Source organism: Pseudomonas sp. M1 (assembly GCF_022760135.1).
Classification (GTDB): Bacteria; Pseudomonadota; Gammaproteobacteria; order Pseudomonadales; family Pseudomonadaceae; genus Pseudomonas; species Pseudomonas citronellolis.
Window position 1 is genome coordinate 6286389 of record NZ_CP094343.1, and the last position, 55248, is coordinate 6341636.

General features: G+C 68.2%; 56 protein-coding genes (2 of these 56 running past the window's edge). 31 read left to right on the forward strand and 25 right to left on the reverse strand.

The features are described from left to right. Positions 1–81: the 3' portion of an adenosylmethionine--8-amino-7-oxononanoate transaminase gene (locus PM1_RS27955; RefSeq protein WP_009615270.1), read on the forward strand. 1323 nt of this gene lie to the left of the window's left edge; the window shows 81 of its 1404 coding nt (coding positions 1324–1404); the start codon falls outside the window, past its left edge; the stop codon is at positions 79–81. Positions 82–205: 124 nt separating this feature from the next. Continuing rightward, complete coding sequence (locus PM1_RS27960; RefSeq protein ID WP_009615268.1) at positions 206–925, forward strand: 16S rRNA (uracil(1498)-N(3))-methyltransferase; 720 nt, start codon at positions 206–208, stop codon at positions 923–925. A 287-nt stretch (positions 926–1212) separates the two neighbouring features. Here PM1_RS27960 and PM1_RS27965 read toward each other — a convergent pair whose 3' ends face one another. The 10 genes from PM1_RS27965 to pilG form a co-directional block, all read right to left on the reverse strand. Then, positions 1213–1824, reverse strand: coding sequence for a LysE family translocator (locus PM1_RS27965; protein ID WP_009615266.1), 612 nt, complete (start codon positions 1822–1824; stop codon positions 1213–1215). Positions 1825–1903: 79 nt separating this feature from the next. Further along, complete coding sequence (locus tag PM1_RS27970) at positions 1904–2695, reverse strand: AraC family transcriptional regulator (RefSeq protein WP_009615264.1); 792 nt, start codon at positions 2693–2695, stop codon at positions 1904–1906. 10 nt (positions 2696–2705) lie between these two features. Continuing rightward, a complete protein-coding gene (locus PM1_RS27975; RefSeq protein WP_009615263.1) occupies positions 2706–3218 on the reverse strand; it encodes a chemotaxis protein CheW in 513 nt (170 codons plus the stop codon). Beyond that, entirely contained in the window at positions 3215–4252 is a 1038-nt protein-coding gene (locus PM1_RS27980; protein WP_009615262.1) for a chemotaxis protein CheB, read from the reverse strand. Before PM1_RS27980 ends, PM1_RS27975 begins: the two co-directional genes overlap by 4 nt. Further along, positions 4245–12098 carry an Hpt domain-containing protein gene (locus PM1_RS27985; protein WP_009615261.1) on the reverse strand — a complete coding sequence of 2618 codons (7854 nt, stop codon included), beginning with the start codon at positions 12096–12098 and terminating at the stop codon, positions 4245–4247. The genes PM1_RS27980 and PM1_RS27985 overlap by 8 nt, the downstream gene beginning before the upstream one ends. Positions 12099–12122: 24 nt before the next feature. Then, a complete protein-coding gene (locus tag PM1_RS27990; RefSeq protein WP_009615260.1) occupies positions 12123–12980 on the reverse strand; it encodes a protein-glutamate O-methyltransferase in 858 nt (285 codons plus the stop codon). A gap of 59 nt (positions 12981–13039) precedes the next feature. Then, the gene (locus PM1_RS27995; RefSeq protein WP_009615259.1) at positions 13040–15088 is read right to left on the reverse strand and encodes a methyl-accepting chemotaxis protein; all 2049 of its coding nucleotides are present in this window, start codon (positions 15086–15088) and stop codon (positions 13040–13042) included. 83 nt (positions 15089–15171) lie between these two features. Beyond that, positions 15172–15708, reverse strand: a complete 537-nt coding sequence (locus PM1_RS28000) for a chemotaxis protein CheW (protein ID WP_009615258.1) — start codon at positions 15706–15708, stop codon at positions 15172–15174. Between the two features lie 45 nt (positions 15709–15753). Then, positions 15754–16119, reverse strand: coding sequence for a twitching motility response regulator PilH (pilH, locus tag PM1_RS28005; protein ID WP_009615257.1), 366 nt, complete (start codon positions 16117–16119; stop codon positions 15754–15756). Positions 16120–16163: 44 nt separating this feature from the next. After that, positions 16164–16571 carry a twitching motility response regulator PilG gene (pilG, locus tag PM1_RS28010; protein ID WP_009615249.1) on the reverse strand — a complete coding sequence of 136 codons (408 nt, stop codon included), beginning with the start codon at positions 16569–16571 and terminating at the stop codon, positions 16164–16166. Positions 16572–16818: 247 nt separating this feature from the next. On the opposite strand from pilG, the gene gshB reads away from it, so the two are divergent. The 7 genes from gshB (at position 16819) to PM1_RS28045 (ending at position 22754) form a co-directional block, all read left to right on the forward strand. Continuing rightward, entirely contained in the window at positions 16819–17790 is a 972-nt protein-coding gene (gene gshB, locus PM1_RS28015; RefSeq protein WP_009615248.1) for a glutathione synthase, read from the forward strand. A gap of 84 nt (positions 17791–17874) precedes the next feature. Beyond that, on the forward strand, positions 17875–18768 hold the full coding sequence (locus PM1_RS28020) for an energy transducer TonB (RefSeq protein ID WP_009615247.1): 894 nt from the start codon (positions 17875–17877) through the stop codon (positions 18766–18768). Positions 18769–18818: 50 nt separating this feature from the next. Then, complete coding sequence (locus PM1_RS28025; protein WP_009615246.1) at positions 18819–19385, forward strand: YqgE/AlgH family protein; 567 nt, start codon at positions 18819–18821, stop codon at positions 19383–19385. Continuing rightward, positions 19385–19813, forward strand: a complete 429-nt coding sequence (gene ruvX, locus PM1_RS28030) for a Holliday junction resolvase RuvX (RefSeq protein ID WP_009615245.1) — start codon at positions 19385–19387, stop codon at positions 19811–19813. The genes PM1_RS28025 and ruvX overlap by 1 nt, the downstream gene beginning before the upstream one ends. A 120-nt stretch (positions 19814–19933) precedes the next feature. Further along, the gene (pyrR, locus tag PM1_RS28035) at positions 19934–20443 is read left to right on the forward strand and encodes a bifunctional pyr operon transcriptional regulator/uracil phosphoribosyltransferase PyrR (RefSeq protein WP_009615244.1); all 510 of its coding nucleotides are present in this window, start codon (positions 19934–19936) and stop codon (positions 20441–20443) included. A gap of 38 nt (positions 20444–20481) precedes the next feature. Continuing rightward, positions 20482–21486 (forward strand): aspartate carbamoyltransferase catalytic subunit, encoded by a 1005-nt coding sequence (locus tag PM1_RS28040; protein ID WP_009615243.1) that lies wholly within the window; start codon positions 20482–20484, stop codon positions 21484–21486. Further along, entirely contained in the window at positions 21483–22754 is a 1272-nt protein-coding gene (locus tag PM1_RS28045) for a dihydroorotase (protein WP_009615242.1), read from the forward strand. Before PM1_RS28040 ends, PM1_RS28045 begins: the two co-directional genes overlap by 4 nt. Before the next feature lie 517 nt (positions 22755–23271). Here PM1_RS28045 and PM1_RS28050 read toward each other — a convergent pair. From PM1_RS28050 to pilT, 5 genes are all read right to left on the reverse strand, one after another. Continuing rightward, positions 23272–24444 (reverse strand): cystathionine gamma-synthase, encoded by a 1173-nt coding sequence (locus PM1_RS28050; protein ID WP_009615241.1) that lies wholly within the window; start codon positions 24442–24444, stop codon positions 23272–23274. Then, positions 24441–25814, reverse strand: a complete 1374-nt coding sequence (locus tag PM1_RS28055; RefSeq protein ID WP_009615240.1) for a pyridoxal-phosphate dependent enzyme — start codon at positions 25812–25814, stop codon at positions 24441–24443. Before PM1_RS28055 ends, PM1_RS28050 begins: the two co-directional genes overlap by 4 nt. A 306-nt stretch (positions 25815–26120) precedes the next feature. Beyond that, the gene (locus tag PM1_RS28060; RefSeq protein ID WP_009615239.1) at positions 26121–26525 is read right to left on the reverse strand and encodes an NINE protein; all 405 of its coding nucleotides are present in this window, start codon (positions 26523–26525) and stop codon (positions 26121–26123) included. Between the two features lie 293 nt (positions 26526–26818). Continuing rightward, a complete protein-coding gene (locus tag PM1_RS28065; protein ID WP_009615238.1) occupies positions 26819–27964 on the reverse strand; it encodes a PilT/PilU family type 4a pilus ATPase in 1146 nt (381 codons plus the stop codon). 104 nt (positions 27965–28068) lie between these two features. After that, entirely contained in the window at positions 28069–29103 is a 1035-nt protein-coding gene (gene pilT, locus PM1_RS28070) for a type IV pilus twitching motility protein PilT (RefSeq protein WP_009615237.1), read from the reverse strand. Positions 29104–29176: 73 nt separating this feature from the next. On the opposite strand from pilT, the gene PM1_RS28075 reads away from it, so the two are divergent. From PM1_RS28075 to PM1_RS28145, 15 genes are all read left to right on the forward strand, one after another. Next, positions 29177–29866, forward strand: coding sequence for a YggS family pyridoxal phosphate-dependent enzyme (locus tag PM1_RS28075; protein ID WP_024128804.1), 690 nt, complete (start codon positions 29177–29179; stop codon positions 29864–29866). 16 nt (positions 29867–29882) lie between these two features. Continuing rightward, positions 29883–30701 carry a pyrroline-5-carboxylate reductase gene (gene proC, locus PM1_RS28080; RefSeq protein ID WP_009615235.1) on the forward strand — a complete coding sequence of 273 codons (819 nt, stop codon included), beginning with the start codon at positions 29883–29885 and terminating at the stop codon, positions 30699–30701. 10 nt (positions 30702–30711) lie between these two features. Then, positions 30712–31305, forward strand: coding sequence for a YggT family protein (locus PM1_RS28085; RefSeq protein ID WP_009615234.1), 594 nt, complete (start codon positions 30712–30714; stop codon positions 31303–31305). Continuing rightward, positions 31305–31601 (forward strand): DUF167 domain-containing protein, encoded by a 297-nt coding sequence (locus tag PM1_RS28090; RefSeq protein ID WP_009615233.1) that lies wholly within the window; start codon positions 31305–31307, stop codon positions 31599–31601. Before PM1_RS28085 ends, PM1_RS28090 begins: the two co-directional genes overlap by 1 nt. Before the next feature lie 111 nt (positions 31602–31712). Beyond that, the gene (locus PM1_RS28095; protein WP_009615232.1) at positions 31713–33680 is read left to right on the forward strand and encodes a dynamin-like GTPase family protein; all 1968 of its coding nucleotides are present in this window, start codon (positions 31713–31715) and stop codon (positions 33678–33680) included. A gap of 62 nt (positions 33681–33742) precedes the next feature. Beyond that, positions 33743–33934: a hypothetical protein gene (locus PM1_RS28100; protein WP_009615231.1), complete on the forward strand. Its 192-nt coding sequence runs from the start codon at positions 33743–33745 to the stop codon at positions 33932–33934. A 3-nt stretch (positions 33935–33937) separates the two neighbouring features. Then, a complete protein-coding gene (locus PM1_RS28105) occupies positions 33938–34543 on the forward strand; it encodes a zeta toxin family protein (RefSeq protein ID WP_009615230.1) in 606 nt (201 codons plus the stop codon). 66 nt (positions 34544–34609) lie between these two features. After that, complete coding sequence (gene metX, locus PM1_RS28110; protein WP_009615229.1) at positions 34610–35749, forward strand: homoserine O-succinyltransferase MetX; 1140 nt, start codon at positions 34610–34612, stop codon at positions 35747–35749. Positions 35750–35758: 9 nt separating this feature from the next. After that, positions 35759–36379: a methionine biosynthesis protein MetW gene (metW, locus tag PM1_RS28115; RefSeq protein ID WP_009615228.1), complete on the forward strand. Its 621-nt coding sequence runs from the start codon at positions 35759–35761 to the stop codon at positions 36377–36379. A gap of 35 nt (positions 36380–36414) precedes the next feature. Next, the gene (locus PM1_RS28120; protein WP_009615227.1) at positions 36415–36837 is read left to right on the forward strand and encodes a DUF4426 domain-containing protein; all 423 of its coding nucleotides are present in this window, start codon (positions 36415–36417) and stop codon (positions 36835–36837) included. Further along, positions 36834–37427 carry an RdgB/HAM1 family non-canonical purine NTP pyrophosphatase gene (gene rdgB / locus PM1_RS28125; RefSeq protein WP_009615226.1) on the forward strand — a complete coding sequence of 198 codons (594 nt, stop codon included), beginning with the start codon at positions 36834–36836 and terminating at the stop codon, positions 37425–37427. The genes PM1_RS28120 and rdgB overlap by 4 nt, the downstream gene beginning before the upstream one ends. Beyond that, a complete protein-coding gene (hemW, locus tag PM1_RS28130; protein ID WP_009615225.1) occupies positions 37424–38620 on the forward strand; it encodes a radical SAM family heme chaperone HemW in 1197 nt (398 codons plus the stop codon). Before rdgB ends, hemW begins: the two co-directional genes overlap by 4 nt. A gap of 14 nt (positions 38621–38634) precedes the next feature. After that, positions 38635–39474: a glycosyltransferase gene (locus PM1_RS28135; protein WP_009615223.1), complete on the forward strand. Its 840-nt coding sequence runs from the start codon at positions 38635–38637 to the stop codon at positions 39472–39474. Between the two features lie 60 nt (positions 39475–39534). Then, positions 39535–39858: a DUF3392 domain-containing protein gene (locus PM1_RS28140; protein WP_009615221.1), complete on the forward strand. Its 324-nt coding sequence runs from the start codon at positions 39535–39537 to the stop codon at positions 39856–39858. 50 nt (positions 39859–39908) lie between these two features. Then, entirely contained in the window at positions 39909–40163 is a 255-nt protein-coding gene (locus PM1_RS28145; RefSeq protein ID WP_009615219.1) for a hypothetical protein, read from the forward strand. Positions 40164–40567: 404 nt separating this feature from the next. Here PM1_RS28145 and trmB read toward each other — a convergent pair whose 3' ends face one another. The 4 genes from trmB to PM1_RS28165 all read right to left on the reverse strand — a co-directional run bounded on the left by trmB (position 40568) and on the right by PM1_RS28165 (position 42918). Beyond that, a complete protein-coding gene (gene trmB / locus PM1_RS28150) occupies positions 40568–41239 on the reverse strand; it encodes a tRNA (guanosine(46)-N7)-methyltransferase TrmB (RefSeq protein ID WP_218585327.1) in 672 nt (223 codons plus the stop codon). A 138-nt stretch (positions 41240–41377) separates the two neighbouring features. Continuing rightward, positions 41378–42184 carry a thiazole synthase gene (locus PM1_RS28155; protein WP_009615215.1) on the reverse strand — a complete coding sequence of 269 codons (807 nt, stop codon included), beginning with the start codon at positions 42182–42184 and terminating at the stop codon, positions 41378–41380. A gap of 57 nt (positions 42185–42241) precedes the next feature. Continuing rightward, complete coding sequence (gene thiS / locus PM1_RS28160; protein ID WP_009615213.1) at positions 42242–42442, reverse strand: sulfur carrier protein ThiS; 201 nt, start codon at positions 42440–42442, stop codon at positions 42242–42244. Between the two features lie 101 nt (positions 42443–42543). Further along, on the reverse strand, positions 42544–42918 hold the full coding sequence (locus PM1_RS28165; RefSeq protein ID WP_009615211.1) for a DUF423 domain-containing protein: 375 nt from the start codon (positions 42916–42918) through the stop codon (positions 42544–42546). A 33-nt stretch (positions 42919–42951) separates the two neighbouring features. On the opposite strand from PM1_RS28165, the gene mtgA reads away from it, so the two are divergent. Beyond that, entirely contained in the window at positions 42952–43677 is a 726-nt protein-coding gene (gene mtgA / locus PM1_RS28170; RefSeq protein WP_043300404.1) for a monofunctional biosynthetic peptidoglycan transglycosylase, read from the forward strand. Between the two features lie 7 nt (positions 43678–43684). Here mtgA and PM1_RS28175 read toward each other — a convergent pair whose 3' ends face one another. The 5 genes from PM1_RS28175 to ftsY form a co-directional block, all read right to left on the reverse strand. Next, positions 43685–44287, reverse strand: coding sequence for a hypothetical protein (locus tag PM1_RS28175; RefSeq protein ID WP_009615208.1), 603 nt, complete (start codon positions 44285–44287; stop codon positions 43685–43687). A 79-nt stretch (positions 44288–44366) separates the two neighbouring features. Further along, on the reverse strand, positions 44367–45221 hold the full coding sequence (rpoH, locus tag PM1_RS28180) for an RNA polymerase sigma factor RpoH (RefSeq protein ID WP_009615206.1): 855 nt from the start codon (positions 45219–45221) through the stop codon (positions 44367–44369). A 113-nt stretch (positions 45222–45334) separates the two neighbouring features. After that, a complete protein-coding gene (gene ftsX / locus PM1_RS28185) occupies positions 45335–46342 on the reverse strand; it encodes a permease-like cell division protein FtsX (RefSeq protein ID WP_009615204.1) in 1008 nt (335 codons plus the stop codon). After that, positions 46342–47013: a cell division ATP-binding protein FtsE gene (gene ftsE / locus PM1_RS28190; protein WP_009615202.1), complete on the reverse strand. Its 672-nt coding sequence runs from the start codon at positions 47011–47013 to the stop codon at positions 46342–46344. Before ftsE ends, ftsX begins: the two co-directional genes overlap by 1 nt. After that, positions 47010–48413: a signal recognition particle-docking protein FtsY gene (gene ftsY / locus PM1_RS28195; RefSeq protein ID WP_009615200.1), complete on the reverse strand. Its 1404-nt coding sequence runs from the start codon at positions 48411–48413 to the stop codon at positions 47010–47012. The genes ftsE and ftsY overlap by 4 nt, the downstream gene beginning before the upstream one ends. A 107-nt stretch (positions 48414–48520) precedes the next feature. On the opposite strand from ftsY, the gene PM1_RS28200 reads away from it, so the two are divergent. From PM1_RS28200 to PM1_RS28225, 6 genes are all read left to right on the forward strand, one after another. Further along, positions 48521–49930, forward strand: a complete 1410-nt coding sequence (locus PM1_RS28200) for a M16 family metallopeptidase (protein ID WP_173427909.1) — start codon at positions 48521–48523, stop codon at positions 49928–49930. Then, the gene (locus tag PM1_RS28205) at positions 49927–51420 is read left to right on the forward strand and encodes a M16 family metallopeptidase (protein WP_009615196.1); all 1494 of its coding nucleotides are present in this window, start codon (positions 49927–49929) and stop codon (positions 51418–51420) included. The genes PM1_RS28200 and PM1_RS28205 overlap by 4 nt, the downstream gene beginning before the upstream one ends. Further along, positions 51420–52031: a 16S rRNA (guanine(966)-N(2))-methyltransferase RsmD gene (rsmD, locus tag PM1_RS28210; RefSeq protein ID WP_009615194.1), complete on the forward strand. Its 612-nt coding sequence runs from the start codon at positions 51420–51422 to the stop codon at positions 52029–52031. Before PM1_RS28205 ends, rsmD begins: the two co-directional genes overlap by 1 nt. Positions 52032–52060: 29 nt before the next feature. Next, positions 52061–53065 (forward strand): virulence protein RhuM/Fic/DOC family protein, encoded by a 1005-nt coding sequence (rhuM, locus tag PM1_RS28215; protein WP_009615193.1) that lies wholly within the window; start codon positions 52061–52063, stop codon positions 53063–53065. Positions 53066–53076: 11 nt separating this feature from the next. Next, entirely contained in the window at positions 53077–54072 is a 996-nt protein-coding gene (locus PM1_RS28220; RefSeq protein ID WP_009615191.1) for a hydrolase, read from the forward strand. A 79-nt stretch (positions 54073–54151) separates the two neighbouring features. Beyond that, positions 54152–54562, forward strand: a complete 411-nt coding sequence (locus tag PM1_RS28225) for a GNAT family N-acetyltransferase (protein ID WP_009615189.1) — start codon at positions 54152–54154, stop codon at positions 54560–54562. Positions 54563–55027: 465 nt separating this feature from the next. Here the strand turns inward: PM1_RS28225 and PM1_RS28230 are convergent, their stop codons facing one another. Further along, positions 55028–55248, reverse strand: the end of a protein-coding gene (locus tag PM1_RS28230; protein WP_009615187.1) for a TetR/AcrR family transcriptional regulator. The gene runs 451 nt beyond the window's last position; only the last 221 of its 672 coding nucleotides appear in the window; the start codon falls outside the window, past its right edge; the stop codon is at positions 55028–55030.

Below are 55248 nucleotides of genomic sequence, written 5' to 3' on the forward strand. Positions count from 1 at the left end.
GAAGGCATCGACATCGCCTGCCGGGACTCGGTGAGCGTGGCGGTCAGCGGGCTGTATCCGGATCATCGGGATCCGGGCTAGCGGCTGAGAGCCGAGAAGAGCGCTGGAGGCTGGAGGCTGGAGGCTGGAGGCTGGACGAAATGCAAAGCGGGCTGCACCATGCCGCTCTTCGTTCAGCCTCCAGCCTTCAGCGGCTTTGTTTCCTATGCGCCTTTCCCGCTTCTTCATCGACGCCCCCCTCTCCCTCGGCCAGCACGAGCTGCCCGAGGCCCAGGCCCATTACATCGGCCGCGTGCTGCGGCATGCCGCCGGCGATGCCGTGCAGTTGTTCGACGGTTCCGGCCAGGAATTCCTCGGCGAACTGGTGGAGGTGGGCAAGAAGAACGTGCGCGTGGAGCTGCGCGAAAGCTTCGCCGGCCTGGCCGAGTCGCCGCTGCGCCTGCATCTGGGCCAGGGCCTGTCGCGCGGCGAGCGCATGGACTGGGCGATCCAGAAGGCCACCGAACTGGGCGCCGCGCGGATCACCCCGATCGTCAGCGAACGCTGCGAAGTGCGCCTGAAGGACGAACGCGCCGACAAGCGCACCGCCCACTGGCGCCAGATCGCCATCAGCGCCTGTGAGCAATGCGGCCGCTCGGTGCTGCCGCAGATAGACGCGCCCATCAGCCTCGCCGAATGGCTGCAGGCCACCGAAGCGGACCTCAAGCTGGTCCTGCACCCGGTGGCCGAACCCCTGGCCAGCCACGCCCGCCCGGGCAGCCTGGCCTTCCTCATCGGCCCGGAAGGCGGCCTGAGCGACGCCGAGGTGGAACAGGCCAGGGCCGCCGGCTTCCACGCCGCCCGCCTGGGCCCGCGGGTGCTGCGCACCGAGACCGCGCCGGTGGTGGCACTGAGCGTGGCGCAGCAGCTGTGGGGCGATTTCTGAGGTAGCCGCCGGAACCTTCGGCTATCACGGCCAAGGTCCTGCGACCGTGCCTCCCCGGCCCCATCGTGGCGGGCCATGCCCGCGGTTCGCGCGCAGGGCGCGCTCCTACAGGGGAACGCCGCGGTTGGCGCAGCGTAGGAGCGGACTCCGTCCGCGATATCCCGGAACCGGCCCGTCGGCCGGATCGCGGATGAATCCGCTCCTACAGGTGGGTTCGAAGCCCCGTAGGATGGGTTGAGCGAAGCGATACCCATCGCCGTAGCGATTGGCGCGCCAGACGCGCGCCCTCAAAGCCCGCGCAGCGCCAATCCGGCCAGGCCGAGCAGCAGCAGGCCGCAGCCGGCGTAGCTGACGCGGTGCCAGAACAACGAGGTGTTGCGCCGCAGCCAGTCCACCAGGCCGGCGCAGAGGAAGCACCAGATCAGCGACGAGAGCATGAAACCGGCGAAGAACACCAGCGACTGCGCCTGGCTCGGGGCGCCTTCGACGATGCCGGCCAGGGCGCTGCCCAGCGCGCCCCAGTAGACCACGTTCTTCGGGTTGGACAGCGAGATGGCCGCCCCGGAGGCGAAGGCGTTGCCGGCGCTGGTGGCCGCCTCCAGGTCGTCCAGCGGCGGGCGCCAGGCGTCGCGCAGGCCCTGGATGCCGAGCCAGGCCAGGTAGCCGGCGCAGGCCAGGGTCAGGGGCACGCGCACCTGCTCGTGGGCCAGCAGCAGGGCCAGGCCGGTCAGCCCCAGCAGCGCCCAGACCGCATCGCCGATCAACGAACCGAGCTGCACCAGCAGCGCCGTGCGGAAACCGCCGGTCAGGCCACGGCGCAGGGTTTCGCTGAACACCGCCCCCGGCGAGATGTTGAAGGCGAAGCCGAACAGCAGGGCGGCAAGGAAGATGGCGAGCATGGGGCGGGACTCCGGAAAGCGGGAATGCGCCCATTCTCCCCAGGCGATGGCGGAAAAACTTGAACCGGATTGCGCCGCTTCAGCCGCGCAGCGTGCGCTGGTAGCGGCCGGGGCTGATGCCGTAGGCGCTGCGGAAGTGGCGGGTCAGGTGGCTCTGGTCGGCAAAACCCAGGGCATGGGCGGCATCGCCCACGGCGACGCCTGCCCGCAGCAGCGCCAGCGCGCGCCGGGTGCGCAGTTGCATGGCCCACTGCCGGGGGCTCATCCCGGTGTGCTGCTTGAAGGCCCGCAGCAGGTGGAACCTGGAGACCTGCACCTGCTGCGCCATGGCCTCCAGGCTCAGCGGCTCGGCGAGGTTGGCGGCGAGCAGTTCCTGCAGGCGCTCCACCGGGCGCCGGCCAAGGGCTGCCGTGGCCGGAGGACGGGTGCCCGCGTGCCGCGCCAGTTCGGCCAGCGCCAGGGTCAGGCACTCCTCGCCGCGCTCGCGCAGGAAGGTATCGCCGGAAAGGGCCAGCTCCACCGCCCGGGCCAGTTCCCCAGCCAGTTGTAGATGCGTCAGCAGCGGCCGTTCGAAGGCCAGGCGCCGCAGGCCCAGGCTCTCGGCCAGCACGGCTTCCGGCAGGTAGAGGCTGACGAAGCGCCAGGGCTGGCCGTCGGCGGCGCCGCCGCCCTGGATCTGCCCCGGGTTGTAGAGAGTGATGTCGCCGGCGCCGGCCTGGAAGCTGCGGCCGTCCAGCCAGATATCCTCGCTGCCGCAGAGGTTGGCGCTGATGACGAATTCGTCGTGGCTGTGCTTGTCGAAGCGGTGCCCGCTCAGCGCCGCGCTGGCCACTTCGCAGCCATCGCCCAGCCAGGCGTGACGCAGCGCCATGGCCGAGGGCTCAGATCAGCCCGGCGTCGGCGAGCTTCTGCTCCAGCGCCACCAGGTCGGGGATGCGCACCAGGTCGTCGCCGACGCTCACCGCCGCCAGTTCCAGCGGCGCCAGCTCGGCCTCGGCGCGAGGCAGCTCGGGACCGACCTTGAGCGAACGCGGGATGCCCTGGGCCAGCAGCGCCAGGAACTTCACGTGGGGCCGTCCGCCCAGGGCGTTGAGGATGATGACCCGCGCCCCTGGGCCGACCTGGGCCGCGCCGCCGGAAGCCGCCTCGAAGGACAGCAGCGGCAGGCGCAGGTCGCGCCAGGCCACCTGGCCCAGGTACCAGGCCGGCAGGCCCGGCTGCGCCTGGGGCGCGCGGTAGGCGATCAGTTCGGCCACGGCCACGTTGGGCAGCAGCAGGGTGCGGTCGGCCAGGGGCACCAGCAGCCCGGTCAGGCTGGCGGGCGCCTCGTCGGCGCCGAGGTTGGCAGGGGTGCCGTTCACAGGGGCTTCCTGCGGCAGGGAAAGATCACTCATGACTCCACTCCAGTGGCCGCACACTGCGCGGCCAGGTGTTCGACCAGCGCCGCGGCGAGCTCGCGCGGATCGGCCGAGAAGGTACTGTAGCCGCCCTCGCGCAGGCTGTCGGGCATGCTCGAGCAGGCGCAGCCGTCCGCGCGCTGCGTCCAGATCTCGGCGCCCTGGCGGCGCACGTAGGCGGCCGCGGCGCTGCCGTCGCTGCACATGCCGCTGAAGACTATCACCCCGCAGCGGCTGCCGAACTGCTGGGCGAGGTTGAGCATCATCTGATCGATGGACGGGCTGTAGGGCTCCGGCCAGGCCCGCTGGCCCAGGCGCATGCGGCCATCCTCGGCGAAGCCCAGCTCGTGCTGCACCGGCACCACCACCACTTCGCCGCAGCGCAGCCAGTCGGCGTCGCGGGCGAGGTTGACGCGCCACTGGCTATGCCGCCCCACCGCCTGCGGCAGGCTCTGCTCGAACGACGGGGCGATGTGCTGGGCATAGAGGAAGGCCAGCGGCAGGCCGCCCGGCAGCGCATCGAGGAACGCCTTGACCGCCGCCGGGCCGCCCAGGGATGCGGCCAGCAGCCAGACCTGGCGCGCCGGCTCGCCCACCTGCAGCGGCGAGGCCGCCAGGTCGTCGGGCAAGGCGATGCGGTTGGGCCGCTGGGCCTCGCTCAGCAGCGCCTCCAGGCTCTGGCCGACATTGGCGCTGGGGTCGCCCACCAGGCGCCGCAGCTTGCCCACCAGGCGCCGTTCCCAGCGCGGATAGTGCTCGGAAAGCCGCTCGGGGGCATGGCCCTCGCCGAACAGCACCGGCACCTGGGCCTGCTCCAGCAGGTTGTCGAGCAGCGGCGTGTCCTCCTGCTGGGCCAGGTCGACCAGCCACAGGTCGGTCTCGCAGGCGGCCAACTGGGCCTCGTCCAGGCGCCCGGGGTCGGCGTTGAGCACCACCTGGTAGCCATGCCCGGCCAGCGCCTGCTGCAGCACGTGGCGCTGCAGCGAGGTGTCGGCGATGATCGCGATCCTTGCGCCGCTCTGCTCAGGCATGGACGGTCACCAGCGCCTGGATGCTGTCGAGCAGCTCGGACTCCTGGTAGGGCTTGCCCAGGTAGCGGTTGACGCCGATGGCCAGGGCCCGCTCGCGGTGCTTCTCGCCGGTGCGCGAGGTGATCATGATGATCGGCAGGTCCTTCAGGCGCTCGTCGTGGCGCACCAGGGTGGCCACCTCGAAGCCGTCCATGCGCGGCATCTCGATGTCCAGCAGCATGATGTCGGGCTTGTGTTCCTGCAGCTGGGCGATGGCGTCCACCCCGTCCTTGGCGGTCAGCACGTTCATGCCGTTGCGTTCCAGCAGGCGGCTGGTGACCTTGCGCACGGTGACCGAGTCGTCCACCACCATGACCAGGGTCGGGCGCTGCTGCTCGCTGTCCGCCTGCGGCGCATTGGGCAGCGCGCGGCGCGGCTGGGCATGCAGGGCGAGGCTGGCCAGGCGGGCGCGGATGGTCGCCAGCAGGTCGAGGATCACCACCACGCGGCCGTCGCCGAGGATGGTCGCCCCGGAGATGCCGCTAACCCCGGCGAACTGCGCGCCCAGGCTCTTCACCACGATCTCGCGGGAGCCGGCCAGGGCGTCCACCTGCACCGCCACCGCGTGTTCCGCGGAGCGCACCAGGATCACCGGCAACGGCAGCGACTGGCCCACCAGCTTGGGCTGCTGGCCGTTGTTCAGCAGATCGCCCAGGTATTTCAGCTCGTAGTCCTGCCCGGCATATTCGAAGTGCGGCGCATGGCCCTGCCTGCCGCCCTCCTCGTAGAGGGCCTCCAGCTCGTAGGGCGAGACGCGCACGATGCCCTCGATGGTGTTCAGCGGCACGGCGTACAGGTCCTCGCCGGAAAGCACCATGAGCGCGCGGTTCACCGATACGGTGAAGGGCAGGCGGATGGCGAAGCGGGTGCCCTGCCCCGTCTCCGAGTGGATGCTCATGGAGCCGCCGAGCTGCTTGACCTCGGCGTTGACCACGTCCAGGCCGACGCCGCGCCCGGAAATCTGCGTGAGCTTCTCGGCGGTGCTGAAGCCGGCTTCGAGGATGAACTGCAGCACCTCGTGGTCGGAAAGCTCGGCATCGGCCGCCATCAGGCCGCGTTCGACGGCCTTGCGGCGCACCGCGTCGAGGCGGATGCCGCCGCCGTCGTCGGCCAGGCTGAGGAGGATGTCGCCCCCCTCGCGGCCCAGCTCCAGGCGGATGCTGCCGGCCTCCGGCTTGCCGGCGGCGCGGCGCGCGTCGGCGGATTCGATGCCGTGGTCGACGGCGTTGCGCAGCATGTGCTCCAGGGGGGCGACTATGCGCTCCAGCACGGTGCGGTCCATTTCCCCTTCGGCGTTGCCGACGATGAACTCCACCTGCTTGCCCAGCTCGCCGGCGACCTGCCGGACGATGCGCCGCAGGCGCGGCACGAGGCGGTCGAAGGGCACCATGCGGGTACGCATCAGGCCTTCCTGCAGCTCGGTGTTGACCCGCGCCTGCTGCAGCAGCAGGGTCTCGGCGTCGCGGTTCTTCGCGGCCAGGGTTTCCTTGAGGTCGAACAGGTCGGAGGCGGACTCGAACAGCGCGCGGGACAGCTGCTGCAGCTGCGAGTAGCGGTCCATCTCCAGCGGGTCGAAGTCCTCGTAGCCGGCGCGCTCGGCGTCGGCCTGGTGGCGCGAGAGGATCTGCGCCTGGGTCTCGGTGTCGAGGCGGCGCAACTGGTCGCGCACCCGCTCGATGGTGGCGTCCATCTCCGTGAGGGTGGAGCCGACGTCGCTCACCTGTTGCTCGACGCGGCCCCGGAAGATGGAGGTTTCGCCGGCCAGGTTGACCAGGTTCTCCAGCAGCGGCGCCGGGACCTTCACCAGCTCCTGCGGGGCGCGCCGCGCGGCGGCCTGCTGCGCGGCCTCCTGGGCGCGCTGGACGAAGGGCAGGACCTTGGGCGCCTCGCTGCGCGGCGGCTCGGCGACGGCCATGATGGCGCCGGCGGCCAGGACCGGCAGCGGCGGCTCGACCGGCTCCGGCTCGCTGGCGGGCGGCGGCGTGACGGCCTCGGCGCTTTCCGCGGCGGCATCGGCCTCGCCGACCTGCTGGCGCAGGTGGTCCACTTCGTTCTGCAGGCCGTCGAAGCCCGACTGCACGTCGAGCAGCAGGCTGTCCGGCCAGGGCGCGCCCTGGCGCTGGGCTTCGGTGAGGTGCTCCTCGAGGTCGTGGGCGAGGTCGCCGAGGGCGTTCTGCCCGGCCAGCCGCGCACCGCCCTTGAGGGTGTGGAGGATGCGCAGCAGCTCGTCGAGGGCGCCGTGGTCGCCATCGGCGTCCCAGCGGCCCAGGGCGTGCTCCATGCCTTCGAGCAGGTCGTCGGCCTCTTCCAGGAAGATGTCGATGATGTCCGCCGCCGGCTCATCGCCGGCCAGCAGCGACGGCACCAGCGGCTGCAGGCTGACGCTGCTGGGCATGCTCAGCTGTTCGTCGGGGTTGGCGCGGAAGTCGCGGATCGCCGCGATCAGCGACTCGCCCTCGGGAACCGGCCGCCGGCCCTGCACCGCCTCGAGCATTTCCGCCAGGCGGTCGTGGCAGCGCTGGAGCAGGGCGAAGAGCCCGTCGCTGGCGCGCAGGCGCCCGCCGCAGAGGCCTTCGTAGAGGTATTCCAGTTCGTGGGCGAGGTCGCCGATGGGGCGGATCTCGGCCATGCGCGCGCCGCCCTTGAGGGTATGCAGGTCACGCTGCAGGGCTTCGAGCTCGACGCCGTTGTCGACGTTGCCCATCCAGCGCTGCAACGCGCCGGCCGCGCTTTCCAGGATGTCGAAGCCTTCTTCGAGGAAGATGTCCACCAATTCCTGGTCGTGCACTTCCAGCGGTTCGAACGCCGGTTCCGCCGCGGGCTCGACGTCGTCGGACTGCTCCAGGGCCTGGGCGCTGGGATCGCTTTCCGCCTCATGGAGGAAGGTGGCGAGGTCGATTTCCTCCAGCACCGGGTCGACCGCCTCGGGCGCCGTGCCTTCGGTCTCCGGCTCCTGCTCGGGCTCGGGCTCGGGCTCGGATTCGCTCTCGTCGACGATCGGCAGCGGCGGCTCGTCCGCCAGCGGCTCGGCTTCGGCTTCGGCTTCGGGCTGCGGCTCGGCCGGCGCGGCGGTCAAGGCCGTCTCGGGGTTCTGGCGGAAGGCGCGGATGCGCTGGATCAGCGCGTCCGGGTCGGTCAGCGGCTGCCCGGCCTGCAGCTGGTCGAGCTGCTGCGCCAGGCAGTCGTGACAGGCCTGGAGCAGCCCGGCCAGGCCGGGGCCGGCCTGGAAGCGCTGGTCGAGCAGGCCTTCGTAGAGCGATTCCAGTTCATGGGACAGGTCGCCGATCTCGCGGATCTCGGCCATGCGCGCGCCACCCTTGAGGGTGTGCAGGTCGCGCTGCAGGGTGGACAGCGGCGCCGGCGTCTCCGGGGCCTGGCTCCACTGCGCCAGGGCCTGGCCGGCGCTGTCGAGGATGTCCACGGCCTCTTCGAGGAAGATCGCCACCATTTCCTCGTCCAGCGTCTGCACGGGGTTGGCCGCGCGAACGTCTTCCGGCTCGACCGGCGTGGGCTCCTGCGCCTCTGCGGGCGGAGGCGCCGCCGACCATTGCAGGTCCTCGGGCAGGTCTTCCGGCGCGGTGGGGCGGTCGAGCAGCAGCTCTTCGTCCTCCAGCGGGAAATCGTCGGCGGTGAGCTGGTCGAGGTCGATGAGATCGCTCTCGCCGTCGGCCTCCGCCTGCACCGACACGGGTGCCTCGTCGGCCTCCACCGCAGGCGCCTGGAGCAGGCGCTGCAGGGCCTCGACCTGTTGCGGGCAGGCGCTGACCTGCAACGCCGCGGCCACCTGGTCCATCATGCCGATCAGCGCCTCGTGGGCGTCTTCGGCGGCGCCGAAGAAGTCGTCGCTCACCGCCAGCCGGCCCTGTTGCACCGCGCCGTAGACGGCCAGCAGCGCCTCGCAGAGTTCGGCCATCTGCGGCAGCTCGGCCTGCTGCGCGCCCTTGGCCAGTGTCGCCAGCTCCTCGTGCAGGGCGCCCAGCTCCTGGCCTTCGTGGGGGTGTTCGCGCCAGCGGCCGAGCAGGTCCTCGGCGTCCAGCAGGATGTTCATGCCCTCGGCGAGGAACAGGCTGAGCATCTGCGGATCGCCGCCACTCTCGCCGCTTTCGCCGCGGCGCTTGGCCTCCGCGGCCTCCAGGCGCTCCTGCTGGACCTGGGCGATGCGCTGCAGCAACTCGTCGCCGCCGTCGATGTGCGCCAGCGGACGGCCGGCGTCCAGTTGTTGCAGACCCACCCTGAGCAGGCGCTCGGCCTCGCGCAACAGCTCGGCCTCGCGCAGGTCGACCTGCAGCAGATTGGTCTTGAACTCCTTCACCAGCCGCTCCAGCGGCGTGGCGATTTCCGCGATCGGCAGGATGCCGGCCATGTGCGCGCTGCCCTTGAGGGTGTGCAGGGCACGCTGCAGGTCGTCGGTGACCGGCTGGGGCAGCTCGCGGTCGCAGTCGGCGAGGAAGCCGCCGAGGGTTTCCAGGTGGGCTTCGGCCTCGTTGCGGAAGATTTCCAGCAATTGCGGGTCGAGGCCTTCGTCCAGGACCGCGGCTTCGACCGCCGGCTCCAGCGCCACTTCTTCGACCGCTGGTGTTTCCCCGCCTTCCGGCGGCGGCACCGGTTCGCCCTTGGCCAGGGCGTGGGCGGTGGCGGCGAGCTGGTCGACATCGTCGCGCTGACGCTGCGCGCTGGCGGCGAACTCGTCCACCAGCGACGGCATCAGCGCCACCACGTCGCCGACTACCTGCAGCACCGGCGCGCTGGCCGCGATGCTGCGGTCGAGTACGCGGTTGAGCAGGTTCTCGATGGACCAGGCCAGTTCGCCGACCACCAGCGCCCGGACCATGCGCCCGCTGCCCTTGAGGGTGTGGAAGGCGCGGCGGATCTCGGTCAGCGCTTCGCGATCGTCGACGTCGGCCTGCCAGCGCGGCAGGTATTCGTTGATGGTTTCCAGGACCTCGCCGGCCTCTTCGATGAAGACCTCGCGCAGCTCCTCGTCCACCGGTTCCTCGTCGGCCGGCGGCGGCAGCAGGCTGGGCGGCACCTCGCGGGCCGGCGGGTTGATCGCCTGGGCCGGGGTGGCCATCACCTCGGCCAGGGACAGCGGCTTCGCCTCCTCCGGCTCGGCCTCGGGCTCGATCGGCGGTGATGGCAGCTCGACCTCGGGCAGGTCCAGCGCGGCCATGTCCAGGTCTTCCCAGGCCTGGTCCGCGGCGCTGGGCTGCTCGCTGGCCGGGGCCTCGTCAAGGTCCGGGGCCGCTAGCTCGGGCAGTTCTTCCAGAGATGACCCAGGCGCATCGAACGGGGCATCCAGCTCCAGCGCGGGCAGTTCGTCGCTCGCCGGCGGCTCGTCGGCGAGGGGTTCCAGGCTCCACTCGCCCAGGCCCGGTGCGCTATCGCCGGGTTGCGGCGCGTCGAACGCCAGGTCCCATTCGAGTTCGCTGGCCGGCGCCGACGGGTTGGTTTGCGGCTCGGCACCGGCATCCAGTGCCGGCAGGTCGTCCAGGCTCCACGAGGTGTCAGAGGTGGAGGGGGTTTCTTCGTCCAGCGTCCACTGGATTTCGCCTTCCGCGGCTGCGGGGCTCGCGGCGGCATCCAGGGCCGGCAGGTCGTCGAGGGTCCAGGAATCGCCTGCGGCCGCCAGGCCCGGGGCTGCGGGCGCCACTTCGGAACCGGGCAGCGGCTCCAGGCTGTCCAGGGACAGGCTCTCGTCCAGCGACCAGCTCGGCTCCACCGGCTCGGCGGGCGATTCCAGCGGCGCGTCCAGGCTGAAGTCGACGCCGGCATCGTCGAGCGCCGGCGTCTCGGGCTCGGCGAGGGTCCAGTTGTCGTCGGAGACCAGCAACGACGCCTCGACGTCCTCGCGGATCGGCGCCGCTTCCTCGGTGGCCGGCAGGTCCCACGCCAGTTCGTCGCCGGGCTGGGCGAGATCGCCGGCATTGGCCGATTCCCAGCCGGGCTCGGCGGCGAAGGCCTGGGCGGCCTCGGGCACTATGTCGTCCGGCGCCTGCAGCTCGTCGACGACGCCCTGTTCCGCCAGCACGTCGGCGGCGGCGCTGCTCGCCAGCAGGTCGATTTCCGCCAGCGCCTCGTCCGCCGGGGCGTCGGGCGTCGGCATGTCGAGGATGGAAGGCCGCGGCTTGAGCGGATAGCCCAACTGCTCCAGGCTCTCCTCGGCGACGTCGAGGATCAGCTCGCCGGAGCTGCCCTGGTCCTCGGAGAGGCGTTCGAGGTAGTACTCGACGCCGGTGATGGCGTCGGCCAGGGTGTCCAGGCTGTGCCAGTCCGGCACCGCCTGGCGCGCCAGCAGCTGTTCCTGGATGTAGCGGTTGCAGGCCTCCAGCAGTCGGGCCGCGCGCCCCTGGTCGATCATTTCCAGGCCACCGCGGACCTGGGTCAGCAGTTCCGGCACCCGCGCCAGGTGCTCGTGGTTCCACTGCGAGGCGATGAACTCGATGATGGCGTCCTTGGCCAGCTCCAGGCCGTTGCGCGCCTCCTTGATCACCACCTGGTGGATCTGCGCCACGTCGGTGGTCGGCAGGCGGCTCTCCTCGTCGCCGTGATCCTCGCTGGGCCCGGCCATGCCGGCCAGGGTGGCCTCGACGTAGAGCAGCGCGCCGGCGACGTCCATCAGGGTGGCGTCGCTGGGCTCGCGGCGCCGGTCGGCCAGGGCGCCGACCACTTCGAGCTGGTCGAGGATCACCCGGCGCGGCTGGCCGAAGCCGAGCACCGCCAGGGTGTCGGCGATCTGCTTGAGCGGCGTCACCAGGGCCTGGAGGTCCGCCACCGAGGAGCGGTCGCTGCGCACGAAGAGGTCGAGGCTGTCCTTGACCCGCACCAGTTCCTCGCACAGGGCGCCGACCACCGAGCGCATGGCGTCGCGGTCCGGGCCGGCCAGGCGGGCGCGCTCCTCGTCCACCACGGCGGCGCCGGGCAGCGCCTCGTCGAGACGGTACTCGTCCTTGACCTCGCGCACCTTGGGCGACTGGTCGGACGCCTTGGCCACATAGAACAGCAGGTTCTTCACCAGTTCGTCGGGCGCCGCCTGGTTCATCCCGTCTGCGCCCTCCTCGACCAGGCGCTTGAACTCGCGGTCGACCTGGCGCAGCAGGTTGCGCACCGTGGTGCCGTTGGCGATGCTGCCGTTGGCCAGGCCCTCGACCATGGCCGAGGCGATGGTCCACAGGCGACCCAGCGGGGCCTCCTTGCACAGCGATTCGAGGCGGGCGAAGACCCGCGCCATGTAGCCCAGGTTGGTCGGCAGGTCCTGGTTGCGGATCACCCCGACCAGCGCCACCTGCAGCATCTGCCGCAGCTTGCGCAGCAGCGTCGGCAGCTCGGAGGTGCGCAGGCGCGCCAGGGCGTCGTGGGGCAGCAGCGGCTTGCCGCCGGACAGGTCGGGGGCGAACAGGCTGGTTTCCGAGAGCAGCTTCTCGCCGCGGGCGGCGCGCAGGTCGTTGAGCAGCGGCAGCACCACCATCGGCAGGTCGCGGCGCGCGCTCTGGATGCGGTCCAGGTACACCGGCAGCTGCAGGATGGCCTGCATCAGCACTTCCAGGGCCTCGCCCTGGCTGGGCACGCGCTGGTCGATCAGCGCCTGGGTGAGCTGCTCCATTTCCTCGGCGAGCAGGGCGGCGCCATAGAACTCCACCATCTGCAGGGTGCCCCGCACCTGGTGGACGTGGGCCAGGCAGAAACCCATGCGCGTGGGGTCCTGCGGGTTCTCGACGAACGCCTCCAGGGCCTGCCGCGCCTGCTTGAGGGTCTCGGCGATCTCGCCTTTCACCCATTCCAGGGCGACATAATCGTGCCGATCACCCATAGCCACTCCACTCATGTGTCTGTGTCATCCCTTCCGGGTAAAGGCCAGAACCCGCTCGTCGGCCACCGGCACCAGGTCCGGGTGCTGCCATTCGGCAACCTCGCCAACGCCTATCACCAGCAGCCCACCCGGCGCCAGGCGCTCGGCCAGGCGGTTGAGGATGTCCCGGCGCCGCCAGCGGCGGAAGTAGATCAGCAGGTTCTGACAGAAGATCACGTCCAGGCCGGACATGGGCGCCTGCCCCAGGTCCAGCACGTTCAATCGCGTACAGCACACCCGCTCGGCCAGCTCGGGTCGCACCCGGTAGCGGCCGTCGGCCTCTTCCCGGAAATAGCGTTGCCGCAGTTCGTCCTCGACATCCGCCAGCTTGCGCGCCGGGTACAGCGCCTCGCGGGCCTTGCCCAGGGCGCTGAGGCTGATGTCGGTGCCGCTCACCCCATACAGCGACGGCAGTTCCAGCTCGCGCAGCGCCTCGGCGACCACCATGGCCAGCGAGTACGGCTCCTCGCCGCTGGAACAGCCCACGCTCCACAACGCCAGCGGCCGCCCCAGCGCCGGCAGGCGCTCGCGGACGTAGCCGGCGAGCAGCTCGAAGGACGCAAGGTGGCGGAAGAAGCGGGTTTCCTGGACGGTCAGGCGGTCCAGCAGGTTCGACCACTCCACCGCGCCCCGCGGGCCGTCGGTGACCTGGCGGTAGTAGCTGGCGTAGTCGCCGATGCCCAGCTCGCGCATGCGCGCGCCCAGGCTGGTCTGCAGGAAGGTCCGGCGTTGTTCGTTGACTACAACGCCGGTGCGTTCTTCCAGCAGAGCCTGCCAGTCGCGGAACTCCGCCGCCGACATGTCGGCCAACGGCTGCAACGACCAGACGCCAGTTGCCTGCATGTCGCGCCTCTCGCTCAAGACTGTCGTGCGCGGCGCCCTTCAGCCCCGCGCACCTCCGCTCAGGCCCGTTCTGCCAGGTCCGGCAGCTTGAAGCCGGATACCGAGTTGCGCATCTCGCTCGCCATCTTCGCCAGGTTGCCGATGCTGCGCGCAGTGGCGGTGGTACCGGCGGAGGTCTGCGAGGTGATCTCCTGGATCACGTTCATGGTGTTGGAAATGTGGCCGGCGGACGACGCCTGCTGACGGGCGGCGTTGGAGATGTTCTGGATCAGCGCCGCCAGGGTCTTGGATACCTTCTCGATCTCTTCCAGGGCCACACCGGCGTCCTGCGCCAGGCGGGCGCCGCGCACCACTTCGGAGGTGGTCTGCTCCATGGAGATCACCGCTTCGTTGGTGTCGGTCTGAATGGTCTTCACCAGCGCCTCGATCTGCTTGGTCGCGGCGGAGGAACGTTCCGCCAGGCGCTGTACCTCGTCCGCCACCACGGCGAAGCCGCGGCCCGCGTCACCGGCCATGGACGCCTGGATCGCGGCGTTCAGGGCGAGGATGTTGGTCTGGTCGGCGATGTCGTTGATCAGGCTGACGATGTCGCCGATCTCCTGGGACGATTCACCCAGGCGCTTGATCCGCTTGGAGGTGTCCTGGATCTGTTCGCGGATGTTGTCCATGCCGGTGATGGTGTTGTGCACCACCTCGTTGCCCTTGTTGGCGATGGCTACCGAACGTTCCGCCACCGCGGAGGATTCGCTGGCGTTCGCCGATACCTGGTCGATGGACACGGCCATTTCGTTGATCGCGGCGGAAGCGCCGGCGATTTCCTGGGCCTGGTGCTCGGAGGCCTCGGCCAGGTGCATCGCCGTGGCCTGGGTTTCCTGGGCGGCGGCGGCCACCTGCACGGCGGTGAGGTTGATGGTTTCCACCAGCTCGCGGAGCTGGTCGATGGAGTAGTTGATGGAGTCCGCGATGGCGCCGGTGAAGTCCTCGGTCACGGTCGCGGCCACGGTCAGGTCACCGTCGGCGAGGTCGGCGATCTCGTCGAGCAGCCGCAGGATCGCCGCCTGGTTGCGTTCGTTCTTCTCGGCGGTCTCGGCGAGGCGGCGGTTGGTCTCGCGCACCATCACCAGGCCGATGAGGATGATCGAGCCGAGGGCGAGGATGCCCAGGGCGACGCTCGCCACCTGGTTCAGGTGCCGGCCGCCGGCCAGGTTCTCGAAGCCGTCGGCCAGCTTGGAGGCCTTGTCCAGCAGGGTCTGCGAGCTGCTGAAGATGGTGTTGGCGGATTCGCGGACCTGGAACAGTTCCGGCGAGGTCTCGAGGATCTCGTCCACCGAGCCGGAAACGAACTCGAACAGCTCGGAAACCTCGTTGAGGCGGTCCACCGCCTCGGCGTTGGTCACCTTGGAGATGCTCATCGCCGCGTTGCCTTCCTTCATGCCCTTGAGCACCCGGCCGAACAGGCTGGCGTCGCGGCCGAAGCTGTCGGCGGCCTGCACCGAGTTCTCGTCGCCGGCGAGCACCTTGTTCACCGAGCCGAGGATACGTTCGGCGAGCAGCGACTGGCGCTGGGCCACGGCGACCTGGTCGGCCGGCGCGCCGCTTTCCAGGAGGATGTCCACCACTTCCTCGTAGGTCACCTGCAGCTGCGGGATGGTCTCGGCGAGGGTCGCGGCCACCTGGTGCAGCGAGAGCACGGTCTGTTCGCTGGCGAGGATGGAGTCGGTGTTCTTGCGCAGCAGGTCCCAGTCCTTCTGCACGTCGGCCATCTGCGTCTGCACGGCGGCCGGGCTCGGCGGCAGGCCGGTGCTCTCGTCACCCTTGAGCAGCACGTTCCAGCGCTTCTCGAAGTCGTTGCGGGCGTCCTTCAGCGACTTGAACGCCTCGCTCTTGCCCGCCGCGGCTTCCGTGGCGTTCTTGGCGATCCGCTGCGACAGCACGCGCAGTTCGCCGGCGTGGCCGATGTACTGCTTGTCGTGGTTCGACTGGGTGTTGAGGTAGGCGAAGTTGGCGAACAACAGCACGATCGAGACGATCAGGACGATGAACAGCCCCGCGATCAGTGAACTGCTGCGCGTCCCCGCAAAGAGATTGCCTGTCTTGATTTTCTTCATATACGGCCCCCGCCTGGACCCACCACGATTTCGGTTTCCATGTCACGACACGGGCCGGAAGTTCCCGACCCAACCGTTTTCAACTAGCTGGCGACGTCGAGGAAGCCCGGGTGCTGCGCCAGGGCATGCGGGCTGAATACCAGCCAGGGCTGCTCTCGATGGAATACGCCATGAACAAAGGGTTGCAGCGCCGCCTCCAGGGGTGGCAACTGCTCGCTGAAGGCGTCCACCGGGAAGTGCTGCATGCCCAGGACCTCATCGACGATGAGCCCGGCGAACACCTCCCCGTGTTCCACCACCAGCACGCGGCGCTGCTTGCGCAACGGCGACAGCTCCGCGCCGAGAAATCCGCACAGGTCCATGATCGGCAGCAGCCGACCGCGGACGTTGGCCACGCCCCGGACCCACTCGCGCACGCCGGGCAACAGGGTGTAGCGCGGCTCGTGGAGCACTTCGCCGACCTCCCCCATGGGCGCCACGAACAGGCGGCCGGCCATGCGGAAGCCGATGCCGTTCCAGCTCTGCACGACCTCGCGCTGCGCCGGCAGGCCGGCAGCCAGGCGACGGCAGCGCTGGTCGATCTCGACGAGAAGCTGGAAGGGACTCTGGACTTCAGACATGCCGGCCCTGGCCTTTTCTAATAGTTATTCGGGCCCCGCCCGGCGTCAGCCGGCGAGTACCGCATTGATGGTCTTGAGCAGCGTTTCTTCGTCGACCGGCTTGGTCAGGTAGTCGCGAGCGCCCTGGCGCTTGCCCCAGACCTTGTCGGTCTCCTGGTCCTTGGTGGTGACGATGATGACCGGGATGGCGCTGGTCTCCGGGTCCTTGGACAGCTGCCGGGTGGCCTGGAAGCCGTTCAGCCCGGGCATGACGATGTCCATCAGGACCACGTCCGGCTTCTCCTGCCGGGCCAGGGCGACGCCGTCGGCGCCGTTCTCCGCCTTGAGCACCTGGTGCGAGTGCTTCTCCAGCATCGCGGTCAGCTTGTACATCTCGGTCGGAGAGTCATCAACAATGAGGATTCGAGCCATGGGGTCCCCCAGGAAAAGGCATCACCGGCACGCAGGGCCGGACATCAGGAAGCTTGCTCCACCGGGGTGAAGTCGGGCACGTGGGTCTTGATGGCGCCGAGCAGCTCTTCCTTGCTGAAGGGCTTGGTGAGGTACTGGTCGGAGCCGACGATACGACCCTTGGCCTTGTCGAACAGGCCGTCCTTGGAGGACAGCATGATCACCGGGGTGGATTTGAAGGCGCTGTTGTTCTTGATCAGGGCGCAGGTCTGATAGCCGTCGAGCCGAGGCATCATGATGTCGACGAAGATGATGTTCGGATGGGTGTCGGCGATCTTCGCCAGCGCGTCGAAGCCATCGATGGCCGTGATGACATCGCAGCCGACTTTCTTGAGCAGGGTTTCGGCGGTACGACGGATCGTCTTGGAATCGTCGATGACCATCACCTTCAAACCATCGGAATGCTGTTCCATGTTCGCCCTTTTACCATCTCGGTGAATCGTTACTGTCTTATATTCAGTGCGCTGACGCCCTGCCACCGTTCGGGCTGCGACCCAATCGTCGGAGTCTTTTAGCACACTCTCCCGCATCCATCCATAACACCCCGGATGCGCTGGCTTTTTCCTTGACCGGGCACATATCCGGCGCCACCCTGAGCATCCTTTTCCGCCCTTTTCGGCGCGGTTCGTCGCCGCACCACCCCCTTTCGGAGGACTCCCCATGAGCGTACGCCTGGGCATCGTGATGGACCCCATCGCGAGCATCAACTTCAAGAAGGACAGCTCCCTGGCGATGCTGCTGGCGGCCCAGGCCCGTGGCTGGACGCTGTTCTACATGGAACAACAGGATCTTTACCAGAAAGCGAACGCCGCACGGGCCAAGATCCGCCCCCTGAAGGTCTTCGACGACGCCGAGCGCTGGTACGAGCTGGACCAGGAGATCGACCTGCCGCTCGCCGAGCTGGACGTGATCCTGATGCGCAAGGACCCGCCCTTCAACAACGAGTACATCTATTCCACCTATCTGCTGGAACAGGCCGAGCGCGCCGGCACCCTGGTGGTGAACCGCCCGCAGAGCCTGCGCGACTGCAACGAGAAGTTCTTCGCCACGCTGTTCCCGCAGTGCACGCCGCCGACACTGGTCACACGGCGCGCCGACATTCTGCGCGAGTTCGCCGCCGAACATCGTGACATCATTCTCAAACCCCTCGAAGGCATGGGCGGCACCATGATCTTCCGCCACCGCGAGGGCGACCCGAACCTCTCGGTGATCCTCGAGACCCTGACCCTGCACGGCCACCAGCAGATCATGGCGCAGCGCTACATCCCGGAGATCAAGGACGGCGACAAGCGCATCCTGATGATCGACGGCGAGCCGGTGGAATACTGCCTGGCGCGCATCCCGGCCCAGGGCGAGACGCGCGGCAACCTCGCCGCCGGCGGCCGCGGCGTGGCCCAGCCGCTGACCGAGCGCGACCGCTGGATCGCCCAGCAGGTCGGCCCGCAACTGCGCGAGCGCGGCCTGCTGTTCGTCGGCCTGGACGTGATCGGCGACTACCTCACCGAAATCAACGTCACCAGCCCGACCTGCATCCGCGAGATCGACAAGGCCTACGACACCCGCATCGGCGAGCGCCTGATGGACGCCATCGAGGGCAAGCTCAAGGCCCGCGCGGCGGTGGCGCAAGTTTGACGCAGCCGACAACTTGACGCTTGCCGCTTGCAGGCGGCGGCCGGGGAAAGCAGACTTCGCCCACCCCGGCCAACCCTATATGCAATGAACGCTGCAACCTCCCCCCAAGCCTTCCCGTCCTCCGGCGTCCGCCCGGCGGACCGCCTGGGCTTCACCCTGTTCGTGGCGGCGGTGCTGCATGTGGCGCTGATCCTCGGCGTGGGCTTCTCCATGCCCCACCCGAGCCAGCTGAGCAAGACGCTGGAAATCACCCTGGCCACCTTCAAGAGCGAGAAGAAGCCGGAGAAGGCCGACTACCTGGCGCAAATGAACCAGGAAGGCAGCGGCACCCTCGAGCACAAGGCCATCCCCAAGACCACCGAGCAGGCGCCGTTCCAGGACAGCGAGGCGAAGAAGGTGGCCCCGCCACCGACGCCGAAGCAGGCCAAGGAGGCGGAATCGCCCAAGACCGCCGTGGCCACCAAGGCGCCGAAGCCGCAGAAGGTCCAGGCCAAGCCGCAGAAGCCCAAGGCCGAGCAGGTCGCCCAGCCGGCGCCGCAGTTCGACTCCAGCCAGCTGTCGGCGGAAATCTCCAGCCTCGAGGCGGACCTTGCCAAGGAGCGCCAGGCCTACGCCAAGCGCCCGCGCATCCACCGCCTGACCGCCGCCTCGACCATGCGCGACAAGGGCGCCTGGTACAAGGAGGAGTGGCGCAAGAAGATCGAGCGCATCGGCAACCTCAACTACCCCGACGAGGCCCGCCGTCAGCGCATCTACGGCAGCCTGCGGCTGCTGGTGTCGATCAACCGCGACGGCTCGCTGTACGAGGTGCAGGTACTGGAGTCCTCCGGGCAGCCGCTGCTCGACCAGGCCGCCCAGCGCATCGTCCGCCTGGCCGCGCCCTTCGCCCCGTTCAGCGGCGACCTGGCGGATATCGACCGCCTGGAAATCATCCGCACCTGGCGCTTCGAGCGCGGCGACCGCCTGTCGAGTCGATAGCCCCCTCCGGGCGGCTTGCAGGCCGCGCACCCAAGCCTGAAACTAGCGCCATGAATACAGCGCCCACCTACCTCAAGCACCATTTCCTGATCGCCATGCCGCACATGGCCGATCCCAATTTCGCCCAGACCCTGACCTACCTGGTCGAGCACAACGAGCAGGGCGCCATGGGCCTGGTGATCAACCGCCCCAGCGGCCTGAACCTCAGCGACGTGCTCGAGCAACTGCGCCCCGAGCCCCTGCCGCCGGCGCGTTGCCAGGGCATCACCGTCTACAGCGGCGGCCCGGTGCAGACCGACCGCGGCTTCGTCCTGCACCCGGCCGGGCAACTGTTCCAGGCCACCCTGGAGCTGGGCGAGCTGAACCTTTCCACTTCCCAGGACGTGCTCTTCTCCATCGCCGACGGCAGCGGTCCCGCGCAGAGCGTCATCGCCCTCGGCTACGCCGGCTGGGAAGCCGGCCAACTGGAGGCCGAGCTGGCCGACAACGCCTGGCTGACCTGCCCGGCGGACCTGGAGGTGCTCTTCGACGTGCCCGCCGAGCAGCGCCTGGCCGCCGCCGCACAGCGCCTGGGGATCAACCTCAGCCTGCTCACCGCCCAGGCCGGGCACGCCTGATGGGCGCGCCGCGCCTGCTGCTGGGCTTCGACTACGGCACCAAGCAGATCGGCGTCGCCGTCGGCCAGGCGGTCACCGGCCAGGCCCGCGAACTCTGCGTGCTCAAGGCGCAGAACGGCGTGCCGGACTGGAACCGCGTCGAGGCGCTGATCAAGGAATGGCAGCCGGACGCCATCGTCGTCGGCCTGCCGCTGAACATGGACGGCACGCCCAGCGAGATGAGCGAGCGCGCCGAGAAGTTCGCCCGCCGCCTGCACGGCCGCTACAACCTGCCGGTGCACACCCATGACGAGCGCCTGACCACCTACGCCGCCAAGGGCGAGCGCCTGGCCCAGGGCCAGCGCGACGGCTACCGCGAACGCCCGGTGGATGCCCTGGCCGCGGCCCTGCTGCTCGAGGGCTGGCTGGAGGCCCACGGCGGCGCTTGACCTGCGGCAGTGCCGGCCGCGGCACACGCGCTAATCTTGAGCGGGTACCCGCCGCACACGGGCGCCCGAGGAATCCACGGCGGCCCAGCCTGGACCGCCACGAGTCATCCAGGAGATGTCATGAACCTGCCCAGTCCCGCCGAACTCCTGCCGCGCATGGCCACCGACCTGCGCAACCACCTCGCCGAGCGCGGCATAGACACGCCGCGCTTCGTCGGCATCCACACCGGCGGCATCTGGGTCGCCCAGGCCCTGCTCAAGGAACTGCACAGCGAGGAAATCCTAGGCATCCTCGACGTCTCCTTCTACCGCGACGACTTCACCCGCAGCGGCCTGCACCCGCAGGTCCGTCCGTCGGAACTGCCGTTCGAGATCGACGGCCAGCACCTGGTCCTGGTCGACGACGTGCTGATGAGCGGCCGCACCATCCGCGCTGCGCTCAACGAGCTGTTCGACTACGGCCGCCCGGCCAGCGTGACCCTGGTCTGCCTGCTGGACCTGAACGCCCGGGAACTGCCGATCCGTCCCGACGTGGTCGGTCAGACCCTGTCGCTGGCCCCCAATGAAAGGGTAAAATTGCGCGGTCCCGCACCACTCGTCCTCGAGCGCACCCTTATCAGCGCGCTCTGAACGCGCGCGCCACCTCTCCACATTTCAGGGCCTGCCCCATGCCGACAGACGCCAAGCGCCCGCTGCAGCTCAACGACCAGGGCCAGCTGCGCCACTTCCTCTCGCTCGACGGATTGCCCCGCGAGCTGCTGACCGAAATCCTCGACACCGCCGACTCCTTCCTCGAAGTCGGCGCGCGCGCGGTGAAGAAGGTCCCGCTGCTGCGCGGCAAGACCGTGTGCAACGTGTTCTTCGAGAACTCCACGCGCACCCGCACCACCTTCGAACTGGCCGCCCAGCGCCTGTCCGCCGACGTCATTACGCTGAACGTGTCGACCTCCTCGACCAGCAAGGGCGAGACCCTCACCGACACCCTGCGCAACCTCGAGGCCATGGCCGCCGACATGTTCGTCGTGCGCCACAGCGACTCGGGCGCGGCGCACTTCATCGCCGAACACGTCAGCCCCAGGGTGGCGGTGATCAACGGCGGCGACGGCCGCCACGGGCACCCGACCCAGGGCATGCTCGACATGCTCACCATCCGCCGCCACAAGGGCAGCTTCGAGAACCTCTCGGTGGCCATCGTCGGCGACGTCCTGCACTCACGGGTGGCGCGCTCGAACATGCTGGCGCTGAAGACCCTCGGCTGCCCGGACATCCGCGTCATCGCCCCGCGCACCCTGCTGCCGATCGGCCTGGAGGAGGTCTACGGGGTGAGGGTGTTCACCGACGCCAACGAAGGCCTCAAGGACGTCGACGTGGTCATCATGCTGCGCCTGCAGCGCGAGCGCATGCAGGGCGGCCTGCTGCCCAGCGAAGGCGAGTTCTTCAAGCTCTACGGCCTGACCCAGAAGCGCCTGAAGCTGGCCAAGCCCGATGCCATCGTCATGCACCCGGGGCCGATCAACCGCGGCGTGGAGATCGAATCCGCGGTGGCCGACGGCGAGCAGTCGGTGATCCTCAACCAGGTGACCTACGGGATCGCCATCCGCATGGCCGTGCTGTCCATGGCCATGAGCGGGCAGAACGCCCAACGCCAGCTGGAACAGGAGGACGCGCAATGACCGTCAGCATTCACGGCGCCCGCGTCATCGACCCGGCCAGCGGCCTGGACCAGGTCTGCGACGTCCATATAGAAGCCGGCAGGATCATCGCCCTGGGCCAGGCCCCGGCCGATTTCCACGCCGCCCAGGAGCTGGACGCCGCCGGCCTGATCGCCGCGCCCGGCCTGGTGGACCTGAACGTGGCCCTGCGTGAGCCGGGCTACAGCCGCAAGGGCAACATCGAGAGCGAAACCCGCGCCGCCAGCGCCGGCGGCGTCACCAGCCTGTGCTGCCCGCCGCAGACCAAGCCGGTGCTGGACACCCCGGCGGTGGCCGAGCTGATCCTCGACCGCGCCCGCGAGGCCGGCAATGCCAAGGTTTTCCCCATAGGCGCGCTGACCCGCGGCCTGGCCGGCGAGCAGCTGTCCGAACTGGCCGCCCTGCGCGACGCCGGCTGCGTGGCCTTCAGCAACGGCCTGGCGCCGCTGGCCAGTAACCGCGTGCTGCTGCGCTCGCTGGAGTACGCGGCGACCTTCGACCTGACGGTGATCTTCACCTCCCAGGATGCCGAACTGGCCCAGGGCGGCCTGGCCCACGACGGCCCCACCGCCAGCTTCCGCGGCCTGGCCGGCATCCCCGAGAGCGCCGAGACCGTAGCCCTGGCCCGCAACCTGCTGCTGGTGGAGCAGAGCGGCGTGCGCGCGCACTTCAGCCAGCTGACCAGCGCCCGCGGCGTGGAGATGATCGCCCAGGCCCAGGCCCGCGGCCTGCCGGTGACCGCCGACGTGGCGCTGTACCAGCTGATCCTCACCGACGAGGCCCTGGCCGACTTCTCCAGCCTCTACCACGTGCAACCGCCGCTGCGCTCGCGCAAGGACCGCGACGCCCTGCGCGAGGCGGTGAAGAGCGGCGTGATACAAGCCATCGCCAGCCACCACCAGCCCCACGAGGCGGACGCCAAGAACGCCCCCTTCGCCGACACCGAGCCGGGCATCAGCAGCGTCGAACTGCTGCTGCCGCTGGCCATGACCCTGGTGCAGGACGGCCTGCTCGACCTGCCGACCCTGCTGGCGCGCCTGACCATCGGCCCGGCCGCCGCGCTGCGCCTGCCGGCCGGCCGCATAGCGCTGGGCGAGGCGGCAGACCTGGTGCTGTTCGAGGCCGAGGGTCAGACCCTGGCCGGCGAGACCTGGTACTCCCGCGGACAGAACAGCCCGTTCATCGGCCACTGCCTGCCGGGCGCGGTGCGTTGCACGCTGGTGGATGGGCATATCGTGCATGCCATCTGAGTTGCCCAGGCATGAAGAAGAAGCCCGCCATCCCAGGCTGTGTGAAAACCCGAGCGGCTCTTCGAAGAGTGCGTTCCTACGTGAAATCTGAAAAGGCTTGGCTATTCAGCCAACCCAGAATCCGCGTAGAAACGCGAAATCCAGGTTGTTTTTTAACCAGCTGGACCGATCCGGAGGTTTTCACACAGCCTGATCCGGCGGGCTTTTTCTTTTCCTGTAGGAGCGAGCTTGCTCGCGAACGGGGCTTGCCGGGAGCTTTCGGGGCTGGGCTTTAGAGCGCCCTCTCCCTAACCCTCTCCCTGAAGGGAGAGGGGACCGTTGGGCAGAGTTGGATGTGCTGGCGTCAGCCGGCTAGCACAGAGACTGCCGGCAGAAACCAGGCCTTCTCTCGGCACGAACAAGCCCCCTCTCCCTTCAGGGAGAGGGCTGGGGAGAGGGAACGGAGGTGACCTCATGCACAGCATCGCCGAGAGGCACCGTTCGCGAGCAAGCTCGCTCCTACGAAAAGCGTCGGCCTCTAGATCCTCGCCAACGCCTGCGCCAAATCCGCACGCAGATCCTCGACATCCTCCACCCCCACCGACAACCGCACCAGCGCATCGCCTATCCCCAGTTCGGCCCGGGTAGCCGGCGGAATGGTGGCATGGGTCATGATCGCCGGGTGCTCGATCAGGCTCTCCACCCCGCCCAGGCTCTCGGCCAGGGCGAAGATGCGCACGTTCTCCAGGAAGCGTTTCGAGCCGGCCAGGTCGGTGGCCAGGTCCATCGAGATCATCCCGCCGAAGCCGTTCATCTGCCGCTTGGCCAGCTCGTGCTGCGGGTGCGAGGGCAGGCCCGGGTAGTGCACCCGTGCCACCTGCGGCTGGCGTTCCAGCCACTGGGCCAGTTCCAGGGCGTTGGCGCAGTGCCGCTCCATGCGCAGTGCCAGGGTCTTCACCCCACGCAGGGTGAGGAAGGCGTCGAAGGGGCCGGCGATGGCGCCCACGGCGTTCTGCAGGAAGCCCAGGCGCTCGGCCAGCTCCGGGTTGTCGCCGACCACGGCGATGCCGCCGATGACGTCGGAGTGGCCGTTCAGGTACTTGGTGGTCGAATGCACCACCACGTCGAAGCCCAGTTCCAGCGGGCGCTGGATTCGCGGGCTGGCGAAGGTGTTGTCGGCCACACAGAGGATGCCGCGGCTGCGGCACAGGCGGGCGATGGCCTCCAGGTCGGCCAGGCGCAGCAGAGGGTTGCTCGGTGTCTCGATCCACACCATGCGGGTTTCCGGGCGCAATGCAGCCTCGATGGCACTCATGTCGGTGAGGTCGACGAAGCTGAATTCGTGCCCGGCGCTGCGCCGGCGCACGCGCTCGAACAGGCGGAAGGTGCCACCGTAGATGTCGTTGCCGGACACGATGTGCGAGCCGGCATCGAGCAATTCCAGGGTCGCCGAGATGGCCGCCAGCCCGGAGGCGAAGGCGAACGCCTTGCTGCCGCCCTCCAGGTCCGCCACGCAGCGCTCCAGGGCCCAGCGCGTGGGGTTGTGCGAGCGCCCGTAGTCCAGGCCCTTGTGCACCCCGGGGCTGTCCTGCAGGTAGGTGGAGTTGGCATAGATCGGCGGCATCAGCGCGCCGGTGGAAGGGTCGGGCGCCTGGCCAGCGTGGATGACCCGCGTGGCGAAACCGCGCGGGGCCTTGGAATCCTGGCTCATGGGAGCGTTCTCCGGAGGTGGTTGAGCAAGTCGAAACGGGTGATCAGGCCATGGAAGCCCGAGGCGTCGGCGATGATGGCGACCAGGCCGCGGTCCAGCTCGGCCTGCAGTTCGGCCAGGCTGGCGTCCGGGGCCAGGGTTTCCAGGCGGGTGGTCATGGCGCTGGCCACCGGCTGGCGGAAATGGCTGGCGTCGGCGTGCACGCCCAGCAGGATGTCGGATTCGTCGATGACCCCGACCAGCTTGCCGTTGGCCAGCACCGGCAGCTGCGAGACATCGGCCAGGCGCATGCGCTGGAAGGCGGTGAGCAGGGTGTCGTCCGGCCCCACGCTGATCACCCGGCCCTCCTCGAAGCGCCGCGCGATGATGTCGCGCAGGTCGCCGTAGCGCTTGCGCTGCAGCAGGCCCTGGTCGGTCATCCACTGGTCGTTGTAGACCTTGGACAGGTAGCGCGTGCCGGTGTCGCAGACGAAGCTGAGCACGCGCTTGGGCTGCGTCTGCTCGCGGCAGTAGCGCAGGGCGGCGGCCAGCAGGGTGCCGGTGGAGGAACCGCCGGGAATGCCTTCGGCGCGCAGCAGTTCGCGGGCGTGGGCGAAGCTCTCCTCGTCGCTGATGGAATAGGCGTGGCGCACGCTGGAAAGGTCGGCGATGGAGGGGATGAAGTCCTCGCCTATGCCTTCCACCGCCCAGGAACCGACCTCGCCGAGGGTGCCGTCGCGCACGTAGCCGGCCATCACCGAGCCCAGCGGGTCGGCCAGGACCATTTCCAGGTTCGGCTGCACCTGGCGGAAGAAGCGCGTCAGCCCGGTGAGGGTGCCGGCCGAGCCGACGCCGACGACGATGGCGTCCAGGTCATGGCCGGTCTGCTGCCAGATTTCCGGGGCGGTGCTGGTCTCGTGGGCCAGGGGGTTGGCCGGGTTGTTGAACTGGTCGGCGAAGAAGGCCCCGGGGATTTCCGCGGCCAGGCGCGCGGCCACGTCCTGGTAGTACTCCGGGTGGCCCTTGCCGACGTCGGAGCGGGTGATGTGCACCTCGGCGCCCATGGCCTTGAGGTGCAGGACCTTCTCGCTGGACATCTTGTCCGGCACCACCAGCACCACCCGGTAGCCCTTGGCGCGGCCCACCAGGGCCAGGCCCAGGCCGGTGTTGCCGGCGGTGGCCTCGACTATGGTCCCGCCGGGCTGCAGGCGGCCGTCGCGCTCGGCGGTCTCGATCATGGCCACGCCGATGCGGTCCTTGATCGAGCCGCCGGGGTTCTGCGATTCCAGCTTGAGGAACAGCGTGCAGGGGCCGGTATCGAAGCGGCTGACCTGCACCAGCGGCGTGTTGCCGATCAGGTCGAGTACGGCAGGACGAAGTTCGTTGCTCATGGCATCCACTCCTTGTCGGCGCCGCGGGGATCGCCCGGCAGCGCGCCTTTATGGTCTTCCTGACCATAGGCCGGCGGCGCGCCCGTCGCCATGCCGGCTGACGAAAAAGCCCGCCGGAACAGGCTGTGTGAAAACCTCCGGATCGGTCCAGCTGGTTAAAAAACAACCTGGATTTCGCGTTTCTACGCGGATTCTGGGTTGGCTGAATAGCCAAGCCTTTTCAGATTTCACGTAGGAACGCACTCTTCGAAGAGCCGCTCGGGTTTTCACACAGCCTGGGAAGGCGGGCTTTCCGGCAAGGAACGCTTACAGCCGCTGCGGGCCGTTGCGCTCGGAGACCTGGGCGTTGAGCGTCCAGAAGTCGTAGAGCACGCCGAGGAAGAACAGGCCGCCGGTGCACAGGTAGAGGATGCCGGTCAGCCACTTGCCCATGTACATGCGGTGCACGCCGAACACACCGAGGAAGGTCAGCAGGATCCAGGCCACGTTGTAGTCCAGGGCGCCGCTGCGGTAGCGCAGGTCGGCCTCGTCGTCCATCGAGGGGATCAGGAACAGGTCGATGATCCAGCCGATGAAGAACAGCCCGAGGGTGAAGAACCAGATGGTCCCGCTGACCGGCTTGCCATAGTAGAAGCGGTGCGAACCGGTGAAGCCGAAGATCCACAGCAGGTAGCCGATGAGCTTGCTGTGGGTGTCGGGGGTATTGGGCATGGAGCGCTCCTTGGCAGGGATTCCTGGATTCGACCGGCGCGATCGCGGCGGGTTTACCGCCACTGTAAGAAAAGTCGCGGGGAATACAAAGCCGCTGACAGGCTTTTCGGGCAAAGGACCGTAGGGCGCATAACGCCTATGGCGTTATCCGCCGTTTGGCCTTGGCCCCCGGCGACTCCAGGATTGACCTGGGCGCGGGCCGAGACCTCCGTGTATCGGCGGATAACCGCGAACGGTTGTTCGCCCTACGCTCCGGCGTTCACGATAATTGCGGGTTGCGGCGAGGGAGCTGCTCAGCGGAAGCGGCGATTCGGATCGTCTTCGCTCAGCTCCAGGGTCAGCCCCTGAGTCATGCTCGACAGGTGGTCGGCATCGGTCTCCGACCCGAGCTTGATCATCAGCCGCAGGTCGTTGGCCGAGTCGGCATAGGCCAGGGCATCTTCATAGGTGATCTCGCCCTGGGAGTAGAGCTGATACAGCGCCTGGTCGAAGGTCTGCATGCCCTGCTCGGTGGAGCGCTTCATCAGCGGCTTGAGCTCATGCACCTCACCCTTGCGGATCAGGTCAGCGGCCAGCGGAGTATTCAGCAGCACCTCGATCACCGCGCGGCGGCCCTTGCCGTCCGGGGTCGGCACCAGTTGCTGGGCGACGATGGCCTTGAGGTTCAGCGACAGGTCCATCCAGATCTGCTGGTGCCGGTCGGCCGGGAAGAAGTGGATGATCCGCTCCAGCGCCTGGTTGGCGTTGTTGGCGTGCAGGGTGGCCAGGCACAGGTGACCGGTCTCGGCAAAGGCCACGGCATGCTCCATGGTCTCGCGCGAGCGCACCTCGCCGATCATGATCACGTCCGGCGCCTGGCGCAGGGTGTTCTTCAGCGCCACCTCGAAGGTGTCGGTGTCCAGCCCCACCTCGCGCTGGGTGACGATGCAGCCCTGGTGCTGGTGGATGTACTCGATCGGGTCCTCGATGGAGATGATGTGCCCGGTGGAGTTCTTGTTGCGGTAGCCGATCATCGCCGCCAGCGAAGTGGACTTGCCGGTGCCGGTGGCGCCGACGAAGATCACCAGCCCGCGCTTGGTCATGGCCAGTTTCTTGAGGATCTCCGGCAGCTTGAGGTCCTCGATGGTCGGGATGTTGGTCTCGATGCGGCGCAACACCATGCCCACCAGGTTGCGCTGGTAGAAGGCGCTGACGCGGAAGCGCCCGATGCCGCGGGCGCTGATGGCGAAGTTGCACTCGTGGTGCTCGGCGAAGTCGCGGCGCTGCTGCTCGTTCATCACCGCCAGCACCGTCTCGCGGGTCTGCTCGGGCGACAGCGGGGTCTTGGTCACCGGCAGCACCTTGCCGTTGACCTTCATCGACGGGGGCACGCCGGCGGTGACGAAGAGGTCCGAGGCGCCCTTCTCCACCATCAGCCGCAGAAGCTTCTCGAATTCCATGATCGATCCAACCTGATTCGTTCACGCACTGTGCGATTCGACTGTCATCCAGGCCGCCCGTGCGTGTGCCGCGCCGCCTGGCCGGGCACCGGGCCCGGGGAGAATCAGAAGTTTTCCGGAATCTTCGCCTTTTCCTTCGCCGCGTCGCGGGTCACCAGGCCCTTGGCGACCAGGCCCTTGAGGCACATGTCGAGGGTCTGCATGCCCAGCGCGCCGCCGGTCTGGATGGCCGAGTACATCTGCGCCACCTTGTCCTCGCGGATCAGGTTGCGGATCGCCGGGGTGCCGATCATGATCTCGTGGGCCGCCACCCGGCCGCCGCCGATCTTCTTCAGCAGCGTCTGGGAGATCACCGCCTGCAGCGATTCGGAGAGCATGGAACGGACCATGGCCTTCTCCTCGGCGGGGAACACGTCGACGATACGGTCGATGGTCTTGGCCGCGGAGGTGGTGTGCAGGGTGCCGAACACCAGGTGGCCGGTTTCCGCGGCGGTCAGCGCCAGGCGGATGGTTTCCAGGTCGCGCATCTCGCCGACCAGGATGATGTCCGGGTCCTCACGCAGGGCCGAGCGCAGCGCCTCGTTGAAGCCGAGGGTGTCGCGGTGCACCTCGCGCTGGTTGACCAGGCACTTCTTCGATTCGTGGACGAACTCGATCGGGTCCTCGACGGTGAGGATGTGGCTGTACTTGGTGTTGTTCAGGTAGTCGAGCATCGCCGCGAGCGAGGTGGACTTGCCCGAGCCGGTCGGCCCGGTCACCAGCACCAGCCCGCGCGGCACGTCGGAAACCCGCTTGAACACTTCGCCCATGCCCAGGTCCTCCATGGTCAGCACCTTGGAGGGAATGGTCCGGAACACGGCGCCGGCGCCGCGGTTCTGGTTGAAGGCATTGACGCGGAAACGCGCCACGCCCGGCACTTCGAAGGAGAAGTCGGTTTCCAGGAATTCCTCGAAATCCTTGCGCTGCTTGTCGTTCATGATGTCGTAGATCAGCGCGTGCACCTGCTTGTGCTCCAGCGGCGGCAGGTTGATGCGGCGCACGTCGCCGTCGACGCGGATCATCGGCGGCAGGCCGGCCGAGAGGTGCAGGTCCGAAGCGCCTTGCTTGGCGCTGAAGGCGAGCAACTCGGTAATATCCATGGGACTCCCCAATCCAATGCAAGCAGGTAGAATGCCGCTGAACTTGCAGCAGCCGGGCCTCAGAGCGCAGGTAATGTCCACGATAGCAGAGAATATTGCAAAGGTTCGCGAGCGTATCCGTGAGGCGGAGCAAGCTTGCGGGCGGCCTTCGGGCAGCGTTGCGCTGCTGGCGGTGAGCAAGACCAAGCCCGCCGCCGACATCCGCGAAGCCCATGCCGCCGGCCTCGACGATTTCGGCGAGAACTACCTGCAGGAAGCCCTCGGCAAGCAGGTGGAACTGGCCGACCTGGCGCTCACCTGGCACTTCATCGGCCCCATCCAGTCGAACAAGACGCGGCCCATTGCCGAGCACTTCCACTGGGTGCACTCGGTGGACCGCCTGAAGGTCGCCGAGCGCCTGTCCGCACAGCGCCCGGCGCACCTGCCGCCGCTCAACGTCTGCCTGCAGGTGAACGTCAGCGGCGAGGCCAGCAAGTCCGGCTGCGCCCCCGAGGAACTGCCGGCCCTGGCCCGCGCCGTGGCCGCCCTGCCCAACCTGAAGCTGCGCGGGCTGATGGCCATCCCCGAACCTACCGAGGACGTCGCCGCCCAGCGCGCCGCCTTCGCCCGCCTGCGGGAACTCCTGACTGCCCTGAACCTCGGCCTGGACACCCTGTCCATGGGCATGAGCCACGACCTCGAAGCCGCCGTCGCCGAAGGCGCCACCTGGGTGCGCATCGGCACCGCGCTGTTCGGCGCGCGCGACTACGGTCCCCATTCTTGATCAAGGAACACAACCCATGAGCAGCACCCGCATCGCTTTCATCGGCGCCGGCAACATGGCCGCCAGCCTGATCGGTGGCCTGCGCGCCCAGGGCGTGCCCGCCAGCCACATCCGCGCCAGCGACCCGGGCGCCGAACAGCGCGCGAAGATCGCCGCCGAGCACGGCATCGAGGTGTTCGAGGACAACGCCAGCGCCATCGCCGGCGCCGACGTGGTGGTCCTGGCGGTCAAGCCGCAGGTCATGAAGCAGGTCTGCGAGCCCCTGGCCGCGCTGCTCGAACCGGGCCAGCTGATCGTCTCCATCGCCGCCGGCATTCCCTGCGCCAGCCTGTCGCGCTGGCTGGGCACCGAGCTGCTGGTACGCTGCATGCCCAACACCCCGGCGCTGCTGGGCGAAGGCGCCAGCGGCCTGTACGCCACCGCCCAGGTCAGCCCGGCCCAGCGTCAGCAGGCCGAACAGCTGCTGGGCGCCGTGGGCATCGCCCTGTGGCTGGACGAAGAGAAGCAGATCGACGCCGTCACCGCCGTCTCCGGCAGCGGCCCGGCCTACTTCTTCCTGCTGATGGAAGCCATGACCGCCGCCGGCGAGAAGCTCGGCCTGAGCCACGAAGTCGCCGCCCGCCTGACCCTGCAGACCGCCCTGGGCGCCGCGCGCATGGCGGTGGCCAGCGACGTCGGCCCGGCCGAGCTGCGCCGCCGCGTGACTTCGCCCAAGGGCACCACCGAAGCCGCCATCACCTCCTTCCAGGGCAATGGATTCGAAGCACTGGTCGAGCGCGCCCTGGCCGCCGCCGACCACCGTTCCGCCGAACTGGCCGAACAACTGGGGCAATGAGGAGCCTTACATGACCGGACTTTCCACCGCTGCCATCTATGTCATCCAGACCCTCGGCAGCCTCTACCTGCTGATCGTCCTGCTGCGCTTCATCCTGCAGCTGGTGCGCGCCGACTTCTACAACCCGCTGAGCCAGTTCATCGTGCGCGCCACCAAGCCGCTGCTGAACCCGCTGCGCCGGGTGATCCCCGGTTTCGGCGGCATCGACCTGGCGTCCCTGGTGCTGGCCATCCTGGTCCAGCTGGTGCTGATGATCGTCACCCTGACGCTGATGGGCTACGGCGTCGGCGGCTACGTCCTGCAACTGCTGGTGTGGTCGGTGATCGCCGTGACCTCGCTGTTCCTCAAGGTGTTCTTCTTCGCCCTGATCATCAGCGTGATCCTCTCCTGGGTCGCCCCGGGCAGCTACAACCCCGGCGCGCAGCTGGTGAACCAGATCTGCGAGCCGCTGCTGGCGCCCTTCCGCAAGCTGCTGCCGAACCTCGGCGGGCTGGATATCTCGCCGATCTTCGCCTTCATCGCGCTGAAGCTGCTCGACATGCTGGTGATCGGCAACCTCGCCGCCATGACCGGCATGCCGCAGATCCTGAGCCCATTCATGTAATGAGCTTCTACCGCTGGGACGGCGAGGACCTGATCCTCGATTGCCACCTGCAGCCCAAGGCGAGCCGCGACGAGTTCGCCGGGCTGCACGGCGAGCGCCTGAAGATCCGCCTCACCGCCCCGCCGGTGGAGGGCAAGGCCAACGCCCACCTGCTGGCGTTCCTCGGCAAGGCCTTCGGCGTGCCGAAAAGCGCGGTAATACTCGAGAGCGGCGAGCTGAACCGCCAGAAACGCGTGCGCATCCCCCGGCCGACACGGCTGCCGGCCGAGCTGGGGATAACCGCTCGGTCGGCTTGACCGACCTTACATATAGGAATGTGATGAAGGCCAATTGACGCCACCTCGCCGCGCTTCATAATCCAAGCATTCTTCCCCCGCGCAGGAAGCGCAAGCCACAGGACCGCCTGGATGAGCATGGAGCGACTCAGTCAGCAGATCGACGCCTACGTCACCTGGAAGCGGGAACTGGTCCGGGACATCATCCGCTATCGCAGCTGGCTGGAGCAGAGCCGGCTGAACAGCGCGGACATAGACGCGCGCCTGGAGCGCGCCCTGCGCCTGCTGCGCCTGGACCACATCACCCTGGCCTTCGTCGGCGAGTTCTCCCGCGGCAAGACCGAGCTGATCAACAGCCTGTTCTTCTCCGAGTACGGCCAGCGCATGCTGCCCTCCCAGGCCGGGCGCACCACCATGTGCCCCACCGAGATCTTCTTCGACCCGCGCTCCGAACGCCCCTACATCCGCCTGCTGCCCATCGAGACACGGGTGGCCGACGCCAGCATCGCCCGCTTCAAGCAGGTGCCGCGGCACTGGGTGAACATCCCACTGGACACCTCCGACCCGGCCAACATGGCCCAGGCCTTCGCGCAGACCGCCCGGACCAAGAGCCTGCCGGTGGAGCAAGCGATCCAGCTGGGCTTCCTCCCGGACATGCTGGAAGCCGCCGAACGCCCCGGCCACGTGCGCGTGCCGGCCTGGCGCCACGCCCTGGTCAACTTCGACCACCCGCTGCTGCGCCAGGGCCTGCGCATCCTCGACACCCCCGGGCTGAACGCCCTGGGCAGCGAGCCGGAACTGACCCTGTCGATGCTGCCCAGCGCCCAGGCGGTGGTCTTCCTGCTGGCCGCCGATACCGGCGTCACCGCCTCGGACCTGGCGGTCTGGCAGGACCACGTGCGGCACCTGGTGGAAGACGGCCAGTGCACCCTGTACGCGGTACTGAACAAGGTCGACGTGCTCTGGGACGACCTGGCCGGCGATACCTTCGTGCACAACGCCATCCAGCGCATCCGCGACGCCACCGCGCGGCAGCTGGGCATCCCCCGCGACAGCGTGCTGCCGCTGTCGGCCAAGCAGGCGCTGCTGGCCAAGGTGCGCAAGGACGCCGAACTGCTCGCCCGCAGCCAGCTGGAAAACCTGGAGAACCTGCTCTGCGAGCGCATAGTGGCGGACAAGGAGCGCCTGCTGGAGGGCGCGGTGCTCGGCCAGGTGCTGGCCCTGCTGAACAACAGCCAGCACAGCCTGCGCGCCCGCCTGGAGCGCCTGCGCGAACAGCAGGCGCAGCTCGAAGGCCAGCAGCAGGACAGCGGCCAGCTGCTGTTCGAGCTGACCGCGCGGACCAAGGAAGACCACGGCCTGCACCACCGCCGCCTGCTCAACCTGAAGACCAACCAGCGCCTGCTGCGCCGCCAGGGCGAGCTGCTCGGCCAGACCGTGCGCGCCGAACGCCTGGAGCGGCACCTGGCCAAGGTCCACGAGAAACTGCGCGGCAGCTGGACCACCCTGGGCATCAACCAGGCCATCCTGAACTTCTTCCAGGCCGTGGAGGGCGACCTGCACAGCCTGCAGCACGAGGCCGAGCTGGGTAACCGCATGGTCGAGGCCATCTACCAGCGGCACAACCAGGAAAACCCGCTGAACGCCCTGGACGCCCCGCGCTTCGACGTCGCCGCCTACCAGCGCGAACTGGCCCGGCTGCGCGAGCAGGCCGACCGCTTCCGCCTGCAGCTCAAGACCCTGCTCACCGAACAGCGCCTGCTGACGCGGCGCTTCATCGCCACCCTGGCCCAGGAAGTCATCCTCCTGCACCAGCGCGTGCGCGAGGAAGTCGAGCGCTGGGCCACCGACGCCCTGATGCCGCTGATGCAGTACACCCTGGAGAACAAGCAGCTGCTGGAAACCCACATGCTGCGCCTGAAGGCCCTGGCCCAGGAAACCCAGCAGGTGCGCCAGCGCGCCCTGCTCATGGCGCGCTACCAGGAAGAACTGGAAAAACAGCTGGCCGAAGCCTCGGAAATCCTCCGCCTGCTGCGCCGCCCCTCGCCGCTGCAGCGCCAGGCCCGCGTGGTCGCCCTGCCCGGCTCGCAGCGCGCCTGAACTTGGTTTTTCCAGGCAGACTCCCTATGCTCGGAAAGTCCTATCGATGGGGAGTACCGCCCATGTCGAACTACAACCTGATCTCCAACCCCAACGAACCCAGCGAGGAGCAGTTGTCCGACCTGCTGAGCGAGGTTCGTCAGGCCGCCCGGCAGCGGATATCCCGCGTCGACCAGCAGCTCAGGGCATCGTTGAACGCCGCTTTCGAAGACAGCCGCAAGCGTCGTGACCAGCGCCCCCAGCCCAAAACCTGAAGCATGGAAAAACCCAGGCTGATCGTCTTCGCCGGCCCCAATGGCTCCGGCAAGACCTCCATCACCGAGCAGCTTCGCGAACATCAGTGGCTGGAAGGCTGCATCTTCATCAATCCGGATGAAATCGCCGAACGGGAATTCGGGGGCTGGAACTCCGAAGAGGCAGCCATCGAAGCGGCCAACAAGGCCCAGCAACTGCGTGAGAAAGCCTTGGTCGAGGGGACGAGCCTGGCCTTCGAGACGGTGCTTTCCACGGACGACAAACTGGACTTCATCGCTCGGGCCAAGGATGCCGGCTATTTCGTCAGGGTATTTTTCGTCAGCACTACGCACCCAGCCATCAATGCCTCACGCATCACTTTCCGCTATATGGATGGCGGCCACGAAGTGCGCATCAGCAAAATCGTCTCGCGCTACTTCAAATCCATAGTCAATTGCGATGCACTGGCCAATTGGGTGGACCGACTCTACGTGTTCGACAACTCCGTGGATCGACAGGAACCTCGCCTGCTATTCAGAACCCGCGACGGGCGACTTTCCAAATGCTACTGCGATGAATCCGAAACCCCGGAATGGGCGCTGAAAATCCGCCAGAACCTGCCTGGCTGAGCAACCTTGCCCTCTCTGGCCACCCTCTTTAGACTGGCGCCCTCCTTTTATTCATGAGCTGGGTCGATGCCAACAGTCTTCCCCGAAGATTCCGTCGGTCTGGTCTCTCCCCAGACGCTGCACTTCAGCGAACCCCTGGCCCTGGCCAGCGGCAGGACGCTGCCCAAATACCAGCTGGTGATCGAGACCTACGGCGAGCTGAACGCCACGGCTAGCAACGCCGTGCTGATCTGCCATGCGCTTTCCGGCCACCACCACGCCGCCGGCTACAACAGCCCCGACGAGCGCAAGCCGGGCTGGTGGGACAGCTGCATCGGCCCGGGCAAGGCCATCGACACCCGCAAGTTCTTCGTGGTCGCGCTGAACAACCTCGGCGGCTGCAACGGCTCCACCGGCCCCACCAGCCTCGACCCGGAGACCGGGCGCATCTACGGCTCCGATTTTCCGGTGGTCACCGTGGAAGACTGGGTCAACAGCCAGGCGCGCCTGGCCGACCGCCTGGGCATCAATCAGTGGGCCGCCGTGGTCGGCGGCAGCCTCGGCGGCATGCAGGCGCTGCAGTGGACCATCAGCTACCCCGAGCGCGTGCGCCACTGCCTGTGCATCGCCAGCGCGCCCAAGCTTTCGGCGCAGAACATCGCCTTCAACGAAGTGGCGCGCCAGGCCATCCTCTCGGACCCGGAGTTCCTCGGCGGCCACTTCCAGGAACAGGGCGTGATCCCGCGCCACGGCCTGCGCCTGGCGCGCATGGTCGGGCACATCACCTACCTGTCCGATGACGCCATGGGCGAGAAATTCGGCCGCGACCGCAAGGCCGAGAAGCTCAACTACGACCTCTACAACGTCGAATTCCAGGTCGAGAGCTACCTGCGCTACCAGGGCGAGGAATTCTCCACCCGCTTCGACGCCAACACCTACCTGCTGATGACCAAGGCGTTGGACTATTTCGACCCGGCCTCCGCCCACGACGGCGACCTGGTGCGCACCCTGGCCGGGGTGAAGGCGGACTTCTGCCTGATGTCCTTCACCACCGACTGGCGCTTCTCCCCGGCGCGCTCGCGGGAAATCGTTGACGCCCTGATCGCGGCGAAGAAGAACGTCAGCTACCTGGAGATCGATGCACCCCAGGGCCACGACGCCTTCCTCATGCCGATCCCCCGCTACCTGCAGGCCTTCAGCGCCTACATGAACCGCATCAGCGTATAAGGAAGCCCCATGCGCGCCGACCTGGACATCATCCAAGACTGGATCCCCGCCGGCAGCCGTGTGCTCGACCTGGGCTGCGGCGACGGCGAACTGCTCGCCTGGCTGGCCGAACACAAGCAGGTCACCGGCTACGGCCTGGAAATCGACAGCGAAAATATCGCCAAGTGCGTCGAACGCGGCGTGAACGTCATCGAGCAGGACCTGGACAAGGGCCTCGGCAGCTTCGCCAGCAACAGCTTCGACGTGGTGGTCATGACCCAGGCCCTGCAGGCCGTGCACTACCCGGACAGGATCCTCGAGGAAATGCTCCGCGTCGGCCGCACCTGCATCATCACCTTCCCCAACTTCGGCCACTGGCGCTGCCGCTGGTACCTGGCGCGCAACGGCCGCATGCCGGTGTCGGAATTCCTCCCCTACACCTGGTACAACACGCCGAACATCCACTTCTGCACCTTCAAGGACTTCGAGGCGCTGTGCCGCGAGAAGCGCCTGCGGGTGCTCGACCGCCTGGCGGTGGATCGTGACCACCGTCATCGCTGGTCGTGCCGAGTTTGGCCTAATCTGTTGGGTGAAATCGGCATCTACCGGGTCAGCGGTCCAAGCCTGCCGGACCACCGCATCGCCGTCTGAACCGCCCGGGGCCCCGAACCCAGGAGAAGAAAACCATGCGCCGCCTAGCCTCCCTGCTGTTCTGCCTGTTCCTGGCACTGCCGGCCTTCGCCGAGCAGGCCACCACGCTGGGGGACCTCAAGGTCCACTACAGCGTCTACAACTCCAGCTTCCTCCAACCCAAGGTCGCCGCGGCCGTCGGCGTGGTGCGCAGCAAGGCCCAGGGCGTGGTCAACATCGTGCCGCTGGACGCCAGCGGCAAGCCGGCCCAGGTCACCGTCTCCGGCACCGCCAAGAACCTCATGGGCCAGCCGATCCCGCTGACCTTCAAGCGCGTGGTGGAAGAAGGCGCGGTCTACCACATCGCCCAGTTCCCCATCGAAGGCCGTGACACCCTGACCTTCGACATCCAGGTACAGAAAGGCTCCGAAGCCCCGCAAAGCTTCGAGTTCCTCCAGGAAATCTACCCAGACGAATGATCAAGCTCGAACAACTGGTGCTGGCCAGTCACAACGCCGGCAAACTCAAGGAACTCCAGGCCATGCTGGGCGCCCACGTGAAGGTGCGCTCGATCGGCGAGTTCAGTGACGTGGAGCCAGAGGAAACCGGCCTGTCCTTCGTCGAGAACGCCATCCTCAAGGCGCGCAACGCCGCGCGCATCTCCGGGCTGCCGGCGCTGGCCGACGACTCGGGCCTGGCGGTGGACTACCTCGGCGGCGCGCCGGGCATCTACTCCGCGCGCTACGCCGACGGCAAGGGTGATGCGGCGAACAACGCCAAGCTGCTGGACGCCCTGCAGGGCGTGCCGGACGACCAGCGCGGCGCGCAGTTCGTCAGCGTCCTGGCCCTGGTGCGGCATGCCGACGACCCGCTGCCGATCCTCTGCGAAGGCATCTGGGAAGGCAGCATCCTCCACGAGGCCCGCGGCGAGCACGGCTTCGGCTACGACCCGTTGTTCTGGGTGCCGGAAAGCGGCTGCTCCAGCGCCGAACTGCCCCCCGAACAGAAGAACCGCCTGAGCCACCGCGCCCGCGCCATGGCCCTGCTGAAGCAGCGGTTGGGGTTATGAAAGCAGCTGAAAGCTCGAAGCTCAAAGCTCAAAGCCACCAGCTTCCAGCTTCCGGCTTTCAGCTCCCGCCCCTGTCGGCCTACATTCATATCCCCTGGTGCGTGCGCAAATGCCCGTACTGCGACTTCAATTCCCACGCCGCCGGCCCGGAGCTGCCCGAGGACGCCTACGTCCAGGCGCTACTGGCCGACCTGGCGGCTGACCGGCAGCACGTCCACGGCCGCAGGCTGACCTCGATCTTCTTCGGCGGCGGCACGCCCAGCCTGTTCTCCGCCAGTGCCCTGGGGCGCATCCTCGAAGGCCTGGAGCGCGAAGTCGGTTTCGAAAACGACATCGAAATCACCCTTGAGGCCAACCCCGGCACCTTCGAACAGGCCAAGTTCGCCGACTACCGGGCCCTAGGCATCAACCGCCTGTCCATCGGCGTGCAGAGCTTCCAGGCCGACAAGCTCAAGGCCCTGGGGCGTATCCACGATGGCGACGAGGCGGTGCGCGCGGCGGACATGGCGCGCCGCGCCGGCTTCGACAACTTCAACCTCGACCTGATGCACGGCCTGCCCGACCAGAGCGTGGCCGACGCCCTGGCCGACCTGGAGCAGGCCATCGCCCTGGCCCCGACGCACCTGTCCTGGTACCAGCTGACCATGGAGCCGAACACGGTGTTCTGGAGCCAGCCGCCGGAACTGCCGGAAGACGACGCCCTCTGGGAAATCCAGGAAGCCGGCCAGGCCCGCCTGGCGCAAGCCGGCTACCTCCAGTACGAGACTTCGGCCTACGCCCGCGACGGCCTGCGCGCCCGGCACAACCTCAACTACTGGACCTTCGGCGACTTCCTCGGCATCGGCGCCGGCGCCCACGCCAAGCTCAGCAGCCCCGAAGGCCGCATTCTGCGCACCTGGAAGACGCGCCTGCCGAAGGACTACCTGAACCCGGCCAAGGCCTTCCAGGCCGGCGAACGGCTGCTGGAAGCGGCCGACCTGCCCTTCGAGTTCATGATGAACGCCCTGCGCCTGGTGGACGGCGTCCCGGCAGAGCTGTTCGAGCAGCGCACCGGCCTGCCGCTGCAAGCCATCGCCGAAGCCTGCCGCGAAGCCCGCGCCCAGGGCTTGCTGGCCGAGGACGACGAGCGCCTGCGGCCGTCCGAGCGCGGCCAGCTGTTCCTCAACGACCTGCTGCAGCAGTTCCTGCCCTGAGGCCTGCGCGCGGCATGCGAGCGACCATCGTCCTGGTGATCTACAAGCAGAAGCTCGGCGACTCGGAGAGCTTCCGCAGCCTCATGCAGAACCAGGCCCTGCTGGCCGCCCACGACTTCAGTCTGGTCATCCACGACAACAGCCCGACGCCCCAGGCGCTGCCGCCCGGCGAATACCCCATCGCCGTGAACTACAGACACGACCCGAGCAACCCGGGCCTCGCCGCCGCCTACAACCTGGCGCTGCGCGACGCCTGCGAGCAAGGCCACGACTGGCTGCTGCTGCTCGACCAGGACACCCGACTGCCCGAGGCGTATTTCCACGAGCTGACAGAACGGGCGGACGGCCTGGCCGCCGATTGCGTCTGCCTGGTGCCGCGGGTCAGCGATGGCCAGCGCCAGGTCTCGCCCATGGACAACAGCCGTGTCCGCGCCAGTGCGGAGGGCATCGAGACCGGCTATCGCAGGCAGCAGATGACCGCGATCAACTCCGGCGCCTGCTGGCGCACGACCTGGCTGGACCGGGTCGGCGGCTTCAATCCCGCCTTCCCGCTGGACTACCTGGACCACTGGGCCTTCCACCGCGCGCTGTCCGACGGCAAGCAGGTCTACGTCATGGCCGCGGGAATCCGCCAGAACCTCTCGATCAGCAGCCGCAACCAGGTATCCCGGGCCCGCTACGAAAGCATCTACGAATCGGAGTACCGCTACTACAGCCAGCACCGCCCCGAACTCTTCGCCAGCTACCGGCGCCACCTGCCGCTGCGCCTGATCAAGCAGCTTCTGCTGCTGCGCGACAAGAAACTGGCCTGGAAGACGTTGCAACTGCTGCTGCGAAAAAAGCCCGACAGCTGAACCACCCACCTGTCGCTCGGGTAAACTCCCCCGTCGACCGCCCCCGACCAAGGAGCCTGCATGGACTTCGCCCTCGACCTGATCGCCAGCGCCTCCCGCTGGAGCCGCAGCCATCTGTCCGATATCGCCCTGGCGATCATGGCCACCCTGCTGGTGCTGTTCGGCCCGGCGATCAACGCCTGGGTGCAGCAGCGCATCGGCAGCCTCAACTTCGTCTTCCGCACCCTGCTGTTCGTGCTCATCTGCGCCGTGGGCTACGGCCTGGCCATGGTCTTCGTCACCCCCTGGGTGGCCCACGGCCTGAACTACTTCAACAACTACACCCTGGCGCCGGTGCTGCTGTTGCTGTTCTTCATCATCGGCATGATCGCCGACCGCAGCTGACAGGCCTGCTAGTGTTTCCCCAGTAGCCAACGCGCAGCTGGGGAAACGCCATGAAACCGATCAAGCACCTGTACCTGCACTTCGTCGACGGCCAGCGCCTGGCGCTGCGCTTCCCGCAACAGAGCGAGGACCCGGTGGAGGTGGCGCAGGGCATCCGCAAGCAGCTGGAGTCGCCCTGCCTGAGCATCGAGGTGGACGGCGACCTGCTGCTGATCCCGCGCAGCAGCATCAAGTACCTGCAGATAACCCCGGCGCCGCTGAGCCTGCCGGACATCACGGTGGTCGGCGCGGAGCTGATCGACTGATTCCGGGGTAGGAGCGCGCCCTGCGCGCGATTCGCGGGCAGGGCCCGCTCCTACAGGGGCAGGGGAATGCCCTCGTAGGATGGGTTGAGCGAAGCGATACCCATCACCGCGGCCGCATGGGTTTCGCAGGCTCAACCCATCCTACGAAGAGCACCTCGGCGCAGTCGACACGCTGTCGCCCCGCCCACGCCATTGCCATGTAGGAGCGCGCCCTGCGCGCGATATCGCGGGCAGGGCCCTACAGGGGCAGGGGAACGCCCTCGTAGGATGGGTTGAGCGAAGCGATACCCATCACCACGGCCGCATGGGTTTCGCAGGCTCAACCCATCCTACGAAAAGCATTGCGGCGCAGTCGACACGCGCCGCCCCACCCACGCCATTCCCATATAGGACGTTTCGATGGCTCAATCGACGCGCTGGAACTTCAGGTCCCAGACGCCATGGCCCAGGCGCTCGCCGCGGCGTTCGAACTTGGTCACCGGGCGCTCTTCCGGGCGCGGCACGTAGGTGTTGTCCGGGGACAGGTTGCGGTAGCCGGGCGCGGCGTTCATCACTTCCAGCATGTGCTCGGCGTACTGTTCCCAGTCGGTGGCCATGTGCAGGACGCCGCCGACCTTCAGCTTGCTGCGCACCAGCTCCGCCCAGGCCGGCTGGACGATGCGGCGCTTGTGGTGGCGCGCCTTGTGCCAGGGGTCGGGGAAGAACAGCAGCACGCGGTCCAGGCTGGCGTCGGCCACGCAGTCGCGCAGCACTTCCAGGGCGTCGCAGCTGTAGACGCGGATGTTGGTGAGATTCTGCGTCAGCATGCCGTTGAGCAGCGCGCCCACGCCCGGGCGGTGCACTTCGACGCCGATGAAGTCCTGGTCCGGCGCCGCGGCGGCCATCTCCAGGGTGGCGTGGCCCATGCCGAAGCCGATCTCGAAGGTGCGCGGGGCCTTGCGCCCGAACACCTGGTCGAAGTCGCGCGGGCCGTCGGCCAGTTCCAGGCCGAAGCGCGGCCAGCCCTGGTCGAGGCCGCGCTGCTGGCCTTCGGTCATGCGCCCGGCGCGCATCACGAAGCTCTTGATGGTGCGCATCGGCCGGTCGGTGGCCTGCTCGGCCTGGGGCTGCTGGGTATCGCTCATGTTCGGACCTTGGAAAAAACGGGGCAGTGAAAGTGACGACGGGCCGGCCCGCGCTTGGCGAACCGGCCCGCTCGGGGCGCCGCGCCGGGGTCAGCCGATCAGGCCGCTCATCGGCGAGGAGGCGCTGGCGTACAGTTTGCGCGGCATGCGCCCGGCCAGGTAGGCCAGGCGACCGGCGACGATGGCGTGCTTCATGGCCTCGGCCATCATCACCGGGTTCTGCGCGTGGGCGATGGCGGTGTTCATCAGCACCGCCTCGCAGCCCAGTTCCATGGCGATGGTGGCGTCGGAAGCGGTGCCTACGCCGGCGTCGACCAGCACCGGCACCGTGGCCTCTTCGAGGATGATGCGCAGGTTGTAGGGGTTGCAGATGCCCAGGCCGGAGCCGATCAGGCCGGCCAGCGGCATCACCGCGATGCAGCCCATCTCGGCCAACTGGCGGGCGATGATCGGATCGTCGCTGGTGTACACCATCACGTCGAAGCCGTCCTTGACCAGCACTTCGGCGGCCTTGAGGGTTTCCACGACGTTGGGGAACAGCGTCTTCTGGTCCGCCAGCACTTCCAGCTTGACCAGGTTGTGGCCGTCCAGCAGTTCGCGGGCCAGGCGGCAGGTGCGCACGGCTTCCACGGCGTCGTAGCAGCCGGCGGTGTTCGGCAGGATGGTGTAGCGGTCCGGCGGGATCACGTCGAGCAGGTTGGGCTCGTCGGGGTTCTGGCCGATGTTGGTGCGGCGCACCGCCACCGTGACGATCTGCGCACCGGAGGCCTCGATGGCGCGGCGCGTCTCGTCGAGATCCTGGTACTTGCCGGTGCCGACCAGCAGGCGCGATTCATAGGTGCGCCCGGCGAGGGTGAAAGGCTTGTCGACCGGCAGGGTGGAAGAGGCTTGGCTCATCGGATCTTTCCTCAGCAAAAGCGGGTGGGGCGGGGCCTGAATCGGGGAAGCGACGGCCTAGCCGCCGCCGATGGCGTGCACCACCTCCACCTGGTCGCCCTCCTTGAGGGCGGTGGCGGCGTGCTGGCTGCGCGGCACTATGTCCAGGTTCAGTTCGACCGCGACGCGGCGCCCGCCCAGTTCCAGGCGTTCGAGCAGGTGGGCCACGCTCTGGCCGTCGGGCAGCTCGTAGGGTTCGCCGTTCAACTGGATACGCATGGGCAGCACCGTCGCGATTGGAGGGGGTGGGCATTCTAGCCCGAGAGCCGGCGATGACCAAGGCGCAAGCGGGTCATCGGCCGGCGATTCTGACGTCCGGGTCAGCCCGCCAGCCTCCAGGCCGCCAGGCCCAGGCACAGCCAGCCGGCGAGGAAGCAGACGCCGCCGATGGGCGTGATGGCGCCGAGCACCGGGGTGGACGTCAGGGTCAGCAGGTAGAGGCTGCCGGAGAAGATCAGGATGCCGGCGACGAAGAACCCGCCGGCGATGCCCACCAGGCGGCCGCCCAGGTGCGCCGAGAGCAGCGCCACGCCGAACAGGGCCAGGGCGTGGAGCATCTGGTAGTGCACGCCGGTCTGGAAGATCGCCAGGTAGTCGGCGCTCAGGCGGCTCTTCAGGCCGTGGGCGGCGAAGGCGCCGAGGGCCACGCCGGTGAAGCCGAAGAAGGCGGCGAACAGCAAGAAGGTACGCAGCATGGGAAAACTCACTGGAGGGTCAAGCCCGTTATAATGACGCGCACTATCGCCCGGGCAAACCCCAGCATGCGTAACCTACTCCGCCGCCTGTTCAAGTTCCTCGTCTATTTCGCCCTGGGCAGCGTGGCCGTGGTCGTCGTCCTGCGCTGGGTGCCGCCGCCGGGCAGCATGCTGATGGTCGAGCGCAAAGTGCAGTCCTGGTTCAACGGCCAGCCCATCGACCTGCAGCGCGACTGGCGCAGCTGGGACGCGATTTCCGACAACCTCAAGGTGGCGGTCATCGCCGGGGAGGACCAGAAGTTCGCCGAGCACCACGGCTTCGACCTGCCGGCCATCGAGCAGGCCCTGGCCCACAACGGTCGCGGCAAGAGCCTCCGCGGCGCCAGCACCATCAGCCAGCAGACCGCCAAGAACCTGTTCCTCTGGTCCGGCCGCAGTTGGCTGCGCAAAGGCCTGGAAGCCTGGTTCACGGTGCTGCTGGAAACTCTCTGGCCGAAGCAGCGCATCCTCGAGGTCTACCTGAACAGCGCCGAGTGGGACGACGGCGTGTTCGGCGCCCAGGCCGCCGCGCGCCACCACTTCGGCGTCGACGCCAGCCGCCTGTCGGCGCAGCAGGCCGCGCAGCTCGCCGCGGTGCTGCCCAACCCGCGCCAGTGGAGCGCCGCGCGCCCCAGCGGCTACGTGCGCCAGCGCGCCGCCTGGATCCGCCAGCAGATGTGGCAGCTCGGCGGCCCCGACTACCTGGAGCGCCTGCGCTGAGCCACGCTCAGTGCGCCAGACTCTCGCGCGGCACCACCTGCAGCCAGACCAGCTCGCCATTGCGGTGCAGCAGCGTCAGACCGCGCTCGGGGTAGATCCACGCCTCGCCGCCGTCGGTCTGCAAACGCAGGCGCGGCGGGCCGAAGCTGGCCACCAGGCGGCCGACGCTCAGCGTCTGGCTGGGCGCCAGCAGCACCGAGGCCACCGCCTGCCGGCGCAGTTGTTCCAGCATGGCGTCGCTGAGCGGCTGATCGGGCGCCCCCGGCGCTATGCCCGTGGCCTTCTGCAGGCTGCTGCGTTCTTCGTCGCTCAGCACCAGCTCGGCCTCCATGCGCCAGGGCCCGTCGGGCGTGCCCAGAGTGCCGCGGTAGCTCAGCTGGGCGCCCTGCTGGTCGCGGGTCAGCCACAGCGCACCTTCCTGCCAGCTGTGTAACTGGCCGAGGTCCAGGGTGCCGTCGGCCAGGGGGCCGAACACCTCGCGCTGCCAGTCCTCCAGCCAGGCCGGGGGCGGCAGCGGCGCCGTGGAGCGCGCCACCCACAGGCCGGCGGCGAAGGCCAGCAGGGCGAAGGCGAGGATCAGCAGGCCATGGGCCGGGCGTAGTCGGGGCATCGGGTCTCCGGGCATTCGCGGGCAGAAAAAAACCGCACCCCGAGGGGTGCGGTCTTCAGTCTAGCGGTGCAGCGGGCGCTTATGCCTCGATGCGCCCCTTGAGCTTGTTCATCGCGTTCTTTTCCAACTGACGGATGCGCTCGGCGGACACGTTGTACTTGGCCGCCAGGTCGTGCAGCGTCGCCTTCTCCTCGGCCAGCCAGCGCTGGTGGAGGATGTCGCGGCTGCGCTCGTCCAGGCCTTCCAGCGCCTCGTGCAGGCTGGCGGTGGAGCTGTCGCTCCAGTCCGCTTCCTCCAACTGGCGCGCCGGGTCGTAGCGATGGTCTTCCAGGTAGTGCGCCGGCGACTGGTAGGCGCTGTCGTCGTCGGCGTCGGCCGCCGGGTCGAAAGCCATGTCCTGGCCGCTCAGGCGGCTTTCCATCTCGCGCACTTCCCGAGCTTCCACGCCCAGGCTCTCGGCGACGCGTTCGACTTCGTCGTTGCTCAGCCAGGCCAGACGCTTCTTCTGGCTGCGCAGGTTGAAGAACAGCTTGCGCTGCGCCTTGGTGGTGGCGACCTTGACGATCCGCCAGTTGCGCAGGATGAACTCGTGGATTTCCGCCTTGATCCAATGCACGGCGAAGGACACCAGACGCACACCCATTTCCGGGTTGAAGCGCTTCACGGCCTTCATCAGGCCGACGTTGCCCTCCTGGATCAGATCGGCCTGGGCCAGGCCGTACCCGGAATAACTCCGGGCGATGTGCACGACGAAGCGCAGGTGCGCCAGCACCATTTGCCGTGCCGCTTCCAGATCTTGCTGATAGAAGAGGCGTTCGGCCAGTTCGCGCTCCTGCTCCGGCGTCAACAGCGGGATGCTGTTCACCGAGTGCACGTAGGCTTCCAGGTTCGCGCCGGGAGCCAGGGCATAGACAGGTTGCAAAGAAGTGGTCATGCGAATCCTCCGATTCACGAAACTCGCGCAGTGTAGCACTGAGCGATCTGACTGCAAGCGGGTGTAAAAGTTCCTTTACAGCCTTGAAGAAAACCGGGCAAATCAGTCGTTTGTCAGCGCGGCGCCAGCTCCCGCAGGTGCCGCGCCACGGCCAGCCAGGCGCCGATCCAGCCCAGCAGCACCGCGCCTATGGTCAGCGACAGGCCGTCGTTCAAGGGCACGCCGGCCAGGGTGAAATCGCTGCCGTAGAGGCCGGCCAGGTTGACCACCGAGGCGTTCAGCCAGTTCAGCCCGAACTCCAGCAGGGCCCAGGACAGGATGCCGGCGCCCAGGCCGTAGAGCGCGCCCATATAAAGGAAGGGCCGACGCACGTAGCCGTCGGTCCCGCCGACCAGCTTGATCACTTCGATTTCGTTACGGCGGTTTTCGATATGCAGACGAATGGTATTGCCGATCACCAGCAGCAGGGTCAGCACCAGCACCACGGTCAGGCCGAAGACGAAGCGGTCGCCCAGCTTGAGGATGGCCGACAGCCGCTCGACCCACACCAGGTCCAGTTGCGCCTGTTGTACACCCGGCAGCTCGGCCAGGCGTTGACGCAGGGCATCGAGCTGGTTGCGGTCGACCTGCTTGGGCGTCACCGAGATCACCGCCGGCAGCGGGTTCTCCGGCAACTCCTTGAGCGCCTCGCCCAGGCCGGACTGTTCCTGCAGCTCTTTCAGCGCGTCCTCGCGGCTGATCAGCTGCGCCTCGATCACGTCGGGCATGCGCTCGATCTGTTCGCGCAGGTCCTGGCCCTGGCTCTCGCTGGTCTTCAGGTCCAGGTACAGGGAAATCTGCGCCGCGCGCTGCCAGGAGCCGCCCAGGCGCTCGACGTTGCCCAGCAGCAGCGACAGGCCCATGGGCAGGCTCAGGGTGATGCCCATCACCAGGCAGGTGAAGAAGCTGCCGAAGGGGTGGCCGAACATCCGCTTGAGGCTGTCCACCAGGCTGGCGCGATGGCTTTCGCCGTAGGCGCTGAACAGCTGGCCCCAGTCGGTGGATTCCTTCTCCACGCGCTCGCGGCTCTTCTTCGGCTGCGTGCCCTCTTCCGGAGCGTGCGGCAGTTGCTGATCGTTCATCAGGCCTCCTCCTCGCGGTCCGCGATGATCCGCCCGCGCTGCAGGGTGATCATCCGATGGCGCATGCGCGCGATCAGCGCCAGGTCGTGGCTGGCGATCAGCACGGTGGTGCCGAGGCGGTTGATGTCCTCGAACACGCCCATGATCTCCGAGGCCAGGCGCGGGTCGAGGTTGCCGGTGGGCTCGTCGGCGAGCAGCAGGGCCGGGCGATGCACCACCGCGCGGGCGATGCCGACGCGCTGCTGCTGGCCGGTGGAGAGGTCCGACGGCAGGTCCTCGGCCTTTTCCTTGAGGCTCACGCGGTCGAGCGCCGCTTCCACCCGCTGGGCGATCTCCGCCTTGGGCAGGCCGAGAATCTGCAGCGGCAGGGCGACGTTGTCGAACACCGTGCGGTCGTTGAGCAGCTGGTGGTTCTGGAACACCACGCCGATCTGCCGGCGCAGGAAAGGAATCTGCGCGGTGGTGATGCGCGCCAGGTCCTGGCCGCCGAGCAGCAGCTTGCCGGAAGTCGGCCGCTCCATCGCCAGGATCAGCCGCAGCAGGGTGCTCTTGCCGGCGCCGGAGTGGCCGGTGACGAAGAGGATCTCGCCGCGGTGGATGCGGAACGAGGCGTCATGCAGGCCGACGTGGCCGTTGGGATAGCGTTTGCCGACCTGCTCGAAGCGGATCATGCGGTCTCCCGGGTCTCGAACAATGCACGGACGAAAGCGTCGGCCTCGAAGGTGCGCAGATCGTCGATCCCTTCGCCGACGCCGATGTAGCGGATCGGCAGGCCGAACTGCTTGGCCAGGGCGAAGATCACCCCGCCCTTGGCGGTGCCGTCCAGTTTGGTCAGGGCCAGGCCGGTGAGTTCCACGGCGTTGTTGAACTGCTTGGCCTGGTTGATGGCGTTCTGCCCGGTGCCGGCATCCAGCACCAGCAGGACTTCGTGGGGAGCCGTGTCGTCCAGCTTGCCGATGACCCGGCGCACCTTCTTCAGCTCTTCCATCAGGTTGTCCTTGGTGTGCAGGCGCCCGGCGGTGTCGGCGATCAGCACGTCGACGCCACGGGCCTTGGCGGCCTGCACGGCGTCGAAGATCACCGAGGCCGAGTCGGCGCCGGTGTGCTGGGCGATCACCGCGATGCTGTTGCGCTCGCCCCACACCTGCAGCTGTTCAACGGCAGCGGCGCGGAAGGTGTCGCCGGCAGCCAGCATGACCTTCTTGCCGTCCTGCTGCAGCTTCTTCGCCAGCTTGCCGATGGTGGTGGTCTTGCCCACGCCGTTCACCCCGACCACGAGGATCACATAGGGCTGCTTGCCGGCCGCGATGGCCAGCGGCTGTTCCACCGGGCGCAGCAGGCCGGCCAGTTCTTCCTGCAGGGCCTTGTACAGCGCCTCGCTGTCGGCCAGCTCCTTGCGCGCCACGCGCCGGGTCAGGTTCTGCACGATGGCGGTGGTGGCCTCGACGCCGACGTCGGCGGTCAGCAGGCGCGTCTCGATCTCGTCGAGCAGGTCGTCGTCGATGGCCTTCTTGCCCAGGAACAGGCTGGCCATGCCCTCGCCGAGGCTGGCGCTGGTCTTCGACAGGCCCTGCTTGAGGCGGGCGAAGAAGCCGAGCTTGGCTGCTTCGGTCGGAGCGGCGGGCTTCTCGACGGCGACGGGCGCGGGCTCGGCGACCGCCGGCTGCTCCGCAATCGGAGCCGGAGCCGGGACAGGCTCGACCACGGGCACGACCGCCTCGACAGGGGGCTGCGGCTCGACGGGCGCTTGCGGCTCGGCCGGGCGAACAGGCTCCAGCGGCTCGGCCGGCACGCTTTCGGCCTGCGGCGCCGGCGCCAACGGCTCGGCAGGGGCCACGGGCAGCGGCGTGCTCAGCTCGTCGACAGGGGCCGGACGGGGCGCGTCGGCCGCCGGGGCCGCCGCGGGTTGCTCAGGCTGCGCCGGACTTTCCGCCGGCTGCGCGGCAGCCGCCTCGGCCTCGGGGGCTGGCGCTACGGTTTCTTCGGCCTGGGGTTTCTTGCGGAACCAGCTGAACAGGCCTTTCTTCTCCCCGCCCTGCGGGGCCTTCTTGTCGTCGTTGGAACCAAACATGAATGGCTTGCATCTCAAGGGAGCGGCACGGGACGTGGCCGCCCGGAAAACGGATGGGTATCCTAGCATCTCCTCGCCTGCCGGGGTTAGGCGGCTGCCCGACAGCCATGCCACCGCCCTTCGGGCCACCAGCAAGGACCTGTTCGACCATGAAGAATCCTCCCCGCCGCGCGCTCGGCCTGCTCTGCGGCGTACTCTGCCTGCCGCTGTTCGCCGTCGCCGCCGAACCCCAGCCGACCCACGAATACGTACTGGACAACGGATTGAAGCTGGTGGTTCGCGAAGACCACCGCGCCCCCGTGGTGGTCTCCCAGCTCTGGTACAGGATCGGCTCCAGCTACGAGACGCCCGGCCTCACCGGCCTGTCCCACGCCCTGGAGCACATGATGTTCAAGGGCAGCAGCAAGATGGGCCCGGGCGAAGCCTCGCGCGTGCTGCGCGACCTCGGCGCCGAAGAGAACGCCTTCACCACCGACGACTACACCGCCTACTACCAGGTGCTGGCCAAGGACCGCCTGCCGGTGGCCTTCGAACTGGAGGCCGACCGCATGGCGCACCTGACGCTGCCGGCCGACCAGTTCAAGAGCGAGATCGAGGTGATCAAGGAAGAACGCCGCCTGCGCACCGAGGACAAGCCCTACGCCCTCGCCTACGAGCGCTTCAAGGCCGCGGCCTACCTGTCCAGCGGCTACCACTCGCCGACCATCGGCTGGATGGCCGACCTGCAGCGCATGACCATCGACGACCTGCGCGCCTGGTACAAGGCCTGGTACGCGCCGAACAACGCCACCCTGGTGGTGGTCGGCGACGTCCAGCCCGAGGAGGTCAAGGCCCTGGCCCAGCGCTGGTTCGGCGACATCCCGCGGCGCGAACTGCCACCGGCGCGCAAACCGCTGGAAGTGCCCGACCCGGGCGAACGCCGCCTCACCCTTGAGGTGCGCACCCAACTGCCCAGCCTGATCATGGGCTTCAACGTGCCCAGCCTGGGCAGCAGCGAGAACCCCCGCGAGGTGCATGCCCTGCGGCTGATCTCCGCGCTGCTCGACGGCGGCTACAGCGCCCGCCTGTCCTCGCGCCTGGAGCGCGGCCAGGAGCTGGTGGCCGGCGCCTCCGCCTCCTACGACGCCTTCGCCCGCGGCGACACCCTGTTCACCCTGAGCGCCACCCCCAACGTGCAGAAGGGCAAGACCCTGGAGCAGGTGGAGAAGGCCCTCTGGCAGCAGCTCGACGAACTCAAGACCACCCCGCCCAGCCAGGAAGAACTGGAGCGCGTGCGCGCCCAGCTGATCGCCGGGCTGGTCTTCGAGCGCGACTCCATCGCCGCCCAGGCCAGCAGCATCGGCCAGCTGGAGAGCGTCGGCCTGTCCTGGCGCCTCGCCGACCAGGACCTGGAAGCCATCCGCCAGGTCACCGCCGAAGATATCCAGAAAGCCGCCCGCACTTATTTCGTCCGTTCGCGCCTGACCCTCGCCCAGGTGCTGCCGCAAGCCGATACCGACAAGGAGCCGAGCAAATGAGTGAACGAAATGGCCTGCGCTACGGCCTGCTCGGCCTGGTCGTCCTCCTGCTGATCGCCGGCCTGGCGTTCTGCGTCAGCCGCCCCGCCGGCGGCAGCAACCCCACCCCGCAAACGCCGGCCGCCGCGGCACCCAGCGGCCTGCAGTCGCTGGCCGAGGCCGCCGGCAAGAAGCCCGGCCACCGCCAGCTGGACATCCAGCGCTGGACCACCGCCGAAGGCGCCCGCGTGCTCTTCGTCGAGGCCCACGAGCTGCCGATGTTCGACCTGCGCCTGACCTTCGCCGCCGGCAGCAGCCAGGATGGCGACGCCCCGGGCCTGGCCATGCTGACCAACGCCATGCTCAACGAAGGCGTGCCGGGCAAGGACACCAGCGCCATCGCCGCCGGTTTCGAGGACCTGGGCGCCGACTTCATGAACGGCTCCTACCGCGACATGGCGGTAGCCGGCCTGCGCAGCCTGAGCGAGAAGGACAAGCGCGAGGCCGCCGTCGCCCTGTTCGACCAGGTAGTGGGCCAGCCGACCTTCCCCGAGGAAGCCCTGGCGCGCATCAAGAACCAGGTGCTGGCCGGCTTCGAATACCAGAAGCAGAACCCCGGCAAGCTGGCCGGCCTGGAACTGTTCAAGCGCCTCTACGGCGACCACCCCTACGCCCATTCCAGCGACGGCAACGAGCAGTCGGTGCCGAAGATCGGCGTCGCCCAGCTGCGCGCCTTCCACCAGAAGGGCTACGCCGCCGGCAACACGGTGATCGCGCTGGTCGGCGACCTCAGCCGCGCCGAGGCCGAAGCCATCGCCGCCAAGGTCTCCGCCGCGCTGCCCAAGGGCCCGGCGCTGCCGCCGGTGGCCCAGCCGGCCGTGCCCAAGCCGGGCCCCAGCCACATCGAGTTCCCCTCCAAGCAGACCCACCTGCTGCTGGCCCAGCTGGGCATCACCCGCAACGACCCGGACTACCCGGCGCTGTACCTGGGCAACCAGATCCTCGGCGGCGGCGGCTTCGGCACCCGCCTGATGGACCAGGTGCGCGAGAAGCGCGGGCTGACCTACGGCGTGTCCTCCGGCTTCACCGGCATGCAGGCGCGCGGGCCCTTCACCATCGGCCTGCAGACCCGCGCCGAACTCAGCGAAGGCACCCTCAAGCTGGTCCAGGACATCGTCCGCGACTACGTGAAGAACGGCCCGACGCAGAAGGAACTGGACGACGCCAAGCGCGAACTGGCCGGCAGCTTCCCGCTGTCCACCGCGAGCAACGCCGACATCGTCGGCCAGCTCGGCGCCATCGGCTTCTACGGCCTGCCCTCGGACTACCTGGAGACCTTCCTGGCCCAGGTCCAGGCGCTGGACGTGGACAAGGTCAAGGCGGCCATGCAGCGCCACATCGACCCGGACGCCTTCGTCATCGTCACCGCCGGCCCCACGGTGCCGCAGAAACCGCTGCCGCCGCCCACCGACAAACCGGCCGAACAGCCCCTCGGCGTTCCGGAGCACTGATGAACAGAAGACCCAAGGCGCCCGCCCCCGCCAACGCCCGCCAGCACGGCGGCCAGGGCCAGCTGCGCATCATCGGCGGGGAGTGGCGCAGCCGGCGCTTCGCCTTCCCCGACGGCCCGGGCCTGCGCCCGACCCCCGACCGGGTGCGCGAGACGCTGTTCAACTGGCTGGCCGCCTACGTCCCCGGCGCCCGCGTGCTCGACCCCTTCGCCGGCAGCGGCGCGCTGTTTCTCGAAGCCCTGTCCCGCGGCGCCAGCAGCGGCCTGGCCCTGGACCTGAACCGCGAAGCCGTGGCCGCCCTGCGCGGCCATCTGGCCACCCTCAAGTGCGAGAATGGCGAAGTGCAGTTGCAGGACGCCCTCGCCTACCTGGCCAAGCCGGCCCCGGCGCCGGTGGACCTGGTATTCCTCGACCCGCCCTTCCACCAGGACCTGCTGCAGAACAGCTGCCGCCTGCTGGAGGGAAACGGCTGGCTGGCAGCCGACGCCTGGATCTACACCGAGAGCGAAAGCGCCCCTTCCAGCCTCGGCCTGCCGGCCAACTGGCGGCTGCACCGGGAGAAGCAGGCGGGGAATGTGCATTACGCGCTGTGGCGGCGCAGCAGCCGATAAGCCAAACCACCAGGCGCAAGGAGCAGCCAATGGACGAACCGACGCAGAGCCCCATCGCCATTTACCAGGCGGATGACGGCGGCCAGATCACCGAAGTTCGTCTGGAAGGCGAAAGCGCCTGGCTGACTCAGAGGCAGATGGCAGAGCTGTTCGCCACGACGCCGGAAAACGTGCTGATGCACCTGAGGAACATCTACCGGGAAGGCGAGTTGCAGGAAGAGGCAACTACTAAGGATTTCTTAGTAGTTCGCGAGGAAGGCCGGCGAAAGGTACAGCGCCGGCTCAAGCATTATCACCTCGACGCCATCATCTCCGTCGGCTACCGCGTCAACTCCCGGCAAGGCACGCGCTTCCGCATCTGGGCCAACCAGGTACTCAAGGACTACCTGGTCCAGGGTTACGCACTCAACGAGCAACGCCTGAAAGCCCAGCAGGCACGGGTTCGCGAACTGGAACGGACGCTGACGCTGTTCCAGCAGAACCTCATCGACCAGGCCAGCCTGCCCGAGGCTCGGGGCCTGGTGAGCGTCATCGCCGGCTATGCGCGCACCTTCGTGCTGCTCAACCAGTTCGACAGCGAGCGCCTGCCCGCGGAAGGCTTCGATGAAAGCATCCGCTACGCCATCGAACCCGCCGATGCCCACGCCGCGATCACGGCCCTGAAGACCGACCTGCTGGCCAAGGGCGAGGCAAGCGAGTTGTTCGGCCGCCCCAAGGACGACAGCTTCCTCGGCATTCTCGGCAACGTCACGCAGTCCTTCGCCGGCCAGTTCCTCTACCCCAGCATCGAGGAGCAGGCTGCGCACCTGCTTTACTTCATCATCAAGAACCATCCGTTCACCGACGGCAACAAGCGTATCGGCGCCTTCCTGTTCATCTGGTTCCTGCAGCGCAACCAGCATCACCTCAAGCACGACGGCGAACTGAAGATCAACGACAACGCCCTGGCCGCCATCGCCCTGCTGGTGGCGCAAAGCGATCCGCGACAGAAAGAACTGATGATCCACCTGATCATGAACCTCATCCGCAACTGAGCCGTGCCCGCATGACTCTGCCCTTCCAACCCGCCTGGTGGCTCCCCGGCCCGCATCTGCAGACGCTCTACGGCTCGCTGCTGCGCAAGGCGCCGGTGCTGCGCCGCGAGCGCGAGCGGCTGTGGCTGGAGGACGGCGACTTCCTCGACCTCGACTGGCACGGCCCGCACAGTGCGCGCACGCCACTGGTGCTGGCCGTCCATGGGCTGACCGGCTCTTCCGACTCGCACTACATCCGCGGCCTGCAGTTCGCCGTGCAAGCCCGCGGCTGGGCCAGCGTGGCGCTGAACTGGCGCGGCTGCTCGGGCGAGCCCAACCTGCTGCCGCGCGGCTACCACTCGGGCATCAGCGAGGACCTGGCGGCGGTCATCGAACACCTGCGGCGCATGCGCCCACTGGCGCCGCTGTATGCGGTGGGTTATTCGCTGGGCGGCAACGTGCTGCTCAAGTACCTCGGCGAGCAGGGCCAGGACTGCCCCCTGCGCGGCGCCGCGGCGGTGTCGGTGCCGTTCCGCCTGGACCGCTGCGCCGACCGCATCGGCATCGGCTTCTCGCGCATCTACCAGGCGCACTTCATGCGCGAACTGGTGGCCTACGTGCGCAACAAGCAGCAGAGCTTCGCCCGGCGCGGCGCCCAGGAGCACCTGGCGGCGCTGGAACGCCTGGGGCCGCTGGACGGCATGCGCACCTTCTGGGACTTCGACGGCCGCGTCACCGCGCCGCTGCACGGCTTCGCCGACGCCCACGACTACTACAAGCGCGCCTCCAGCCGCTTCTACCTGGGCGGCATCCGCACCCCGACGCTGATCATCCATTCCAGCGACGATCCCTTCATCGACGCCGGCAGCATCCCGCCGGCGGACGAGCTCTCCGCCAGCACCGAGCTGGAGCTGCACGAGCACGGCGGCCACGTGGGCTTCATCGGCGGCACGCCAGGGCGGCCGGACTACTATCTGGAAAGGCGCATCCCCGACTGGCTGCTGGCCCTGCACGGCAGCGCCGGCTGAAGCGGGCTTGACCGGGATCAGCATCTGCCGGCCAGCGATGGTCCAGGCTGGAAGCGCCAAAGGGCAAGGAGGGGAAGCCATGAGCGAAGCGACCATCCGGATCCACCGTGTCACCTCACTGAACGACGCCCAGTGCGTTGGCATAGCGGCGCTCTACCGCACCGTCGGCTGGGGCCACCCGAACGACGCGGACGAGTTGCGCGATCTCTGCGAATCTTCCGGCTACGTGCTGCTGGCCAGCGAGGGCGAGCAGGTGGTCGGCCTGCTCCGCGCCGAGCCGGAGAACGCCCAGACCACCTGGCTGGCGGAGCTGGCGGTGCTGCCTGGCCACCAAGGGCGAGGTATCGGCACCTCGCTGATGCAGCGCTTCATCGCCGACCATCCCGGCGCGCGCCTGTACACCGATGCCACCGATGGGGTGGAGGGGTTCTTCCTCCGGCATGGCCTGGAACTGCGCCAACCGCTGGTGCCTGGGCCGCGCAAGGAGTGATATCTGCGAAGGGCGATACGGCTTTTCGTAGGATGGGTTGAGCGAAGCGAAACCCATGCGGCCGTGGTGATGGGTATCGCTTCGCTCAACACCATCCTACGACGCTCCTTCTTGCCATGTAGGAGCGAGCTTGCTCGCGAACGGGCGTATGCCGGTTGCTTCGGTGCGACGTTGAATTCCTTTCCCTCTCCCCAGCCCTCGGCTACGCGCCCCGCCCTGAAGGGAGAGGGGGCTAGTCCGTGCCGAGAAAGGTGATGGTTTCTGCCGGAAACCTCTGCGCTAGCCGGCTAACGCCATAACATCCAACCCTGCCCAACGGTCCCCTCTCCCTTCAGGGAGAGGGTTAGGGAGAGGGCGCTCTTGGGCGAACACCAAGCTCCCACCGGCAAACACCGTTCGCGAGCAAGCTCGCTCCTGCGAAAAGCCGAACGTAGGACGCCGTCCGTGATCCCCTCTGAGGATAACTCACGCGCCCTGCGAAGGACTTTCCGTCAACGGCACGTACAGCCTTTCGGCGATCCGCTCCACCGCCGCCTGCGAATCCTCGGCGATGTGCCCGCTCTCCAGCGCCAGCACCTGGTAGATGCCGCGCCGCAGCAGTTCCTCGCTGAGGTCGCCGGTGACTTCCTGGGTGGTGCAGAGGAAGCGCACCCAGGAGGTGAGAATGATCCAGGCGTTGAGGGTCA

Coding starts and splice junctions, on each gene's coding strand:
- pyrR (WP_009615244.1), top strand. CDS start 19,934: ATGAACCTGCCCAGTCCCGCCGAACTCCTGCCGCGCATGGCCACCGAC.
- PM1_RS28090 (WP_009615233.1), top strand. CDS start 31,305: ATGAGCTTCTACCGCTGGGACGGCGAGGACCTGATCCTCGATTGCCAC.
- PM1_RS27965 (WP_009615266.1), bottom strand. CDS start 1,824: ATGCTCGCCATCTTCCTTGCCGCCCTGCTGTTCGGCTTCGCCTTCAAC.
- PM1_RS28075 (WP_024128804.1), top strand. CDS start 29,177: ATGTCCACGATAGCAGAGAATATTGCAAAGGTTCGCGAGCGTATCCGT.
- PM1_RS27960 (WP_009615268.1), top strand. CDS start 206: ATGCGCCTTTCCCGCTTCTTCATCGACGCCCCCCTCTCCCTCGGCCAG.
- PM1_RS28145 (WP_009615219.1), top strand. CDS start 39,909: ATGAAACCGATCAAGCACCTGTACCTGCACTTCGTCGACGGCCAGCGC.
- PM1_RS28165 (WP_009615211.1), bottom strand. CDS start 42,918: ATGCTGCGTACCTTCTTGCTGTTCGCCGCCTTCTTCGGCTTCACCGGC.
- PM1_RS28040 (WP_009615243.1), top strand. CDS start 20,482: ATGCCGACAGACGCCAAGCGCCCGCTGCAGCTCAACGACCAGGGCCAG.
- PM1_RS28095 (WP_009615232.1), top strand. CDS start 31,713: ATGAGCATGGAGCGACTCAGTCAGCAGATCGACGCCTACGTCACCTGG.
- PM1_RS28140 (WP_009615221.1), top strand. CDS start 39,535: ATGGACTTCGCCCTCGACCTGATCGCCAGCGCCTCCCGCTGGAGCCGC.
- PM1_RS28085 (WP_009615234.1), top strand. CDS start 30,712: ATGACCGGACTTTCCACCGCTGCCATCTATGTCATCCAGACCCTCGGC.
- mtgA (WP_043300404.1), top strand. CDS start 42,952: ATGACGCGCACTATCGCCCGGGCAAACCCCAGCATGCGTAACCTACTC.
- PM1_RS28055 (WP_009615240.1), bottom strand. CDS start 25,814: ATGAGCAACGAACTTCGTCCTGCCGTACTCGACCTGATCGGCAACACG.
- rsmD (WP_009615194.1), top strand. CDS start 51,420: ATGAACAGAAGACCCAAGGCGCCCGCCCCCGCCAACGCCCGCCAGCAC.
- hemW (WP_009615225.1), top strand. CDS start 37,424: ATGAAAGCAGCTGAAAGCTCGAAGCTCAAAGCTCAAAGCCACCAGCTT.
- PM1_RS28065 (WP_009615238.1), bottom strand. CDS start 27,964: ATGGAATTCGAGAAGCTTCTGCGGCTGATGGTGGAGAAGGGCGCCTCG.
- rhuM (WP_009615193.1), top strand. CDS start 52,061: ATGGACGAACCGACGCAGAGCCCCATCGCCATTTACCAGGCGGATGAC.
- metX (WP_009615229.1), top strand. CDS start 34,610: ATGCCAACAGTCTTCCCCGAAGATTCCGTCGGTCTGGTCTCTCCCCAG.
- PM1_RS27995 (WP_009615259.1), bottom strand. CDS start 15,088: ATGAAGAAAATCAAGACAGGCAATCTCTTTGCGGGGACGCGCAGCAGT.
- PM1_RS28155 (WP_009615215.1), bottom strand. CDS start 42,184: ATGAGCCAAGCCTCTTCCACCCTGCCGGTCGACAAGCCTTTCACCCTC.
- PM1_RS27980 (WP_009615262.1), bottom strand. CDS start 4,252: ATGCCTGAGCAGAGCGGCGCAAGGATCGCGATCATCGCCGACACCTCG.
- PM1_RS27985 (WP_009615261.1), bottom strand. CDS start 12,098: ATGGGTGATCGGCACGATTATGTCGCCCTGGAATGGGTGAAAGGCGAG.
- thiS (WP_009615213.1), bottom strand. CDS start 42,442: ATGCGTATCCAGTTGAACGGCGAACCCTACGAGCTGCCCGACGGCCAG.
- PM1_RS28045 (WP_009615242.1), top strand. CDS start 21,483: ATGACCGTCAGCATTCACGGCGCCCGCGTCATCGACCCGGCCAGCGGC.
- rpoH (WP_009615206.1), bottom strand. CDS start 45,221: ATGACCACTTCTTTGCAACCTGTCTATGCCCTGGCTCCCGGCGCGAAC.
- pilH (WP_009615257.1), bottom strand. CDS start 16,119: ATGGCTCGAATCCTCATTGTTGATGACTCTCCGACCGAGATGTACAAG.
- PM1_RS28175 (WP_009615208.1), bottom strand. CDS start 44,287: ATGCCCCGACTACGCCCGGCCCATGGCCTGCTGATCCTCGCCTTCGCC.
- PM1_RS28105 (WP_009615230.1), top strand. CDS start 33,938: ATGGAAAAACCCAGGCTGATCGTCTTCGCCGGCCCCAATGGCTCCGGC.
- pilT (WP_009615237.1), bottom strand. CDS start 29,103: ATGGATATTACCGAGTTGCTCGCCTTCAGCGCCAAGCAAGGCGCTTCG.
- pilG (WP_009615249.1), bottom strand. CDS start 16,571: ATGGAACAGCATTCCGATGGTTTGAAGGTGATGGTCATCGACGATTCC.
- ftsX (WP_009615204.1), bottom strand. CDS start 46,342: ATGAACGATCAGCAACTGCCGCACGCTCCGGAAGAGGGCACGCAGCCG.
- PM1_RS28025 (WP_009615246.1), top strand. CDS start 18,819: ATGAATACAGCGCCCACCTACCTCAAGCACCATTTCCTGATCGCCATG.
- metW (WP_009615228.1), top strand. CDS start 35,759: ATGCGCGCCGACCTGGACATCATCCAAGACTGGATCCCCGCCGGCAGC.
- gshB (WP_009615248.1), top strand. CDS start 16,819: ATGAGCGTACGCCTGGGCATCGTGATGGACCCCATCGCGAGCATCAAC.
- PM1_RS28225 (WP_009615189.1), top strand. CDS start 54,152: ATGAGCGAAGCGACCATCCGGATCCACCGTGTCACCTCACTGAACGAC.
- PM1_RS28050 (WP_009615241.1), bottom strand. CDS start 24,444: ATGAGCCAGGATTCCAAGGCCCCGCGCGGTTTCGCCACGCGGGTCATC.
- ftsY (WP_009615200.1), bottom strand. CDS start 48,413: ATGTTTGGTTCCAACGACGACAAGAAGGCCCCGCAGGGCGGGGAGAAG.
- PM1_RS28120 (WP_009615227.1), top strand. CDS start 36,415: ATGCGCCGCCTAGCCTCCCTGCTGTTCTGCCTGTTCCTGGCACTGCCG.
- proC (WP_009615235.1), top strand. CDS start 29,883: ATGAGCAGCACCCGCATCGCTTTCATCGGCGCCGGCAACATGGCCGCC.
- ruvX (WP_009615245.1), top strand. CDS start 19,385: ATGGGCGCGCCGCGCCTGCTGCTGGGCTTCGACTACGGCACCAAGCAG.
- trmB (WP_218585327.1), bottom strand. CDS start 41,239: ATGCGCACCATCAAGAGCTTCGTGATGCGCGCCGGGCGCATGACCGAA.
- PM1_RS28100 (WP_009615231.1), top strand. CDS start 33,743: ATGTCGAACTACAACCTGATCTCCAACCCCAACGAACCCAGCGAGGAG.
- PM1_RS28020 (WP_009615247.1), top strand. CDS start 17,875: ATGAACGCTGCAACCTCCCCCCAAGCCTTCCCGTCCTCCGGCGTCCGC.
- PM1_RS28000 (WP_009615258.1), bottom strand. CDS start 15,708: ATGTCTGAAGTCCAGAGTCCCTTCCAGCTTCTCGTCGAGATCGACCAG.
- PM1_RS28205 (WP_009615196.1), top strand. CDS start 49,927: ATGAGTGAACGAAATGGCCTGCGCTACGGCCTGCTCGGCCTGGTCGTC.
- ftsE (WP_009615202.1), bottom strand. CDS start 47,013: ATGATCCGCTTCGAGCAGGTCGGCAAACGCTATCCCAACGGCCACGTC.
- PM1_RS27990 (WP_009615260.1), bottom strand. CDS start 12,980: ATGCAGGCAACTGGCGTCTGGTCGTTGCAGCCGTTGGCCGACATGTCG.
- PM1_RS27970 (WP_009615264.1), bottom strand. CDS start 2,695: ATGGCGCTGCGTCACGCCTGGCTGGGCGATGGCTGCGAAGTGGCCAGC.
- PM1_RS27975 (WP_009615263.1), bottom strand. CDS start 3,218: ATGAGTGATCTTTCCCTGCCGCAGGAAGCCCCTGTGAACGGCACCCCT.
- rdgB (WP_009615226.1), top strand. CDS start 36,834: ATGATCAAGCTCGAACAACTGGTGCTGGCCAGTCACAACGCCGGCAAA.
- PM1_RS28200 (WP_173427909.1), top strand. CDS start 48,521: ATGCCACCGCCCTTCGGGCCACCAGCAAGGACCTGTTCGACCATGAAG.
- PM1_RS28135 (WP_009615223.1), top strand. CDS start 38,635: ATGCGAGCGACCATCGTCCTGGTGATCTACAAGCAGAAGCTCGGCGAC.
- PM1_RS28060 (WP_009615239.1), bottom strand. CDS start 26,525: ATGCCCAATACCCCCGACACCCACAGCAAGCTCATCGGCTACCTGCTG.
- PM1_RS28220 (WP_009615191.1), top strand. CDS start 53,077: ATGACTCTGCCCTTCCAACCCGCCTGGTGGCTCCCCGGCCCGCATCTG.